The 42,107-nt window shown below is 66.0% G+C and carries 38 protein-coding genes and 1 pseudogene; 12 read left to right on the top strand and 27 right to left on the bottom strand.

Annotated elements, in window-relative coordinates:
• The 10 genes and pseudogenes from esxG to CYU59_RS27780 form a co-directional block, all read right to left on the bottom strand.
• A pseudogene (esxG, locus tag CYU59_RS27825) lies at positions 1-105 on the bottom strand (type VII secretion system protein EsxG); the annotation flags it as partial.
• 47 nt (positions 106-152) lie between these two features.
• Positions 153-1,805, bottom strand: a complete 1,653-nt coding sequence (locus CYU59_RS27820) for a PPE family protein (protein WP_293004502.1) — start codon at positions 1,803-1,805, stop codon at positions 153-155.
• 2 nt (positions 1,806-1,807) lie between these two features.
• Positions 1,808-2,116 (bottom strand): PE family protein, encoded by a 309-nt coding sequence (locus CYU59_RS27815; protein WP_293004501.1) that lies wholly within the window; start codon positions 2,114-2,116, stop codon positions 1,808-1,810.
• A gap of 114 nt (positions 2,117-2,230) precedes the next feature.
• Positions 2,231-2,383, bottom strand: a complete 153-nt coding sequence (locus CYU59_RS27810) for a hypothetical protein (RefSeq protein ID WP_293004500.1) — start codon at positions 2,381-2,383, stop codon at positions 2,231-2,233.
• Between the two features lie 20 nt (positions 2,384-2,403).
• Positions 2,404-3,189, bottom strand: coding sequence for a hypothetical protein (locus tag CYU59_RS27805; RefSeq protein ID WP_293004499.1), 786 nt, complete (start codon positions 3,187-3,189; stop codon positions 2,404-2,406).
• On the bottom strand, positions 3,189-4,373 hold the full coding sequence (locus CYU59_RS27800) for a cupin domain-containing protein (RefSeq protein WP_293004498.1): 1,185 nt from the start codon (positions 4,371-4,373) through the stop codon (positions 3,189-3,191). The genes CYU59_RS27805 and CYU59_RS27800 overlap by 1 nt, the downstream gene beginning before the upstream one ends.
• A complete protein-coding gene (locus CYU59_RS27795; RefSeq protein ID WP_293004497.1) occupies positions 4,373-5,590 on the bottom strand; it encodes a cupin domain-containing protein in 1,218 nt (405 codons plus the stop codon). The genes CYU59_RS27800 and CYU59_RS27795 overlap by 1 nt, the downstream gene beginning before the upstream one ends.
• Positions 5,590-7,098, bottom strand: a complete 1,509-nt coding sequence (locus CYU59_RS27790) for a PPE family protein (RefSeq protein ID WP_293004496.1) — start codon at positions 7,096-7,098, stop codon at positions 5,590-5,592. The genes CYU59_RS27795 and CYU59_RS27790 overlap by 1 nt, the downstream gene beginning before the upstream one ends.
• Positions 7,099-7,194: 96 nt before the next feature.
• Positions 7,195-8,715, bottom strand: coding sequence for a PPE family protein (locus CYU59_RS27785; RefSeq protein ID WP_293004495.1), 1,521 nt, complete (start codon positions 8,713-8,715; stop codon positions 7,195-7,197).
• 134 nt (positions 8,716-8,849) lie between these two features.
• Complete coding sequence (locus CYU59_RS27780) at positions 8,850-9,770, bottom strand: heme o synthase (RefSeq protein WP_293004494.1); 921 nt, start codon at positions 9,768-9,770, stop codon at positions 8,850-8,852.
• A 258-nt stretch (positions 9,771-10,028) separates the two neighbouring features.
• On the opposite strand from CYU59_RS27780, the gene tkt reads away from it, so the two are divergent.
• From tkt to pgl, 5 genes are read left to right on the top strand one after another with little or no spacing between them, the layout of a single operon-like run.
• Positions 10,029-12,119 (top strand): transketolase, encoded by a 2,091-nt coding sequence (gene tkt / locus CYU59_RS27775; protein WP_293004493.1) that lies wholly within the window; start codon positions 10,029-10,031, stop codon positions 12,117-12,119.
• Between the two features lie 15 nt (positions 12,120-12,134).
• Positions 12,135-13,253, top strand: coding sequence for a transaldolase (tal, locus tag CYU59_RS27770; RefSeq protein WP_293004492.1), 1,119 nt, complete (start codon positions 12,135-12,137; stop codon positions 13,251-13,253).
• Entirely contained in the window at positions 13,250-14,800 is a 1,551-nt protein-coding gene (zwf, locus tag CYU59_RS27765; protein ID WP_293004491.1) for a glucose-6-phosphate dehydrogenase, read from the top strand. The genes tal and zwf overlap by 4 nt, the downstream gene beginning before the upstream one ends.
• Positions 14,801-14,846: 46 nt before the next feature.
• Positions 14,847-15,758, top strand: coding sequence for a glucose-6-phosphate dehydrogenase assembly protein OpcA (gene opcA, locus CYU59_RS27760; protein ID WP_293004490.1), 912 nt, complete (start codon positions 14,847-14,849; stop codon positions 15,756-15,758).
• Entirely contained in the window at positions 15,755-16,498 is a 744-nt protein-coding gene (gene pgl / locus CYU59_RS27755; protein WP_293004489.1) for a 6-phosphogluconolactonase, read from the top strand. Before opcA ends, pgl begins: the two co-directional genes overlap by 4 nt.
• On the opposite strand, the gene CYU59_RS27750 is transcribed toward pgl, so the two are convergent.
• A complete protein-coding gene (locus tag CYU59_RS27750; RefSeq protein WP_293004488.1) occupies positions 16,495-16,632 on the bottom strand; it encodes a hypothetical protein in 138 nt (45 codons plus the stop codon). The two genes, pgl and CYU59_RS27750, sit on opposite strands and share 4 nt — an antisense overlap.
• A 204-nt stretch (positions 16,633-16,836) precedes the next feature.
• On the opposite strand from CYU59_RS27750, the gene CYU59_RS27745 reads away from it, so the two are divergent.
• Genes CYU59_RS27745 through CYU59_RS27735 form a run of 3 tightly spaced genes read left to right on the top strand, consistent with a single transcriptional unit; the run spans position 16,837 to position 19,405 of the window.
• Positions 16,837-17,685, top strand: coding sequence for a hypothetical protein (locus CYU59_RS27745; protein WP_293004487.1), 849 nt, complete (start codon positions 16,837-16,839; stop codon positions 17,683-17,685).
• A 43-nt stretch (positions 17,686-17,728) separates the two neighbouring features.
• Positions 17,729-18,127 carry an ATPase gene (locus tag CYU59_RS27740; protein ID WP_293004486.1) on the top strand — a complete coding sequence of 133 codons (399 nt, stop codon included), beginning with the start codon at positions 17,729-17,731 and terminating at the stop codon, positions 18,125-18,127.
• Positions 18,128-18,130: 3 nt separating this feature from the next.
• Positions 18,131-19,405, top strand: coding sequence for a cytochrome P450 (locus CYU59_RS27735; RefSeq protein WP_293004485.1), 1,275 nt, complete (start codon positions 18,131-18,133; stop codon positions 19,403-19,405).
• Between the two features lie 13 nt (positions 19,406-19,418).
• On the opposite strand, the gene ppc is transcribed toward CYU59_RS27735, so the two are convergent.
• From ppc to CYU59_RS27660, 15 genes are all read right to left on the bottom strand, one after another.
• Entirely contained in the window at positions 19,419-22,211 is a 2,793-nt protein-coding gene (ppc, locus tag CYU59_RS27730) for a phosphoenolpyruvate carboxylase (RefSeq protein ID WP_293004484.1), read from the bottom strand.
• A 45-nt stretch (positions 22,212-22,256) separates the two neighbouring features.
• Positions 22,257-22,493: a preprotein translocase subunit SecG gene (gene secG, locus CYU59_RS27725; RefSeq protein WP_293004483.1), complete on the bottom strand. Its 237-nt coding sequence runs from the start codon at positions 22,491-22,493 to the stop codon at positions 22,257-22,259.
• A 26-nt stretch (positions 22,494-22,519) separates the two neighbouring features.
• A complete protein-coding gene (locus tag CYU59_RS27720; RefSeq protein WP_293004482.1) occupies positions 22,520-23,770 on the bottom strand; it encodes a PecA family PE domain-processing aspartic protease in 1,251 nt (416 codons plus the stop codon).
• Positions 23,771-23,917: 147 nt separating this feature from the next.
• Positions 23,918-25,144, bottom strand: a complete 1,227-nt coding sequence (locus tag CYU59_RS27715) for a PecA family PE domain-processing aspartic protease (protein ID WP_293004481.1) — start codon at positions 25,142-25,144, stop codon at positions 23,918-23,920.
• Between the two features lie 113 nt (positions 25,145-25,257).
• Positions 25,258-26,043, bottom strand: coding sequence for a triose-phosphate isomerase (tpiA, locus tag CYU59_RS27710; RefSeq protein WP_293004480.1), 786 nt, complete (start codon positions 26,041-26,043; stop codon positions 25,258-25,260).
• A 66-nt stretch (positions 26,044-26,109) separates the two neighbouring features.
• Positions 26,110-27,321: a phosphoglycerate kinase gene (locus tag CYU59_RS27705; RefSeq protein WP_293004479.1), complete on the bottom strand. Its 1,212-nt coding sequence runs from the start codon at positions 27,319-27,321 to the stop codon at positions 26,110-26,112.
• Positions 27,322-27,323: 2 nt separating this feature from the next.
• Positions 27,324-28,346: a type I glyceraldehyde-3-phosphate dehydrogenase gene (gene gap, locus CYU59_RS27700; protein WP_293004478.1), complete on the bottom strand. Its 1,023-nt coding sequence runs from the start codon at positions 28,344-28,346 to the stop codon at positions 27,324-27,326.
• Positions 28,347-28,427: 81 nt separating this feature from the next.
• Positions 28,428-30,185, bottom strand: coding sequence for a DUF3556 domain-containing protein (locus CYU59_RS27695; RefSeq protein ID WP_293004477.1), 1,758 nt, complete (start codon positions 30,183-30,185; stop codon positions 28,428-28,430).
• Positions 30,186-30,375: 190 nt separating this feature from the next.
• Entirely contained in the window at positions 30,376-31,353 is a 978-nt protein-coding gene (gene whiA, locus CYU59_RS27690; protein ID WP_293004504.1) for a DNA-binding protein WhiA, read from the bottom strand.
• Positions 31,350-32,414, bottom strand: a complete 1,065-nt coding sequence (gene yvcK, locus CYU59_RS27685) for a uridine diphosphate-N-acetylglucosamine-binding protein YvcK (RefSeq protein WP_293004476.1) — start codon at positions 32,412-32,414, stop codon at positions 31,350-31,352. The genes whiA and yvcK overlap by 4 nt, the downstream gene beginning before the upstream one ends.
• Before the next feature lie 155 nt (positions 32,415-32,569).
• Positions 32,570-33,496, bottom strand: coding sequence for an RNase adapter RapZ (rapZ, locus tag CYU59_RS27680; RefSeq protein ID WP_293004503.1), 927 nt, complete (start codon positions 33,494-33,496; stop codon positions 32,570-32,572).
• 11 nt (positions 33,497-33,507) lie between these two features.
• Complete coding sequence (gene uvrC, locus CYU59_RS27675; protein ID WP_293004475.1) at positions 33,508-35,487, bottom strand: excinuclease ABC subunit UvrC; 1,980 nt, start codon at positions 35,485-35,487, stop codon at positions 33,508-33,510.
• A 118-nt stretch (positions 35,488-35,605) separates the two neighbouring features.
• A complete protein-coding gene (locus tag CYU59_RS27670; protein ID WP_293004474.1) occupies positions 35,606-36,076 on the bottom strand; it encodes a PH domain-containing protein in 471 nt (156 codons plus the stop codon).
• On the bottom strand, positions 36,073-36,552 hold the full coding sequence (gene ribH / locus CYU59_RS27665) for a 6,7-dimethyl-8-ribityllumazine synthase (RefSeq protein ID WP_293004473.1): 480 nt from the start codon (positions 36,550-36,552) through the stop codon (positions 36,073-36,075). Before ribH ends, CYU59_RS27670 begins: the two co-directional genes overlap by 4 nt.
• Positions 36,549-37,826, bottom strand: a complete 1,278-nt coding sequence (locus CYU59_RS27660; RefSeq protein ID WP_293004472.1) for a bifunctional 3,4-dihydroxy-2-butanone-4-phosphate synthase/GTP cyclohydrolase II — start codon at positions 37,824-37,826, stop codon at positions 36,549-36,551. The genes ribH and CYU59_RS27660 overlap by 4 nt, the downstream gene beginning before the upstream one ends.
• Positions 37,827-38,071: 245 nt before the next feature.
• Between CYU59_RS27660 and CYU59_RS27655 the strand changes: the two genes are divergently transcribed.
• Both CYU59_RS27655 and CYU59_RS27650 read left to right on the top strand, forming a co-directional pair.
• Complete coding sequence (locus CYU59_RS27655) at positions 38,072-38,662, top strand: chitin-binding protein (RefSeq protein WP_293004471.1); 591 nt, start codon at positions 38,072-38,074, stop codon at positions 38,660-38,662.
• A 172-nt stretch (positions 38,663-38,834) separates the two neighbouring features.
• Positions 38,835-39,107, top strand: coding sequence for a hypothetical protein (locus CYU59_RS27650; protein WP_293004470.1), 273 nt, complete (start codon positions 38,835-38,837; stop codon positions 39,105-39,107).
• 14 nt (positions 39,108-39,121) lie between these two features.
• Here the strand turns inward: CYU59_RS27650 and CYU59_RS27645 are convergent, their stop codons facing one another.
• Complete coding sequence (locus CYU59_RS27645; RefSeq protein WP_293004469.1) at positions 39,122-39,715, bottom strand: riboflavin synthase; 594 nt, start codon at positions 39,713-39,715, stop codon at positions 39,122-39,124.
• Between the two features lie 93 nt (positions 39,716-39,808).
• Here CYU59_RS27645 and CYU59_RS27640 point away from each other — a divergent pair, with 93 nt between their 5' ends.
• Both CYU59_RS27640 and CYU59_RS27635 read left to right on the top strand, forming a co-directional pair.
• Positions 39,809-40,528 (top strand): LppX_LprAFG lipoprotein, encoded by a 720-nt coding sequence (locus CYU59_RS27640; protein ID WP_293004468.1) that lies wholly within the window; start codon positions 39,809-39,811, stop codon positions 40,526-40,528.
• Entirely contained in the window at positions 40,525-42,078 is a 1,554-nt protein-coding gene (locus CYU59_RS27635; RefSeq protein ID WP_293004467.1) for an MFS transporter, read from the top strand. Before CYU59_RS27640 ends, CYU59_RS27635 begins: the two co-directional genes overlap by 4 nt.
• Positions 42,079-42,107: the final 29 nt, after the last annotated feature.

The raw sequence follows: 42,107 nt of genomic DNA, 5'->3' as shown, positions 1-42,107 counted from the left end.
CTCCTGCTCGGCCTGACCAATCGTCGACCGCATCAAACCCGCCTTGGCACCAAACGCCGACTGCGACGCCACCAACTGCGGAATGTGAGCATCCAACAAACTCATCCCTGAAATCCCTTCCTCGCTCCATTGCCGTTGCCACGCAAACGCAATCAGCTGTCGTTGCCTTCGCCGGCCGACCACGTGTTGGGCAACATCGGCATCGCGGGCCCGCTTCCGAAACCGTCGTCGGTAAGCGTAGCCAATCCGGCAGCATGTTCGCCGTTCTTCGACAGTGTGCCGGAGAATCCCAGCGGTCCGGCGCCGTGATCCGACGCCTCCGTCGGCTCAGCCCAGTCCGGGTTGACACCGACGTTCATGTCGGCGAATTCGTCGGCGTGGTCGTGTTGTACCGCGCGCCGGCGCCGCCGTGTCGGCTTCTTGGCAGCGGCGGCGACCGCCGCGGAAGCGACTTCGGGTGCCTTTGACGCACCACGCGACGTCGGCTCTTGGGTCTTGGCTTGGGAACTCATCCACCCGCCGATGGTCGGACCGCCCACGACGTAAGGCGGTGTGAACCCTGGGCCCGCCGCTGGTGGCGCGGGGGCAGCGGGCGACGGTGGTGCGGCTGGAGCGCTCGCGGCGGACGCGGGCGTGGGCGTCGGCGCCGGCGCGCTGGGTGCCACGGACGACGCCAGTACGGCCGGCGCGGGGGCTGTCACCGGAAAAAGGGCTGGGGCAGCGACGGATTCGAGGGGAAGCATGGGGATCACCGGCTGCGCCAACGCACCCAGCCCGGCCAGTTCCGCTCCAGCGGCGAGGGGCGTCAACGCGGGGGCGAAGGCAACGAACAACGCCGGGTTCGCCGACAAGAAGTTCGTGACTTCCAGTATGTGGGTGGGAAAGTCGAACAGCTGCCAGCTGATGAACCACTGGAAGGCCTGGACCGGATTCGTCTGCAGGAGCTGCCCGAAATACTGGAAGTCCTCGGTGAGTTCGAGGGCGCGCGCGACCCAGAAGGATGCCTGGCCGGGGTTGGTGTAGGTGTCGTAGCTTGCCCCGTTGAGCAGGCCCTGAGCGGGTTGCCAGTTGTAGCCGAAGTTCTGCAGCCATTGCGCGATGGCTTCGTCGAAAGGGGTGTCGACCGTCGGGTCGTGCGCCAATTGGCTGTCGCCGATTCCCAACTGCTCCAAATACTGCTGCAGCCACTGCGGGACGTTGAGCGGGTTGTCTTCGTTGATTCCGCTGGCCGGATCGCCACTTTCGGCGGACTGCGCGGTGGCGTTGGTTTTGAGGATGGGAGGTGCGGCGTCGGTGGCGGGCGTCGCCGCGAGCGCGGTGTCGGCGACCGTTTGGTAGGCGGTCATCGTCGTGGCGGCCTGGACCCACATCCGGGCGTAGTCAGCCTCGTTGACCGCGATCGGAATCGTATTGATGCCAAAGAAATTCGTGGCCTGTAGCACTCCGTGCACCACGTGGTTGGTGGCCAGCTCCGGCACGGTGGGCATGGCCGCCAGGGCGGCGGTGTAAGCAGCGGCCGCGGTTTCGTGCTGGGTGGCGGATGCGGCGCTGTCGGCGCTGGCCTTCGTCAGCCAAGCCAAGTACGGCACGTAAGCGGATACGAACGACTCGGCACTCGGTCCTTGCCAGGCGCCGGCTTGTACCTCGGCGAGCACCGAGCTGAGTTCTTCGGCCACCGAGGTGTATTCGGCGCTCAGCGCATTCCACGCCCCCGCGGCCTCCAGTAGCGAGCTGGGTCCGGGACCACTGCTCAACAAGGTCGAGTGCACCTCGGGCGGCGCTGCCATGTAGATGGGCGCCGTCATTGTCAGCCCCAGACGCCGTGATACGAACCCGCCGCGGCGGCGTCGACTGCGGCATATGTCGCGCCCGACTCACCGACCCCGACACCGGAACGGCCGAGCTCCTCGGCGCCCTGTGCGGCAGCCGCCGCATGCTGGCCACCGCGCAGACTGAAGCCGGCCGCGGTCTGCAACGACACCGGATCTGCCGCGGCAGGCACCACCGCGGTGATCAACGGCGCCGAACCCGATTGCGCCGACGCCAAGCGCGCCGTCAGGGCTTCGATACGCGCGCTCGCCGCTTGAAGACCTTCTGGTAAGACGCGCAGCGTCATGGTGACCCCCGTCGAGCAGTGATGAACATGATTTTCATTAACAGTTTTAGCACATAGGAAGGAGATTGGAAACTCAAAGAATCGGTCGAACTGCCCGTCGACCAGAAGTGGAAGTCAGTCGCGGGACGCCAGTTGGCGATAACCGGGCCCGGCAAAGCGCTCGGCTACTTCCCGGATCTCGTCGGCCACAGGTCGCGACTGCGTCGCGTCTGCCGCAAACAGCTGTCCGTCAGTGGTTTTCGAATAGAACTTGGACTGTTCCGCCATTGCCTCGATGGCCTCGGCATCTACGTCGATGCCGAAGTGTGGCGCCACCCGCTGCCATACCGCGGTGGCAACTCCGCGTGATCGACACACAACCGACGAGCGGGACCGATCGCGGCCGAGAACAACATCGCGCCGAGCGCGCGCGCGGCGAACTCCGCTCGCGTCATGGTCGACACGGTCGCCGGGTCGATACCGAAATGCCGTGCGGTCTGCGGCGGCGGCGCCTGAAGTCCGAGCCAACCCGGCGGAGCGGCCAAGAGCGACGCGACCACCTGCGCCGGGTCGCGCTGGACCCAGACCCACGGCGTGCCCGGAAACGCCGCGGACAAGATTTCCTGACGTCGTACGTTCCAGCTGGTGCACTTGAGCACCAACTGACGTTCATCCTCGTGTCGGCGTCGGCCCAGCGCCCGCACCAGCAGGCGCACCACCTGGACCAGCACTGCCCCGTCCACGCGCTGGGGATCGAGGCCAAGCAACGCGTTCAGCGGCGGGGGCTCGGCGATGACGACCACCCCGGGAACCGTGGCAAGCAGCCGCGACACGACCGTCGAGCCGCACCTCGAGAAGTGAAAGACCATGCCGGACGGGTCAAGTGACGGTTGATCGTCGAGGGCCAGCAGCGCATCGAGTCCGGTTCTGACCAGCGGCTGAGCCCGCGGGCCGGTGGACCAGCGCGCAACGGTCTGGTCGAAGAACGGCTCGACGAAACGCTCGGCCGAGAGATCGGCCCAGTCGACGGCCGGGGTCGGCCCGGTGAAGTCGAAGCGGATCGGCGTCCACCCGGCGAGGTCGGCGAGTTCCATCAGTCGTCCGGTAGCCGGATCAGAAAACCCTGCAGGATCAGCGTTCGCGCGAATTCGAGGCGCTGCACCTCGGACAGCTCCGGCAGATCGCGAATCCGAAAGGGCGCAGTGCTTTTCGTAAGAAAGCGCAGAGCGTCCCGGTGATCAGCGGGGACATTCACCACGGATTGGGCAAAGTGCAATGCCACCTCATCGGATCCCTCGGTCACCCGCGAGTACAGCGGCTGATACGTGACCACGCGGGTCTGGTCGTCGATCGCGACAGCGTTTGAGATCCCGGCGCCTAGTGGCTTGCACTGGCCACGCCTGACCAGGTCCGCTTCCAGCGAATCGAGGCCGCCGGCAAGGGATTCCGGTTGTTCGAGGGCTGCAGCGATCTGACGGGCCAGTCCCCCAAGGCCCGAACGCACGTCTGGATCCGACAAGAAGCGCGGCGGCAGTTGGGTGTGGATGCGGTCATCGGTGTTGCTCAGAGCGTTCAGCGCTCGGGTGGCAAGCAGGAAGAGCGTGGGTGCGTGCAGGCTGACCGTCAGGTGCACCGACACCTCCGACGTTGATTCGGCGGCATGCACGCGCCCGCGTGGCACGTACAGCACATCCCCGGGCTCCAGGCGAATGTCGATCGGGTCGGGCAGACCTGCGGTGGACATTGCCTCGTGGCGCCACATCTCGTGCGGCGCCACGTCAACTCCCTCGTAGAGATGCCAGATCTTGGATCCATGGAGCTGCACGATCAGCGTGTCGTGGTCGTCGGAATGTGCCGCGAACCCTTGCGATGCCGGCGGCGTGAAGTACGCGTTGACCTGTGTCGCGAAGTTCAGCTCGACCTCGAGGGATTGCGACAACACCGCGATCGCGGGCGCATATCGCTGAACGCTGTCGAGCACGATGGTGTAGCCGTCGGCGAAGTCCCGACCGATGGCCGCGGCGTCGAATGCGCCATCGGCACGTCGGTAGACGTACTGGTCTTTTCGCTCGCTCTCGCGGACGAGGCTGACCAGCGCCAGGTGCGGCCGGAACAGTGCGAGTAGATCGTCGACCGAGTCTGCGCCGTCGCGAAGGCTGTCCAGGTAGTCAGGACGACCTCGGCTGACGTGGTGATGGGTGGTCCCCCAGATCGTGCCGAGAAAATCGTCGACCGGCAGCGGGTCGAGCAACCAGGCCAACGAAAAGGGTTGCGCCATCAGCTGTTCTCGGCGCTGCTCGACGGAGCCAGGAATCCACTGACGATCAGGCTCCGCGCGAGATCCCGTTGCTGGTCGGACCGTAAACCCGGCATGTCCCCGACCCGAAAGGGCTCGACGCTGTGCGCGACGAATCGCATGGCCGCTTCGTGGTCGGCACCGGCGTTGATCGACAAGCTGGCGAACTGCAGGGTCACACCGTCGGCGACGGTCTTGACGTGGGCGTACAGGGGTCGGTGCTTCACCACCCAAGTCTGCCCGTCAATGGCGTTGGCGCTGGCGATTTTCCCGACGGGCGGACATGCGCCGCGGCGCACCAGGACATCCGCCAGTAGGCCGACACCCTCATCGAGGGCCCCTGAGTCATCGACGCCGGCAATCGCGTCGCGTACCAGATCGCGGATCGTGGCCTCGAGGTCGCTGTCGTCGAGATGCCGCACCGGCAGGCGCGCATTGAGCCGATCATCCCGGAAGCTCTGGGAATGCAGCGCACCGATGGCAAGCATGAGCACGGTGGGCGCGTGAATTCCGACCGTCAGGTGGACGGACGGCTCGGCGTGCGTCTGCGCCGCATGCACACGACCGCGGGGAACGTACAGGACGTCACCGGCTTTCAACAGCAGTTCCGTTGGGGTCGGCAGACTTTCGAGCGCAACGGCTTTTTCGGCGTCGCGCTGGATCTCACGGGCCGGCCGGTCGGCGCCGACATAGAGATGCCAGGTTTTCGAGCCCTGAATCTGCAGGATCAGGACGTCGTGGTCGTCGAAGTGCGGGACGAGCCCGCTGGATTGCGGTGGCGTGATGTAGGCGTTCACCTGAGTCGGATAGTTCAGCTCGACCTCGAGCGAGCGGGCCAGCGTGCCGATCGTCCGGACGTACCGCTCGATGCCGTCCATGACGATGGTGTAGCCGTCGGAACAATGATTGCGGACGCCGGCGACGTCGAGGCTGCCATCCGCGAGCCGGTAATCGTCCGGGCCTTTTTTGTCGAGTCCCCTGACCAGCCGGATTGCCGACGGCTCATGTCGAAACGACTCCAGCAGGCCGTCGGGCGTCAGCGGTTGCGGGAGGAGACCATCGAAATAATCGGCGCGGCCCCGCGCGACGTGGTGGTGGTCCTTGCCCCAGATCTCGTCGAGAAAGTCGTCGACGAAGAGGGGTTCGAGCAGCCATGCCAGCGAAAAGACGGGGTGCACGCCCGGTGAGCGCTGCCGCATCAGTCGTGTTCTCCGCCTGCTTCCACGTCGCCGTCCTGATCCGCGTTCCAGGTTCCTGGAACCATCGGCAGTACCGCGCCGCCGACGAACTCGTCATGGTCGAGGGTAGCCAAACCCGCTGCGGCCGAAGTTCTTTTACGTGCTGTGCCGGCAAACCCCAACGGTCCCGCGCCACGGTCGGACGTCGCCGTCGATCCGCTGCCGGCCTCGGCCCAATCGGGATCGACATTGATGTTCATTTCCATGAACTCGTGAGCGTACCCGCGCGTCTCCGCCCGCCGGCGTCGTCTCGACCGGAGTTGCCCGGGCGCGGTCGCCGCGGCAGCCGCGGCGGCCATGGAAGGCTCGGCGGCTCTGTTCTTGTCGCCCGCACCGGCGCCGCTGCTCATGCCCGAACCCGACCCGATGCCGGGTGGACCCACGGCGTACGGCGGAACGAAGCCCGGTCCTGCCGCGGGCGGCGGCGGGGTCACCGACGTCGTCGCGACGGATCCGGCCGGGGAAACCGGCGACGATGCGGGTGCCGCGGCCGGCGCGCCCGGGGCGCCGATCGCGACGGGACTGCCGGTAGCGGCCGGCAAGGTCGGGGCCTGGGGTGCCGGCGCCGCAACCTCGGCGGGCAGGTGTGCCGCCTCGGGCGTCATGCCCGCCAGTCCGGCCAGGCCCGCGGCACCTCCGGCCACTCCGATCGGCGCGATCAGCGGGAGCGCGTACACCTCCGGGAATGCGCTGAGGAACTCCCCGACGTGGCCCACCTCATCGGTCACGAGTCCCCCGACGTCCGCCGAAAGCTGCGCCAGACCCTGGACCGGGTTCTGTTCGAACAAGCCGATGTCGCGCTGCAGCGTCTGGGTGATTTCGGTGATGCGGTTGACGTACCAACTGAATTGGTAGGGGTCCCCCGAGTCGTCGTCGAGGATCGGCAACGTCGAACTGTCGCCGGAATCGCTGTCGGCAGGCTGGGAACTGGTGGCATTGATGATCTGCGGGGCCATCTCGGTCTGTGGCGCCGCGGTCAATGCTGCGGTCGAGACCGCGTCATAGGTGGTCATGGTGGCGGCGGCCTGGACCCACATGCGCGCGTAGTCGGCCTCGTTCAGCGCAATCGGAATGGTGTTGATCCCGAAGAAATTCGTCGCCGTCAACACACCGTGCACCACGTGGTTCGCCGCCAACTCCGGCACGGTCGGCATGGTGGCCAGTGCCGCCGAGTAGGCAGTCGCGGCTGTCTCGTGCTGGGCCGCCTCGGCGGCGCTCTTAACGCTGGCCTGCATCAACCACGCCAGGTAGGGCACGTGCGCGGCCACATACCGCTCGGCGCTGGGGCCTTGCCAGACACCGCCCTGCACTGCGGCCAGGACGTCGCTGAGTTCGTCAGCGACAGAGGCGTATTCGCCGCTCAACGAACTCCACGCGCTCGCCGCGGCCAGTAGCGACCCGGCGCCCGGACCGCTACTCAGCAGGGCGGAATGCACCTCCGGCGGCTCGGCCATCCATATCGAAGTCATCGTGGCCTCACATCAATCGCCGAGGCACGGCACATGTGTGGAAGTCAATACGACGTTGTGTCGTACTACAAGACGGGTGGGGGGTATCCGCAGCCGCTAGTCAGCGTCCGGCGACCACGTGTTGGGCAGCATCGGAATACGCGCGCCGCCACCGAAACCGTCGTCGGTCAGCGTCGCAAGGCCGGTGGCCTGCTCACTCGCCTTCGCTGAGGTTCCGGAGAATCCCAACGGACCCGCACCGGAGTCGGAGACCTCCGCCTGCCCACTCCAGTCCGGCGTGACATCGACGTTCATGTCCATGAATTCGTGTGCGTGCGAATGCAACCGCCCCCGTTGGCGTCGTCGAGCCCGGGTTCGGTCCTTGGTGCCGGCGGCGACCGAGGCGGCTGCCGCGGGCGCTTTGGAACCGCCCTGCGATCTCGGCTCCTGGGTCTTGGCCTGCGCGCTGAGCGCCGACGCGAGCGATGCACCACCCACTGCGAATGGCGGCGTGAAACCCGGCCCGGGGCCCAGAGGTGCACCACCGGAAGCACTGACCGTGCTCGGCGCGGGGGTCGAGGGTGCCGGAGCATGACCACCGCTGGTGCCGATCGAGCCGGACGCTGACGACGACGGCATCGGACTCGCCGGCGCGGGGGCGGTCGGCGCGACGGGAATCTCGGCGATCGGCGCGACCGGCGGGTTCGGGATTGCGGCCAGACCGGCAAGACCGGCCAGCCCACCGAACCCTGCCAAGGCGGTCGCTGGAACCGCCACCGCCAGCAGTAGCGGCGCCGCTTGCAGCAGCGGATAGAACAGCACCGAGGCGTGGAAGATGCCCCATCCGAGCGAACCGGCGAGCGCCGGCGTCATGCCGGGAATCTGCTGCAACGCCGAGCTGAGCCCGCTGGCGAAGGACACCGCGTCGATGGGCCAGCCGTCCGGGTAGAGCAATTTGCCCAGCGGCCAGGTCACCTCCTTGGTGAAGTTACTGATCAGCTGCGCCAGCTGGTCCTGCCACGCGGTGTCTGCTGCGGCGGCTGCGACCTGCTGCGGCGCGGCGGCGGCTTGCGTTGTCGCAGTATCGCTTTCGCTGCCGGATGTCAGGATCGGTGGCGCCGGCTCGCTCGGCGGCACCGCGGCGAGGGCGGCTCCGGCGACAGCTTGGTAAGCGCTCATCGTGGTGGCAGCCTGCACCCACATCCGCACGTAGTCGGCTTCGTTCAACGCGATCGGAATGGTGTTGATGCCGAAGAAGTTCGTCGCCGTCAGCACCCCGTGGACGACGTGGTTGGTGGCCAGCTCCGGCATGGTCGGCATGGCCGCCAGCGCACCGGTGTAGGCCGCAGCCGCGGTTTCGTGCTGCGTGGCGGCGGCCGCGCTGTCGGCGCTGGCCTGCGTCAGCCAGGCCAGGTAGGGGGCGTGTGCGGCGACATACTGTTCGGCGCTGGGGCCCTGCCACGCGCCGGACTGCACTCCCGCAAGCAACGTGGTCAGCTCGTCAGCGGTCTCGGCGTATTCGGTACTCAACGCCGACCATGCGCCGGCAGCGGTCAGCAACGAACCCGGCCCGGGGCCGGTGGACAGCAAGGTCGAATGCACCTCGGGGGGCAGGGCCATCCAGATCGGCGCCGTCACGACGCGCCACCGAAACTGGGCATGCGGTCAGCCTGCGTTGAAGTCACGAAGGCATTGAAAACTACGGCGCGTCGTAGTCGCAAGACCCCGTCGGGGTATGGGGTATTCGCAGGTCCGGGACCTCGCGCTGAGCGTCAGACCCGCAGGAGCGTCGGAAGCGCCAGGGCCGAGTCGAGCGCCAAAGCGCAGAAGACGACGGCGAGATAATTGTTCGACTGCAGGAACAGCCGCAGCGGTTTGACCGGCTCACCGCGGCGCACGCCGGCATAGAGCTGGTGGGCCATCGTCAGGAACCACACGCCCGCCACCACGGCGACCGCCGTGTAGAGCCAGCCGGCGGCCAGCGCGAGCCCCAGCGTCGCGATCACGGTCAGCCACGTGTACACCAGGATCTGTTTGGTGACCTGGCGTTCCGTGGCAACCGCGGGCAGCATCGGCACGCCCGCCGCCTGGTAGTCCTCCTTGTAGCGCATCGCCAGCGCCCAGGTGTGCGGCGGCGTCCAGAAGAAGATGATCGCGAACATGACCAGCGCGGGCCACGCGATCGTCCCGGTGACCGCCGACCAGGCGATCATCACCGGCATGCAGCCCGCCGCCCCGCCCCACACCACGTTCTGCGAGGTCCGTCGCTTGAGCAGCAACGTGTAGATGAATACGTAGAACGCGATCGTGCCCACCGCGAGCAGACCGGACAGCAAATTGGTCGTCCACCAGAGCCAGGCGAAGGACGCCACGCTGAGCAGCAAGCCGAACACCAGCGCGTGCGCGGTCGGCACCGCCGCGCGTGCCAGCGGACGTCGTGCGGTGCGCTTCATCATCTTGTCGATGTCGGCGTCCGCCACACAGTTCAACGTGTTGGCCCCGCCGGCCGCCAGCATTCCGCCGACGAGCGTGTTGAAGATCAGCAACGGGTGGACGCTGCCGCGGTGCGCGAGCAGCATCGCGGGAATCGCAGTGACCAGCAACAGCTCGATGACTCGAGGCTTGGTCAACGCCAGATAAGCAAGCACCACAGTGCTGACTCGACTCGGCGCAACGCGCTCGCGAATGCTCACGCAAGGACTCCTCGGATCACAGCAGCGCGCAGCTTCTACTACGCACGATGGTAGACGGGCCGACTTGCTCAGCATGCACCGCAGTGGTCATTTGCAGCCAATCGGCGGACGTCGAGGCGCAACGCACTGTTGACGGCGCATTAATAGTCGAGAACTGCAACAGGCTTTGACGCGCCCGCAACGTTACGGCACTAGGGTAAAGGGGAACCTTGTGCCGAGTATCAATCTGCCGACTGCCGACCCCGAGGACCTCAGTTCGTGACCACACTCGAAGACATTTCATCCCTGACCGAACCGCATCACCCCGACGACTGGACCGAGCTCGATTCGGCCGCCGTCGACACCGTCCGGGTGCTGGCTGCCGACGCGGTTCAGAAGGTGGGGAACGGCCATCCCGGAACCGCGATGAGCCTTGCTCCGCTTGCCTACACCTTGTTCCAGCGGGCCATGCGGCACGACCCGAATGACGTTCACTGGCTGGGCCGCGACCGGTTTGTGCTGTCCTGCGGACACAGCAGCCTGACGCTGTACATCCAGCTGTATCTCGGCGGGTTCGGGCTGGAGCTTTCCGACATCGAGTCGCTCCGCACCTGGGGATCCAAGACCCCTGGGCACCCGGAGTTCCGGCACACCGACGGCGTCGAGATCACCACCGGGCCGCTCGGCCAGGGCCTGGCCTCGGCCGTCGGGTTCGCGATGGCGGCGCGCTATGAGCGCGGATTGTTCGACCCGGACGCACCCGAGGGGACGAGCCCGTTCGACCACTTCATTTACGTGATCGCCTCGGACGGCGACATCGAAGAAGGGGTGACGTCGGAGGCGTCTTCGCTGGCCGGAGTTCAGCAGCTGGGCAATCTGATCGTGTTCTACGACCACAACGAGATTTCCATCGAAGACGACACCGACATCGCCCTGTCCGAGGACACCGCCGCCCGCTACGAGGCCTACGGCTGGCACGTCCAGCGCATCGAGGGTGGCGAGAACGTCGTCGACATCGAAGAGGCGATTGCGAACGCCAAGGCGGTCACCGACAAGCCGTCGTTCATCTCGCTGCGGACCATCATCGGCTACCCGGCCCCGAATTTGATGAACACCGGCAAGGCGCACGGCGCTGCGCTCGGCGACGACGAGGTCGCGGCGGTGAAGGAAGCCCTGGGATTCGATCCCGACAAGAAGTTCGACGTCAGCGACAAGGTCCTCTCCCACACCCGTGATCTGGTGCAGCGCGGCAAGGAGGCCCACGAGAACTGGAACGCCGCCTTCGAGGCGTGGGCCGAACGGGAGCCGGAGCGCAAGAAGCTGTTGGACCGACTGACCGCCGAGGAGTTGCCCGACGGCTGGGACTCCGACATCCCACAGTGGAAACCCGGCGACAAAGACCTCGCGACCCGCGCGGCGTCGGGCAAGGTGCTGAACGCGGTCGGCCCGAAGCTCCCCGAACTGTGGGGTGGTTCGGCCGACTTGGCCGGCAGCAACAACACCACCATGGACAACGTGAAGTCCTTTGGCCCACCGTCGATTTCGACAAAGGACTACACCGCGGACTGGTACGGCCGCACGCTGCACTTCGGAATCCGCGAACACGCGATGGGTGCGATCCTGTCCGGCATCGTGCTGCACGGACCGACCCGCGCCTACGGCGGCACATTCCTGCAGTTCTCCGACTACATGCGTCCGGCGGTTCGACTTGCCGCACTGATGGACATCGACACGATTTACGTCTGGACGCACGATTCGATCGGTCTCGGTGAAGACGGTCCCACCCACCAACCCATCGAGCATCTCGCGGCGCTGCGCGCGATTCCGCATCTGTCGGTGGTGCGTCCCGCGGACGCGAACGAGACGGCGTACGCGTGGCGTTCCGTGCTGGCCCGCGGTAACGGCAGCGGACCGGTCGGGTTGATCCTGACCCGCCAGGGCGTACCGATCCTCGAAGGCACGAATTTCGAGGGAGTCGAAAAGGGCGGGTACATCCTGGGCGACGACGGGGGCGACCACCCCGACGTGGTGTTGATCGCCACCGGATCCGAGGTCCAGCTGGCGGTCGAAGCGCAGAAATTGCTGGCGGACAAGGACATCACAGCGCGGGTGATCTCCATGCCGTGCGTGGAGTGGTTCGAGTCTCAACCCGAGGAATATCGCAACCGCGTGCTGCCGCCGTCGGTGTCCGCCCGGGTGGCCGTGGAGGCCGGCGTGGCGCAGAGCTGGCACAAGCTGGTTGGCGACACCGGTGAGATCGTCTCGCTGGAGCACTACGGGGAATCCGCCGACTACAAGACCCTGTTTCGCGAATTCGGCTTCACCGCAGAAGCCGTCGTCGACGCTGCCGAACGAACAATAGACAACTGAGCGAAGGGAAAGTCGATGACGCAGAACCCCAATCTCGCCGCTTTGAGCTCCGCCGGCGTATCGGTCTGGCTGGATGACCTGTCCCGCCAACGGTTGCAGTCCGGCAACTTGCAGGAGTTGATCGACACCAAGAGCGTCGTCGGGGTCACCACCAACCCGTCGATCTTCCAGAAGGCGCTGGCCGACGGCGATTCCTACGACGGCCAGATCGCCGAGTTGGCCGAACGAGGCGCCGACGTGGACGCGACCATTCGCACGGTCACCACCGACGACGTCCGCAACGCTTGCGATGTGCTGACTCCGCAGTGGGAAAACTCGGACGGCGTCGACGGCCGGGTCTCGATCGAGGTCGACCCCCGGCTCGCGCATGACGCTGACAAGACGGCCAAGCAGGCCATCGAGCTGTGGAAGATCGTCGACCGGCCGAACCTGTTCATCAAGATCCCCGCGACTGAAGCGGGCCTTCCTGCCATCACTGCCACACTGGCCGAAGGCATTTCGGTGAACGTGACGCTGATCTTCTCGGTGGAACGCCACCGGGCCGTGATCGACGCCTATCTGGAGGGGCTGGAGAAGGCGAAGGAAGCCGGCCACGACCTGTCCAAGATTCATTCGGTCGCTTCGTTCTTCGTCTCTCGGGTGGACAGCGAGATCGACAAGCGCCTGGAGAAGATCGGATCGCCGGAGGCACTGGAGCTACAGGGCAAGGCCGGGGTGGCCAACGCCCGATTGGCTTACGCCGCCTACCAGGAGTACTTCGTCGGCGGCGACCGCTTTGCGGCACTCGAAGCCGACGGCGCCCGCGTCCAGCGGCCGCTGTGGGCATCGACCGGCGTGAAGAACCCCGACTACTCCGACACGCTCTACGTCACCGAACTGGTCGCGCCGAACACGGTCAACACCATGCCGGAGAAGACAATTGACGCGGTTGCCGACCACGGCGAAGTTACCGGGGACACAGTCACCGGCACGGCGTCGGCCGCCCAGGAAGTCTTCGACAAGCTGGACGGTATCGGCATCGACCTGACCGACGTTTTCCTCGTTCTGGAAAACGAAGGCGTACAGAAGTTCGAGGAGTCCTGGAGCGAACTGCTGGAGGAAACTCAGAAGCAGCTCGACTCCTCTGCCAAATGAGTCGCGCCGGCGACCGGGCCGGCTCCGGGCACTGGCAAAACCCGTTGCGGGACAAGTGCGATAAGCGCCTCCCCCGAATCGCGCCCCCCTGCGCAGTAGTGATCTTCGGTGTGACGGGCGACCTGGCCCGCAAGAAAGTGGTTCCGGCCATCTACGATTTGGCCAACCGCGGACTGCTGGCGCCGAATTTCGCCCTGGTGGGGTTCGCCCGCCGCGATTGGGATCACGAGGCGTTTGCCGATGAGGTTCTGCAGTCGGTCAAAGACCATGCACGTACTCCGTTTCGCCAAGCCATCTGGGACCGGTTGGCCGAGGGATGTCGTTTCGTGCGCGGCACTTTCGACGATGAAGCCGCGTTCAGCCGGTTGGCTGAGACCCTCGACAAGCTCGACGCCGAGCGGGGCATCGGCGGCAATCATGCGTTCTACTACGCGATCCCACCGAAAAGCTTCCCGACCGTGTGCGAGCAACTCGCCCAAGCGGGACTGGCCAAGGCGCAACCGTACAGCTGGAGCCGCGTCGTCATCGAGAAGCCGTTCGGTCACGACCTGGACAGCGCCCGCGAACTCAACGACGTGGTCAACAGTGTGTTTCCCGAAGAAGCGGTCTTCCGAATCGACCATTACCTCGGCAAAGAGACCGTCCAGAACATTCTCGCGCTGCGTTTCGCCAACCAGCTTTTCGACCCGATCTGGAACGCGCACTACGTCGACCACGTACAGATCACCATGGCCGAAGACATCGGACTGGGCGGCCGCGGTGGCTATTACGACGGTATCGGCGCTGCCCGCGACGTCATCCAGAACCATTTGATGCAGCTGCTGGCGCTGACCGCAATGGAAGAGCCGGTGAGCTTCGAACCTGCCGAGCTGCAGACCGAGAAGATCAAGGTGCTTTCCGCCGTACAGTTGGCCGAACCTTTGGAGCAGAACACCTCTCGTGGCCAGTACACCGCCGGCTGGCAAGGCGGCGAACACGTGGTGGGGCTGCTGGACGAGGAAGGCTTCTCCCAGGATTCGACCACCGAGACATTCGCCGCGATCACTCTGGAAGTCGACACCCGGCGCTGGGCCGGTGTGCCTTTCTATCTGCGCACCGGAAAACGTCTGGGGCGCAGAGTGACCGAGATTGCGCTGGTGTTCAAGAAGGCACCGCATCTTCCGTTCGACGCGACGATGACCGACGAGTTGGGCGCCAACGCCTTGGTGATCCGGGTTCAGCCAGACGAAGGCGTCACCTTGCGGTTCGGCTCCAAGGTGCCGAGCGAGATGGCAGTACGCGACGTCAACATGGACTTCTCCTACGGCTCCGCGTTCGCGGAGGACTCCCCCGAGGCCTACGAGCGGCTGATCCTGGACGTGTTGCTCGGCGAGCCGTCGCTGTTCCCGGTGAATGCCGAAGTCGAATTGGCCTGGAAGATCCTCGATCCCGCCCTCGACCACTGGGCCGAGCACGGCAAACCCGATCCGTACGAGGCCGGCACCTGGGGTCCGGCGTCTGCTTTCGAAATGCTTCGGCGCAGCGGCCGGGAATGGCGGCGACCGTGAAACGAGCCGACGACGATGCAGGTGGTCCTGAGGAGGAGCGGCGAATATGAGAGTGGATCTTGCCGACACCAGCACCACCGAGATCAACAAGAAGCTCAACGGGCTCCGTGAAAAGACCGGCGCGATCACGCTGAGCCGGGTGCTGACATTGGTGATCGCCCCGGATACCGATGCGCTGCTGGAAGATTCGATCACGGCCGCCAACGTGGCCAGCCACGAGCATCCCAGTCGGGTGATCGTGGTGATGACCGGCGACGCGGACGCCGCCGATGCGCGACTGGACGCGCAGCTACGGGTCGGTGGCGAGGACGCCGTCGGCGAAGTGGTGGTGCTACGACTGTCGGGTCCGCTGGCCGGGCACAACAGCAGCGTGGTCGTTCCGTTCCTGTTGCCCGACATCCCGGTGGTGGCGTGGTGGCCTGACATCGCGCCCGCAGTACCGGCGCAAGATCCGTTGGGCCAGTTGGCTATTCGTCGTATCACCGACGCGACCAACGGGGCCGACCCGCTGTCGGCGATCAAAAGCAGGTTGCCGGGCTACACCCCCGGCGACACCGACCTGGCCTGGAGCCGCATCACCTACTGGCGCGCGCTACTGGCCTCGGCGATCGACCAGCCACCGCATGAGCCGATCACCTCGGCTGTGGTGTCCGGACTCGCCACCGAACCTGCGCTGGATATTCTCGCGGGTTGGCTGGCCAGCCGCATCGAAGGACCCGTGCGCCGGGTGACGGGCGAACTGAAAGTCGAACTCGAGCGACCCTCGGAGACCGTGGTGCTGCGGCGCCCGCAGCAAGGCGTGACCGCGACGCTGAGCCGGACAGGCAAGCCTGACGCGCTGGTCCCGCTGCAGCGACGAAATGTCCCCGAGTGCCTTGCCGAAGATCTACGGCGGTTGGATGCCGACACGATCTACTGCGCGGCGCTTGAAGGTATCGACCGGGTGGAGTACGCATGAGCATCTCTGTGAAGACATTCGCCGACAGCGACGCGCTGGTGGCCGCCGCAGGCGAGCAATTGATCGGCGTCGTCGACGCCGCGATCGCCGCACGTGGCAAAGCGCTGCTTGTGCTCACCGGCGGCGGAAACGGGAACAAGCTGCTGAGCTTTCTGGCCGAGCAGTCGCAGCGGATCGACTGGGCCAAGGTTCATCTGTTCTGGGGTGACGACCGCTACGTCGCCGAGGACGACGACGAGCGCAACGACAAGCAGGCCCGCGAGGCGCTGCTGGATCATGTCGACATCCCCGCACGCAACATCCACGCGATGCCGGCCGCCGACGGTGAATTCGGTGACGACCTTGCCGCGGCCGCCCTCGCTTACGAACAGATCCTCGCCGCGAATGCCGAGCCCGGCGATCCGGCGCCGAACTTCGACATACATCTGCTCGGCGTCGGGCCCGAAGGACACATCAACTCACTGTTCCCCGATACTCCGGCCGTGCGCGAGACCACCCGATTGGTGGTCGACGTCGAAGACTCCCCGAAGCCGCCACCGCTGCGAATCACCCTGACACTGCCTGCAATTCAGCGCTCACGTGAGGTCTGGCTGCTGGTGTCGGGCGCCGAGAAAGCCGAGGCCGTCGCCGCCGCGGTCGGCGGTGCGGCGCCGGTGTCGATCCCGGCCGCCGGCGCCGTCGGCACCGAACACACCGTCTGGTTCCTGGACGAAGGCGCCGCCGGCGAGCTGCCCGGTTAGTCCCACCGCCGCTCGGTCTGCGCATCGGCGTAGCCCTGCGCATATTCGCTTTCCAGCACCTCGGCTGTGTCGTTGCCTGCGGAAAGCAGCGGAAAAGTCAGGCACGGGCTGGTATGGCAGATTCGCGGTTGCACGTTGACTTGGACTCCGAAGAGTCGCTCGCGGTTCCCCGATCCGCCTTGTCGCGAGCCATCTGCGGTGCAGCATTCCCATTCGAAAGTGTAGGAAAATCCCCTATTTAACCCACCCTCTGAGCAGACATAGGCTTCGCGGACATCGAGAAGTGCGTTTCGGCAATTCGTCGTTAACGCGCTAGGAGAATGCCGGGAGACAACCCTGTGAAGATTCGAGCAGCGTTGCTGTCTGCGATGGTGGCCGCCGCGGCGGGTCTTGTCGGCATCCATATCGCGATGCCCAACGCGGTCGCCGACTCGTTGCCCAACGGCTACAGCGTGACGTGCACTCCCAACGGTCAGGACGCCATTTGCAACGTCTCCGGCTGCCCGCGCGTGAAGGCCGATGAGGCGGGTGACGTCATTCACCTCGAAGCACCGGGCTACGCGCAAACCGAGCTCAGTAAGGGATGCAACAGCGCCGCGACCTTTACTCTTCATGGTCCTCTCAAAGGGCCGCAGCTCGTCCAAATCCAGGGCTGCCGCAAGCACTCCCCAGGTTCAGATGATTGCGGCGCTTGGTCCAACTACACCTACAACCCGCCCGCCCCAGCGGCTGCCGCGCCGCCACCCGGTCAGCTGCCCGTGAGGTGCAGTGGCGGACCGGACGCCGGAAAGCTGCTGCCGCCGGGCTCGACGTGCGGGGTAGCGGCCGCAGCTCCGACGAAATGCCCGACTGGGTCCCTAACCGACACCGTTCCGGCTGGGCAGCAATGCGTTCCACCCCACGGTCTTGCCATGAACATCTCACGGAATGGTCTGAACGCGAACGTGGCGATCTCCAACAACTCCGGCCTGCCTGCCAAATGCAGCTACACCGCCACCAAAAGCGGCGGATTCGGACCGCAAGAGGTCGACAGGAGCGTCGACATCGCCGCCCACGGCAGAGGTTCGATCACCGACATGTTGTGGCCACCCCTGGGCACCAGCTACAACGCCGTCGTGACGTGCACCGTCAACTATGACGGCAAGCAGACCTCGATCGGTCAGGTCAGCCAGACAGTCAAGGGTTGACGATCGGCCCGACCCACTCCCCTGAGTCGCCCCGCCCGCCATAATGACCGACATGGCAGATAAAAGCGCCGGCGATCGCCCAGCACGGCAGCGGATCAAGACGCTCACCCAGGCGGCGATGAACGCCGACGTCACCGTCAATCAACTAGAGGATGTGTTGGGCGGTCTGAGCGATACGTTGGGCGACCTGAACACCTCGCTGTCGAATTTGAACAGCGCAGTGGATCGCTTGGACGGCGGGCTCGACCACTTCGAGGCCACCCTGGGCCGGATCGACGACCTGATGAAGCGGCTGGTGACGTTGGTCGCGCCGGTCGAGGCGATCGTCGAGCGCATCGACTACATGGTCGGCGTCGGCGAGACGGTGATGTCGCCGCTGTCGGTCACAGAGCACGCATTCCGCAACGCGTTCAACGCTTTACGCAATCGCGGTGGCCGCTAGATCGTGCCGAGCCCGGTTCCCGAACCGCCGTTCGCCCAGGCCACCGGTCTGCCGTGGGACGTGTCGGTCGATGACGCCGTCGCTGCCATCGCGGCGGCCCGCGACCGGCACGGCGACACGTTCGCGGTGCGAAGCGGAGACGATCAGTACCTGTTCACCTTCTCCCCCGCCGGCGTCGAATCGTTATACGGACTGCCCGAGGAGAAAGCCAGCAAGGGTGTCGCGGACTATCTGATGCTGCGCCGCAAACTGCCGGACGAGATTTTCGAGGGCCGCCGCATTCTGCCCGGCACGCTGTTTCGCCGCGACGACGTCGCCGGTTACCTGGCCAACCTCGATCGGGCGTTGGATACGACGGTCGACGAACTGGGTTCGTCGGGTTCCGCGGACGTGTTCGCGATGACCCGCCGACTGGGCCACCGGATGGGGCTGGCTTCCTGGGCGGGATCCGGTTCGGCCCGCGGCGAAGCCTTCGAGCAACTGGTGAAGGCCTTCGACACCCTGGACGGGTCGGACGCTTTCGTCCACCCCGACGCGATGGCCGCCGTCGCCGCGTCGGGCAAGCGAGCTGAGTGTGCGGCCCTGGACGAGGTCACGGAGATCATCACGCACGCCGTGGACCGGCACCGGGGTGACGACGGGTTGTTCGGCCGCATCGTCGACGAGTGGCGTACCGAGCAGGGAGACAAGCGGATTCGTGGTATTGCACTCGATGTGGCGCTGATTCATATCGCGTCGATGTCGAATCTGGCCGCCGCGTTGGGGTGGGCGCTGGTGGATCTGCTCGAACATCCGGCGCAGCGAACGCTGGTCGGCGGCGGTGATACGGATCTGGCGCGGCGGTGCGCACTGGAGTCGACGCGGCTGGCTCAGCGATCGATCATGTCGAGGACAGTGTTGTCGCCGGTGGTGCTCGACACCGGCGACGTGAGCTACGACGTGCCGCCCGGCTGGACCATCGCGACGCTGCTTCCGCTGCTGAACACCTCCGTTGCACCGGGACTCGATGAGTGGGACCCGGATCGCTGGACGCGGCATCGACTCGCCGACGAGAAGTCCCTTCCGTCCCCGATGCTGGTGACGGCGTTCGGACATGGCCGGCATTCCTGTCCGGCACAACCCTTTTCGTTGTCCGCCATGACGGCCACCATGACGCGGCTGTTCGGCCGTTACCGGATGATCCCGCAGTGGAGCACGCACCCGCGCCCGGTGCCGGCCCAGATCGGCGGAGTGGCGCGAGCCGATGGACCGTGTCTGCTCAGCTATACCGCGTCATGAAGCGGGCAACCACCTAGCCGCTGTTGCGCAGCGCGCTGGCCAGCCCGTTCATCGTCAACAGGATTCCGCGCTGAACCAGTTCGTCGTCCTCGCCGGAGCGGTAGCGCCGCAGTAACTCGACCTGCAGATGGTTGAGCGGCTCCAGGTACGGAAAGCGGTTGAACACCGAACGAGCCAGCGAGGCGTTGTCGGCGAGCAGATTGTCCTGGCCGGTGATCAGCTTGTGCGCGTTGATACTTCGCTGATGCTCGGCCGCGATCATGTCGAACACCCGCCTGCGCAGTGTTTCGTCCTCGACCAGCTCCGCGTAGCGGGCGGCCAGACCCAGGTCGGTCTTGGCGAGCACCTGGGCCATGTTCGACAGCACGGTCTGGAAGAACGGCCAGCGCTGGTAGAGCTCGCGCAACGTCTCCAGACGCCCCTCGTCGCCGGCGAGCCACTCCTCGATGGCGGTACCGGTGCCATACCAGCCCGGCAGCATGACCCTCGACTGACTCCACGCCATCACCCAGGGGATTGCCCGGAGATCAGAGATGGACGATGTCTGTTTACGCGACGTGGGCCGGCTGCCGACGTTGAGCGAACCGATCTCGCTGACCGGCGTGGACTGCAGGAAATAGTCCACGAAACCCTCTGTCTCGTGGACCAACTCAGAGTATGCGCGCTGCGCCCGGTCGGCCAGGTCGTCGAGGATCTCGTAGGCCGGGCCGGCAGCATCGCCGAGTCCTTCGACGTCGAGCAGGGTGGACTCCAACGTGGCGGCCAGCAGCGTCTCCAGATTGCGCTGCGCCATCATCGGCTCGGCGTATTTCGCGGCGATCACCTCGCCCTGCTCGGTCAGCCGCAGCGCGCCGTTCACCGCACCCGGCGGCTGGGCGAGGATGGCCTGATAGCTCGGCCCTCCACCGCGTCCGACGGTTCCGCCGCGTCCGTGGAAGAGCCGCAACCGGATTCCGGTCTTCCGGGCCGATTCGACGAGGTCGAGCTCGGCCCGGTAGAGCGCCCAGTTCGCTGTGAGGTAGCCGCCGTCTTTGTTCGAATCGGAGTAGCCGAGCATCACCTCCTGGCTGTACTCACGGTTCTTGACGATGCGCTGGTACACCGGAAGGTCAAGTGCCGCTTCGAGAATCGATGCGCCGCGCTGCAGGTCGTCGATCGTCTCGAACAGCGGGACGATACCCACCGGACAGTGCGGATCGTCCTCGGAGGCGTCGAGCAGTCCGCACTCCTTCAGCAGGAGTCCCGCTTCGAGCAGGTCGGAGACGGAACGGCACATCGAGATGATGTAGTTGGGCACCGACGACGGACCGTAGGCGTCGATCGCCGTCGCGGCGGCGGAGACGATCGCGAGCTCCTTGCGAGCCAGGTCCGACAGCTGTGTTCGGTCGCCGATCAGCGGGCGGCGGGTACCTAGCTCGTCGGCCAGGATGTTGACGCGTTCGTCCTCGCTGAGTGACGCGTAGTCGGGGTGCACCCCGGCCCACGCCAGCAGCTCGGCCACCACCTCTTCGTGGACGTCGGAGTTCTGCCGCATGTCCAGGCCGGAGAGGTGAAACCCGAAGACGTGCAACGCTTCTCGCAAGCGGGCCAGCCGGTCGTCGGCGAGTAGTCTGCTGCCGTGGGCTCGCAGTGACGCATCGACGGTGTCCAGATCGGCCAGCATCTCCCCCGGCGACGCGTACGGCTCCAAGCCGAGGTCGAGCAGGTTGTCCGGCTCCTGGTCCAGGATCTGCGCAGCGGTGGCGGTGAGCCGGGCGTGAATGACGCGCAAGGCACGGCGGTAAGGCTCGTCGCCGCGGGCCGGCTCTTCGCACTTCTCGGCCAACGCGGACAGATCGTCGGTGACGGCAACCAGGCGCGCCGACATCGAGAGCTCTTGTTCCAGCGCGCTCAACTCGGCGGTGTAGTGGTTCAGCGCCGTGTACGCGGCGCTGCCGGTGGCCAGCCGTACCACCTCGGCAGTCACGTTGGGGTTGCCGTCGCGGTCACCGCCGATCCAGGATCCGGGCCGCACGATCGGCTCGGGCAGCAGATCGGCGTCGGGCCAGCGGCTGCGCAGCGCATCGCGCACACCGGCGTTGACTTTGGGAACGACATCGAAAAACGCTGCCTGGTAATACCGCAACCCGACCGCGATCTCGTCGGAGATCTGCAGCCGGGACAACCGCACCAGTGCCGTTTGCCACAGCATCAGCACCTGGCGGCGAAGTTCAGTCTCGACGTCGGCGCCGTCGTCGGTCTCGGTGCGGCCCTGGGCGTGCAGTCGCATCAGCTGGGTGATGCGGTGCTGGGTGTCGAACACCGTCCGGCGACGGGTTTCAGTCGGATGTGCGGTGATCACCGGCGACACCATCGCGCCGGTCAGAGCCTCCGCGACGGTCGCGGTATCCAGGTCCGCCGCATCGAGTTTCAGATACGTCGCGGCCAGGCTGCTGTCCTGCGGCGGCTCACCCTCGGCGACGTGAATGGCGCGGCGGCGCTCGCGGTGGATGTCCTCGGCGACGTTGGCCAGCAGGGCGAAGTGACTGAAGGCCCGGATGACCGGCAGGGCCTGCCGGATGTTGATGCCGTCGAATAGCTCCGCCACCTCGGCGCGCTCGATTTCCGAGCGGCGCACTTGGAACGACGCGACACGGGCCCGCTCGACCAGGTCGAAGACCTCGTCGCCGTTCTGCTCACGAACCGTGTCGCCCAGGATGGACCCGAGCAGACGGATGTCCTCCCGCATCGGCTCCGTCGCGTCGCGACCTAATTTGGTGCGTTGGACGGCACCGAAGGGCTCCAGCGAGTCAGGTGCGTCAGCCATGCCTACCAGTATCAGGGTGGTTGGCTGTCTTCGCCTTTCGTGGCGTCAGGCGTTGTACTTGATCCGCAGCGCCACACCCACGATGGCAACCAGCCAAATGCCGACCACGAACAGTGTCAGCCGGTCGAGGTTCTTCTCCACCACCGTCGACCCGGACAAGCTGGACTGGACACCGCCGCCGAACAGCGTGGACAGACCGCCACCCTTGGCGCGGTGCAACAGCACCAACAGCACCACCAGGATGCTGGTGATCACCAGGGTGATCTGCAGAGCCAATTCCATGGCGGTCAGCTTACCGGCCCGCGCAGCTACGGAATGAACGGGCTGAAGTACGTCGTACCGGCGGCGGTGCCGTCATAGTCCAGATACACCTGGTGGTTCAGGAATGGGATGACACCACTGTTGATGTAAGTGCCCGAGACCGCGTAGGGGCCGTTGGAGACAAGCTCGGGTGTGCCGTCGTTGCTGATGTCGAATTGCCCTGTGGTGTAGCTGTACAGCAGTTCGCCCTCGGAGTTCGTGACCGAGATCAGAACACCATCGGGTATCTGCTCGCCCAAGGGGGTTCCCGGCGCCAAGCTCGACGGGATCGTCCCGAAGACTCCTCCGGAGTCCAGGTTGACGCTCAGGCTCCGGGTGACGCCGTTGACGGTTTCGAACAATGTGCTGATCGGCGCTCCATCGGTGGACACCCACCCAGTGGTGTCGTAGTCCCCGATGATCAGCTGGCCGTTCGGAATGTCGACCAGCACGCCGTCGTAGTCGACGAACGGGCTGATGGTGGGGCCGTAGGCGTTGTATCCGATACCGAGAATGCCATCGACGTTGTTGCCCTCGAGGAAGTTCTGGAACGCGTCGTTGGTGAACAGGCTCGCGAAATTGCCCGGCGCGTACGAGTAGATCTCGATGTTGACCGGACCGTCGGTCGGGAACAGGATCGCTCCACCGTCGCCGTCCAGGTAGTCGACCGGCACGCTGTCGTAGGTCAGGTAGAGGTAGCTGACACCGCCGCTGTACCCGCTGACACCAAAGCTGGTGGGAAGGCCCAGGTTGAACAGGTTCTGAAGCTGTTCGGAGTAGTCGTCGCCCAGCAGGGTCGACGGAACCACGATTCCGGCCGAACCGGTGTCGACGAGCAGCGGGACCGAGTCACCGCCGTCGATCGAGGCGTAGACCGCCGGTTCGGTGCCGATGAGCATTTCCATCGGGATCGGCGGCGGCGCAGCGACCGCGTCAGCGGCGGGCAGCGCGCCAGACGCGGCGGCCGCGAAGGCGGAGTCCGTCGACGGCCACAGGAAGTCGAAGGCGTTCAAGCTGTCGAGCAGCTCGTCGGCCCAGCCGGTGAAGTCGACGGCGACCGCGGGGTCGAACACCGCGATGGAGTCGGTCAATGAGGAGATGATCGGGTCGAAGAGGTCATCGAGGTCGGCCTGCGCCGGGGCCGCCGAGCCGGTGGCGATTGCCGCCGCGACGACGACTCCGCCGGCGCCGGCGCCGACCCCGGACAGCGCACGACGCCATACCGTGCCCGTGCGGTGCGTACCGTGCCGACTCGTCATCGCAACCCCCGAATTACCGGCGGGACGGCACAGCCGTCACCCTCAACGTTTCCTGTGTTTTATCAGGTGGCGTTAAGGTAACTGCTAGTTCGTTGCCAGACAACCCGAAGGCATATCAAACTCACACCTTCAGGCAGGCCGTTTCGGCTACGACGTCAGCGGACCGAAAAAGGTCTTGTCGTTCGCGTAATCGATGTACACCCCGTGCTGGAGGAACGGCAGGACGCCACTGTCGATGCTGGTGCCGGAGATCACCGTCGGGGCGTCACTGACCAACTGCGGAGTGCCGGTGTCGCTGATGTCGAAGCTGCCTGTCGTGGTGTAGCTGTACAGCAGCTGGTGAGCGGCGTTGTAGACCGAGATCAGCGTTCCGTCCGGCACGGAACCGGTCGGCGCCAGGCTGGACGGGATGGTTCCGAAGACTCCCCCGGAGTCGATGTTGTTGCTCACCGCGACCTGGGTGCCGTTACCGACGGATTCGAAAACGTTGCTCACCGGGTCACCACTTGTGGAGACAGCATCGGGGATCGGGTTTCCGCCGCCGACAACAAGCTCGTTGCCGGGGATGTTGACGTACACGCCGCCATAGTCGAGGAACGGTGTGGTGGTCGGTCCCGCCGTGTTGTCACCGATCCCCAAGATCCCGCTGACCTCGTTACCGCCGAGGAATTCCTGGAAGGCGTTGTTGGTGAAGAGGCTTCCGAAGTCCGAGGGGTTCCAGGAGTAGATCTCGATGTTCACGGGCCCGTCGGTGCTCAGACCAGTGCCGCCGAGGTAGTCGACCGGGACGTTGTTGTAGGTCAGGTACAGGTAGTCCACCCCGCCGCTGTAACCACTCTCGCTGAAGCCGGTGGGAAGGCCGAGGCTGAACAGCGCCTCGAGCTGAGAGGAGTAGGTGGAACCGAGGTCGGTGAACGGAACGACGAGCCCGCTCGACCCGGTGTCGACGAGCAGCGGTACGGCGCTGCCACCGTCGATCGACGCCTGGACCACCGGCTCGGTGCCTTCCAGGACGGTCAGCGGAATGGTTCCACCGGCAAGCGAGGCAGCTGGTTCTGCCGCCGCACCGACCGCAGCCGCTGCGGCCGCGTCGGTCGAGGGCAACGCGAAGTCGAAAGTCGAGTTCAGGCTGGCCAGCAGGCTGTCCGACCAGCTGGTGAGGTCGAGCGCGGCCGCCGGGTCGATTGCCGTCAGCGAGTCGGTCAGCGAGGTCAGCAGCGGCTGAATGATCGGTTCCAGCAAATCGTCGAAGTCCGCCCGCGCGGGTGCCGCTGAGCTGGTAGCCAGGGCCGCGGCTGCCAGGAACACGCTCGCACCCGTTCCAAGCAGCCCGAGACCCGCGAACACCGTCGTCTTACCGTTCCGACCAGCCATTGAGTGCTTCCCCCGAAGACGTGGGCGCTGTCGCGCGCAAACTTAGAAAGCCTGTGGATCCGTGAGGCTTCTCTAAGCTAAATATGAATTTGCCCTGAGCGCAACCCGGGCGGTCAGGGCAGCGGTCCCCCGGCGGCGATCGCGGACAGCGTGGCGAATTGTTCACCGTCCAGCGAGGCGCCGCCGACCAGCGCGCCGTCGACGTCTTCCTGGGCGACGAGGTCGCCGATGTTCTTGGCATTCACCGAACCGCCGTAGAGCACCCGGACGGTGTCGGCGATCTGCGGCGACGCCAAGGACCCCAACTCCTTGCGAACCGCGGCGCACACCTCTTGGGCGTCGGCGGAGCTGGCCACCCGCCCGGTGCCGATCGCCCACACCGGCTCGTAGGCGATGACCGTCTGGCCGATCTGCTCGGCCGACAACCCGGCCAGCGAACCGCGCAGTTGGTTCTGGCAGTGACTGACGTGCTCGCCGGCCTCGCGGACCTCCAGATGCTCGCCGATACACACGATCGGGGTCAGCTCGTACTTCAGCGCGGCAGCGGCTTTGGCGGCGACCAGTGCGTCGTCCTCGTCGTGATAGGTGCGTCGCTCGGAGTGCCCGACCACGGCATAGTGGCAACCCAACTTCGCCAGGAATGCCCCACTGATCTCGCCGGTGTACGCACCGGAGTCGTGCTGCGAGATGTCCTGGGCGCCGTAGGTGAGCCGCAGCTTGTCACCGTCCACCAGGGTCTGCACACTGCGCAGATCGGTGAACGGCGGGATGACCGCGACGTCGACCTTGTCGAAGTACTTGTCCGGCAACGAGAATGCGATCTTCTGCACCAGCGCGATGGCCTCGAAGTGGTTGAGGTTCATCTTCCAGTTGCCGGCGATCAGCGGCTTGCGACTCATGCGCACCGCCGACACTGCGGAGCAGAGCGATGGGACGGAGGCGGAACAATCATGAAGGTCCTTTGCTCAGGTGTTCAACACTTCGAGACCGGGCAGCGTCTTACCCTCAAGGTATTCCAGCGACGCCCCGCCGCCGGTCGAAATGTGCGAGAAGCCATCGTCGGGCAGGCCCAGCGCCCGCACCGCGGCGGCCGAGTCGCCACCCCCGACCACACTGAACGCGCCCTTGGCGGTCGCAGCGGATATCACTTCGGCGAGACCCTTGGTGCCGGCGGCGAACGCCGGGAACTCGAAGACGCCCATCGGGCCGTTCCAGAAGATGGTTTCGGCGTTGGCGAGCAGTTTGGTGAATCGCTGCACCGATCCCGGCCCGATATCCAGGCCCATTTTTCCGTCCGGAATTGATTCGGCTGCAACGGTTTCCGGCGTCGCATCGGCGGCGAACTTGTCCGCGACCACGATGTCGACCGGCAGCCGGATGACGTCGGCGTACGTGTCGAGCAGCTGCTTGCACGTGTCGATCATCTCGGTCTGCAGTAGCGACGTGCCGACCGAGAGCCCCATCGCGGCCAGGAACGTGTAGCACATACCGCCACCGATCACGATGCTGTCGGCTTTGGTGGCCAGCTGCTCGATGACGCCGAGCTTGTCGGAGACTTTCGATCCGCCCAGGATCACCGCATACGGCCGCTTCGTCGAGCCGGTCAGCCGCTCGAGCACCGCGACCTCTTGGGCAACCAACCCCCCGGCGTAGTGCGGCAGCAGCGTCGCGACGTCATACACCGATGCCTGCTTGCGGTGTACCACCCCGAACCCGTCGGAGACGAATGCCCCGGTGCTGCCGACCAATTCGGCAAGTTCCTCGGCCAGCGCCAACCGCTCCGCGTCGTCCTTACTGGTCTCGCGCGGATCGAAGCGGATGTTCTCCAGCAGCAGCACGTCGCCGTCGGCCAGGCTGGTGGCGCGGGATTTGGCGTCCGCGCCGACGACGTCACCGGCCAGTTGCACGTCCTTACCCAGCTGATCCGCCAGCGCCGCGGCAACCGGCGCGAGCGACAACGAGGGATCCGGCTCGCCTTTGGGGCGGCCGAGATGCGCGGTCACCACGACCTTGGCGCCGGCATCGGCGAGCGCCCTGATCGTCGGCACCGACGCGGTGATGCGGCCGGGGTCGGTGATGGCGCCGTCGTTGAGCGGCACGTTCAAATCCGAGCGAACGAGCACCCCGCGACCCGAAACCCCCTGTGCGAGAAGGTCGTCGAGGTTGTGAATGGCCACGATTAGAGCGACTTGCCGACCAGCGCGACCAGGTCCACGAGGCGGTTCGAGTAGCCCCACTCGTTGTCGTACCAGGACACCACCTTGGCCTGGTTGTCGATCACCTTGGTCAGGCCGGAGTCGAAGATCGAGCTGTGCGGATCGGTGACGATGTCACTGGAGACGATCGGCGCGTCGTAGTACTTCAGGATGCCCTTCATCGGGCCGTCGGCGGCGGCCTTCATTGCGGCGTTGATCTCGTCGGCTGTCGCGGACTTCTTGAGCTCCGCAGTCAGGTCGGTGACCGAGCCGGTGGGGATCGGGACCCGCAGTGCGTAGCCGTCCAACTTGCCCTTGAGCTCCGGCAGCACCAGACCGATCGCCTTGGCCGCACCCGTCGAGGTCGGCACGATGTTCAGCGCGGCGGCCCGGGCCCGGCGGAGGTCCTTGTGCGGACCGTCCTGCAGGTTCTGGTCCTGGGTGTAAGCGTGGATGGTGGTCATCAGCCCCTTGACGATGCCGAACTCGTCGTTCAGCACCTTGGCGATCGGCCCGAGGCAGTTCGTGGTGCACGAGGCGTTGGAGATGATGTTCTGGCTGCCGTCGTACTTGTCGTCGTTGACGCCGAGCACGATGGTGATGTCCTCGTCGGTGGCGGGCGCGGAGATGATCACCTTTTTGGCGCCGGCATCCAAGTGGCCCTTGGCCTTTGCGGCGTTGGTGAAGATACCGGTGGACTCGACGACAACGTCGACGCCGAGGTCGCCCCAGGGCAACGCGGCGGGGCCTTCCTTGACTTCGAGTGCCTTGATCTTGTGGTCGCCGACGACGATCGTGTCATCGCCTTCGAGGCTGACGTCGTAGGGCAGCCGGCCGAGGATCGAGTCGAACTTCAGCAGATGCGCCAGCGAGGCGTTGTCAGTCAGGTCGTTGGCGGCGATCACCTCGATCTCGGTGTCGGCTCCGGCGGCCTGCTGCGCCAGCAGGGCCCGGTAGAAGTTGCGTCCGATGCGCCCGAAACCGTTGATGCCTACCCGGACCGTCACGTATTTCTCCTTCTGTGCTGGCTAAATGCTCGCTGCCAGCCTAGTAGCTGCAACAATGCGTCGCTAATTCGGTGGTTTAGGTCACGCTCTCGCGGGTGTGACGGGATGAACGGGCAGCTCATCACCGGGCTCTGGCCAGGGCTGGCGGGCCAACATGTCGTCGACGGCGACGTAACCCTCCTCGATCAGGCCGGTCTTGGCGTCGACGATCCGGTACCACTGCTTTTTCGTCTGGATCGGCTGGCCTTCGAGGATGATGACCCGCAGATCGCCCTCCTCGAGCCGGCAGCGCCGCTGCACAGCGGCCACCAACTGCTCGTTGTGCAGGTGGCCCTCGCCGAAGTTCCAGCCGATCAGCGGCCCGGCCACGGTCTCACCCTCACGCAGTGCGTATTCCGACTCGTCGACGTCCTTGCCCAGGGCTCGGGGCAGAAGCCCGTTCAGAGCGCGGCCGTGGACGTGCATGGACCGGAACGCGCGCGCCTTGTCGCTGATGATTTCGGCGGTGTTCGGGTCATAGAGCCGGGCAATCTGTTTGACGGTGAGCGCCGAGCTCTTGATCACGCTTTCGTCGATCTTGTCCTCGACGCCGGTGCGGAAACACCAGACGCTCGAGGCCCAGTTGCCGGCGTAATAACGCAACGCGGGCAGGAACGAGATCTGTTGCGGGAACATGTTTCCCACAACCGGGACTACGACGAGAGCGGCCAGCAACATCGCCAGCAGCAGCGGTGAACTCAGGTCGTAGATCACGATGTCGCTGTAGTGCCCGAACAGGTAGAACAGCGAGAAGATGAAAAAGATGTTCCACTCCAGCGGAACACCCATCGGCAGGTTGGAAATGATGTTCAGGTGGAAGATCACCATGAAGGCGATCAACGCCCACCGCCACGGGTGGCTGCCGCCGGCGAACACCAGGACTGCCGGCACGATCAGTTCCGCCGTCGTCCCGCCGACGTGCGCCATCACTTTCGGAATCCAGGTCGGACGTATGTCGTTGACGGGATCGCGATAGAGCCTGCGCTTCAACCAGTTGAACGGCTTTCCGCGTAGCAGAGCGTTGTTGCTCGTCATCGCCGCGACGACGTAGGGAAAGTGGTGATTCAGCTTGGAAGTCGCTGCGCCCCACCACAGCCCGAGCATCACGATTTTGAAGGCTGCGATCTGGTCGGTGAAGGGAAAGAAGAAGATCACCAGCTTCAACCAGTAATGCTCTCCGCGGGCGGCCAAGAAGACCGTCTTGTCGCGTAGGCCCAACAGCCCCAGGGCGGCAATGGTCGGCAGTACCAGCAGCGGGTCGATCAACCCCACGTCACCGCTCGCGGTCACCGACCCGCCATGGCCCGGAGCCAGCAGCGCCCAGACACCGGAGGCCAGGACGACAACGTAGAGGGCGACGTCGAAAAGAGTGCGGGTGTCCCCGCGAGTGAACGGAACCTCGTTCGGCCACGGCGGCAACCGAATTGTCTTGGGACGCAACCAGTAGAGGAATCCGCCGATCGGCGGCAAGAAGCGCGCGGTGAGCGGACCCGACCCGCAGCCCAGTCCGAGGACTTCGAACAGCAGCGTGAAGATGATGAACTTCTGGTAGACGATCGGCTGGGTCCACCAGGTCGCGATGTCGGTCAGTCCGCCCAGGCCCGGCGTCAGCGCGATGACCGCAGCGGCGCCCGCCGCATACGCGACCATCTTGAGCACGTAGAGCAGATAGATCGCTGACGGAGTGCCAAAACCGTGCTCGACCCAGTGCCGGGTCACCACCTGCATCCGATCTGCCGCCGACCGGTCCTGCCACGTCTCCGGGTCGACGTCCGGAAGATCCGGGGTGATGAATCCCATCACGGCCTCTTTTCAGTCCTGCCACCGTTGGCGAGAACAATCTAGCGGGCAACGTGTGGGGCGCGACCGAAACACGGGCGTTTCTCTGCGAGTTGAGCAGCCCTGAAGCATCGTCGCAGCCGCCGACTGTGTCGGTTACGAGTGAAAAGCGCGGCCTGACACGCGCATAACCCGCACAGCCGACGAGTCTCTAGGCGTCTTCCAGCAGGTCCGGGGTCACCGCAGACTCGGTGTCCGGAATTCCGTCGACCTTCGCTTTGCGATCAGCCATCGACAGCAATCGCCGAATACGGCCGGCCACAGCATCTTTCGTCATCGGCGGATCGGCCAGCCGGCCCAACTCCTCCAGCGAAGCCTGCCGGTGCTCGACGCGCAGCTTGCCGGCAGCGGCCAAGTGGTCGGGTACGCCTTCACCCAGGATTTCCAGCGCTCGTTCCACCCGGGCGGCCGCGGCCACCGCAGCACGCGCGGAGCGCCGCAGGTTGGCGTCGTCGAAGTTTGCCAACCTGTTGGCCGTTGCCCGCACCTCGCGGCGCATCCGCCGTTCCTCCCAGACCAGCCGGGTGTCCTGGGCGCCCATCCGGGTCAGCAGCGCCCCGATGGCCTCGCCGTCGCGGACGACCACCCGGTCGGCGCCGCGGACCTCCCGCGCCTTGGCGCTGATCCCGAGCCGGCGGGCCGCGCCCACCAACGCCAGCGCTGCCTCAGGTCCAGGGCAGCTGACCTCCAGCGCCGACGAGCGACCCGGCTCGGTCAGCGATCCGTGCGCCAGGAAGGCCCCGCGCCACGCGGCCTCGGAGTCGGCGATGCTGCCGCCGACGACCTGGGCAGGCAATCCCCGCACCGGACGGCCGCGCAGATCGAGCAGTCCGGTCTGGCGGGCCAGCGCCTCGCCGTCGTTCGCGACGCGCAACACGTAGCGTGTCGTCTTCCGGATTCCGCTGGCGGACAGCACATGTACCACCGCGTTGTATCCGTAGAGGTCGAAAATGTCTTTGCGAAGCCGACGCGCGATGCTGCCCAGGTCGACTTCGGCTTCGACGACCACCCGGCCGGCCACGATGTGCAAGCCACCGGCGAACCGCAGCAGTGACGTCACCTCGGCGCGTCGGGCGCTTACGGCGGTCACCACCAGGCGGCTCAACTCGTCTTTGACTTCGGCCGTCATCGCCACGCGTCGTCACCCCTCGGTCCGTTGCGACCCGGTCCATCTGTGCCGGTTCGCTGACGTTCTTGCTCGATCGCCAACGCGTCGGTGGACGTCGCAGCAGGCGGCGGCCGACCGGTGTCGCGCACGCCAACCCCGTCCAGCGCCGCTGCCAACTTCCCCGGGTCATGTAAAGGTGTACCAGGCTTGGCCACGTCGGCGAACTGAACCTGCGCATTCAGTAACGTCGCGGTGCGGCGCAACTGCTCCCGCTCCCGCTCGCTGGGCACCCGGCCGGCATCGATGATCACGTCGTGAACGCTGAAACCCGGTGCGTGCTGGGCAAGTACGTGCAGATGGCGCTCCACCGAGAAGCCGGCCGTCTCCCCCGGTTCGGCGACCAGATTGAGCACCAGCGCACGACGGGCAGTGGTCGCCTGCAGCGCAGCGACCAACCCGGGCACCATGACGTGCGGAAGAACGCTGGTGAACCACGAACCCGGCCCGAGCACCACCAGATCGGCGACCATGATCGCGTCGACCGCCTGCCGGGTGGCCGGCGGATCGCCGGGCAGCAGACGAACCCGGCGGACCTTGCCCGGCGTGGTCGCGATCGCCACCTGTCCGCGGATCGCCCGAAACATTCGCGGGTCGGTTTCCAGCCCGGACACGTCAGCCTCGATCTGCAGCGCGATCGGGCACATCGGCAACACCCGGCCCCGCACACCCAGAATTCGGCCGACCTCGTCGAGTGCGGCGACCGGATCGTCGAGCACCTCGCTCAGACCGGCCAGCAGCAGATTGCCGATCGGATGACCGGACAGCGCGCCACTGCCGCCGAACCTGTGTTGCATGATGGTCGCCCACAACCGGCCCTGCGGACTGTCAGAAGCCAACGCCGCCAACGCCATTCGTAGATCACCCGGGGGGACGACGTCGAGTTCGCTGCGCAACCTTCCGGACGATCCACCGTCATCGGCGACGGTCACGATGGCGGTCACGTGCGGAGTCAGTCGCCGGGCAGCCGACAGCGTGGCGTACAGGCCGTGCCCACCGCCCAAGGCGACAATCCTAGGGCTCATCGACGCCGCTCCTCAGCATCGCTGCGCTCTGCATCGTCACCAGCGGGGCTCATCGACGCCGCTCCTCAGCATCGCTGCGCTCTGCATCGTCACCGGCGGGGCTCATCGACGCCGCTCCTCAGCATCGCTGCGCTCTGCATCGTCACCAGCGGGGCTCATTCGCGGCCCAGATCCCGGTGCAACACCCGCACCGTGAGCTGTTTGTCGGGCTCGAGCAGCCGCGCCAAGGCCTCGGCGATCGCAACGCTGCGGTGTTTGCCACCGGTGCAGCCGATCGCCACGGTCATATAGCGCTTCCCCTCCCGGTGATAGCCGTCGACAATCAGGGACAGCAACCGATGGTATGTCTCCAGGAACTCCGCCGCGCCGGTCTGGCCAAGCACGTAGTCACGAACCTGCGGATGTTGTCCGGTGAGCGGGCGCAGCTCGTCGACCCAGTGCGGATTCGGAAGGAAGCGCACATCCATCACGGTGTCGGCGTCCATCGGAAGGCCGTACTTGAAGCCGAACGACTCCACGGTCACGCTGGTCTGTGCGACCGCCTCACCGCCGAAGGCCCGCTCGATGCTCTCCCGGAGCTCACGCACCGACAGCGTCGAGGTGTCGATGACCAGATCGGCGGTCGCGCGAACCGTAGCGAGCATTTCGCGCTCGGCGGCAATACCTTCCGCCAGCGTCTGCGAACCCTGCAGCGGGTGGCTGCGCCGGTTCTGCTCGTAGCGGCGCACCAGCATGTCGTCCGAGGCCTCCATGAACAACACCTGCGGGGTGATGTTGCGGGTCGCCAAGTCGTTGCGCACCCAGTCCAAATCACCGGTGAACCCCCGGGAGCGGACGTCCATCACAATGGCCAGCTGGGTGATCCGCGATCCGGCGTCGAGTCCGAGATCGACCATCCGGGTGATGAGCTGGGGTGGCAGGTTGTCGGCGACATACCAGCCGAGGTCCTCGAGCACCTTGGCCGCGGTCCCCCGCCCGGCGCCCGACAGACCGGTGACCAGAACGACGTCGATGCCGGATTCGCCTGCGCCACTGTGGCTGTCGGCCTGGTCGACCGACCCGGCTTGATTCGGCCCGTCCATCCCCTCGCCCGTCATCCAGATGCCCGTTCCGCGATCCGGTCTTGCGCCCCGGTTGCCGATCCGGCACTCTCGCCGCGCAACGCGTCGAGCACCGCTGTCGCCGTTGCCGCCCCGATGCCCGGAACGGACGTGATCTCGTCGACGGTAGCCTCCCTGAGTCGCGCCAGTGAGCCGAAATGGGCAACCAGCGCCTTGCGTCGATGCTCACCCAACCCCGGTATCGAATCGAGCGCCGACGCTGTCATCCGTTTGGACCGCTTGCTGCGGTGGTAGTTGATCGCAAACCGGTGCGCCTCGTCGCGCACCCGCTGCAGCAGGTACAACCCCTCGCTGTTGCGCGGCAGGATGATCGGGTCCGGTTCCGACGGCACCCACACCTCCTCCAGGCGCTTGGCCAGCCCGATCACCGCGACGTCGGTGACGCCGAGTTCGTCGAGGACCGCGCTGGCGGCGTTGACCTGCGCAGCGCCACCGTCGACCACGTAAAGGTTCGGCGGGTAGGCGAACCGGCGCGATTTACCCTCGGGTGAGAGCACTTTCGGGTCTTCCTGCTCTTGTACGTGGCGGATGAACCGTCGACGGGTGACCTCGGCGATCGAAGCGACGTCGTCAGAGCGGCCGTCACCAGCGGCTTCGCGAATCCCGAAGTGCCGGTAGTCCGATTTGCGCGGCAGCCCGTCTTCGAAGACCACCAGCGACCCGACCACGTCGGTGCCCTGCACATGGCTGATGTCGACACACTCGATACGAAGCGGAGCATCGGCCAACCCCAACGCCTCCTGAATGTTCTGCAGCGCAGCAGATCTGGCGGTGAAATCGCCGGCGCGTTTGAGTTTGTGCTGCTGCAGAGCGTCTTTGGCGTTGCGCTGGACCGTCTCGGCCAGCGCCCGCTTGTCCCCACGGCGGGGAACACGCAGGTTGACCCGCGACCCACGCAGACCCGAGAGCCAGGTCGCCAATTCCTCGGCATTCGGCGGCAGGCACGGCACCAGGACTTCGCGGGGCACCGGGTTGACGGATTCGTCGGCCGCGCCGTCGAGTTCGGCCTGATCGCCGTAGAATTGGGTCAAGAACTGCTCGACCAATTGAGCCTCGCCAGAATCGCCTGGATCACCAGGCTTTTCGACGATCCAGCCGCGCTGTCCACGAACCCGACCGCCGCGCACGTGAAACACCTGGACGGCCGCTTCGAGATCGTCGTCGGCGAACGCGACGACGTCGGCGTCGGTGCCGTCACCGAGAACGACGGCCTGCTTTTCCAGGGCCCGCTTGAGGGCACCGAGGTCGTCACGCAGCCGGGCCGCGCGTTCGAACTCCAGACTTGCCGCAGCCGCGTGCATCTGTTGTTCCAGGCCGCGCGCGAACCTGTCGGTCTTTCCCGACAGGAAATCGCAGAAGTCCGCCACGATCTGGCGATGCTGTTCGGCGCTGACCCGCCCGACGCACGGCGCCGAACACTTGTCGATGTACCCCAGCAGGCAGGGCCGGTCGATTTGGTTGTGTCGCTTGAAGACTCCCGCCGAGCAGGTGCGGGCCGGGAACACCCGGGTCAGCAGGTCCAGGGTCTCCCGGATGGCCCAGGCATGCGAGTAGGGGCCGAAGTACCGGACACCCTTGCGACGTGGGCCGCGGTAGACCATCAGGCGCGGATATTCCTCGTTGAGGGTGACGGCGAGCACCGGGTAGGACTTGTCGTCGCGGTAGCGGACATTGAACCGAGGATCGAATTCCTTGATCCAGTTGTATTCCAGCTGCAGCGCCTCGACCTCGGTGTTGACCACCGTCCACTCCACCTTGGCCGCGGTGGTCACCATCTGTCGGGTGCGTGGATGCAGGCCGGCGATGTCAGCGAAGTAGGAGTTGAGCCGGCTGCGCAGGCTCTTGGCCTTGCCGACGTAAATCACCCGGCCGTGCTTGTCGCTGAACCGGTACACACCCGGCTGCACCGGGATGGACCCGGTGACAGGGCGGTAGGTCGCGGGATCAGCCACGGTGTCTAAGGCTAGTCGCGCCAACCGACGCCGACGACGCGTACTAGATGTGGCGCGAACATGAAACGGGGTTCACGCTCGGCAGCCAGTGTGAAACTGGCTTCACGGTCGGCGACTGTCAGCGCGATGCCAGGTCGGGCCGGTAGCGCGCCAGCAGTGTCCGCACGGTGTCCATCGCAGCGACAGCGCGGTCTTTGTCGACGGACTGGATGGCCATCAGCGGGATGTACTCGTCGTCCGGCAGATCGATACGCGCCCACCGCGCGCCGACGGGAAACGACACGCCCACCAGATCGCCCCACGGCACCAGCCGGTCGCTGAGCACATTGCGCACCGAGAGGCCGCTTTCGCCGACCCGCAGACGCGGCCGGGCGAACAGCAGCACCAGCCCGGCGAGAACGACACCGAGCACCGCCATAGCGATCTGGTCGGAGGTCTGGAAGATGACGCCGGTGGACCCGATCTTGAGCAGCAGTCCGATCACCACATGCGCGACGACAAGGACGACGGCCACGGCGTAGGCGACGTAAGGCGTCAGGCGCGGCCGCAGTTGCACATCCCAGCTGTCCCGGTCGGACTTGGCGGTCACGGCTTTTCGCGCAGCTGGCGCAGGGTCAGCGCGGTGCTCAGCGCCGCGGCTGTCGCCTGGCCGCCATTGTCTTCGGTGGATTCCGGCAGCCCAGCGCGATCGAGCGCCTGAGCTTCGTCGTTGGTGGTCAGCACGCCGTTGGCCACCGGGGTGGACTCATCGAGTGAAACCCGGGTCAGCCCCTGGGTTACGGCGTCGCAGACGTAGTCGAAGTGTGGTGTCTGACCGCGGATCACCACGCCCAGCGCGACGACGGCGTCATGATTGCGGGCGACCGCTTGGGCGACCACGGGAATCTCGATCGCACCGCGAACTCGGATCACGGTCGGGTTCTTGACGCCCCACTCGTCGGCGATCCGCTCGGCCCGCTCGAGCAACTGGTTGCAGATCTTGCTGTGCCACGTGCTCACCACGATCGCCAGAGTGAGTGCGGAAGCGTCCTGCGACGCGATGTCGGGGACCCCGGCACCGCTCATAGGGCCCCGCCGAATTCGCCTGGCAGGTTGATGGATTCGTGATAGTCGTCCAGCCCGACCAGGTCGTGACCCATCCGGTCACGTTTGGTCATCAGGTAGCGGATGTTCTCCGCGTTGACCCGGACCGGCAGGGCCACCCGCTCGAGGATGTGCAGCCCGTAACCATCCAGGCCGACGCGCTTGGCGGGGTTGTTGGTCAGCAGCCGCATCGAGCGGACTCCGAGGTCGACCAAAATCTGCGCTCCCGTGCCGTAATCTCTTGCGTCAGCGGGCAATCCAAGCTTGAGATTCGCGTCGACGGTGTCGTCGCCGGCATCTTGGAGTTGATAGGCCTGCAGCTTGTGCATCAAGCCGATGCCGCGTCCTTCATGCCCGCGCATGTAGAGCACCACTCCCCGGCCCTCGCGGGCGACCATCGCCATCGCGGCGTCCAGTTGGGGACCGCAGTCGCAGCGTCGCGAGCCGAACACATCACCGGTGAGGCATTCGGAGTGGACCCGGACCAGCACGTCGTCACCGTCGTAGTTAGGCCCGGCAATCTCGCCCCGGACCAACGCCACGTGTTCGACGTCTTCGTAGATGCTGCTGTAGCCGACCGCACGGAATTCACCGTGCCGGGTAGGGATGCGCGCCTCGGCGATTCGCTCGATGTGCTTCTCGTGCTTGCGGCGGTACTCGATCAGGTCGGCGATCGCAATCAGGGCCAGATCGTGCTCGTCGGCGAAGACCCGTAGTTCGTCGGTCTGCGCCATCGCGCCTTCGTCCTTCTGGCTGACGACCTCACAGATGGCGCCGGCCGGCGACAGCCCGGCCATCCGGGCCAGGTCGACGGCGGCCTCGGTGTGACCCGGGCGGCGAAGCACGCCACCGTCCTTGGCGCGCAACGGAACAACGTGGCCGGGTCGGGTGAAGTCCTCGGCAACGCTGTCCGGGTCCGACAGCAACCGCATGGTCGTGGCGCGATCCGATGCCGAGATACCGGTACCCACACCGTATTTCGCGTCGACGGTGATGGTGTAGGCGGTTCCGTGCTTGTCCTGGTTCACCGCGTACATCGGAAGCAGACCGAGCCGGTCGCAGATCTCGCCGTCCAACGGCACACACAGGTATCCCGAGGTGTAGCGGACCATGAAGGCCACCAACTCCGGGGTCGCTTTCTCGGCGGCAAAGATGAGGTCGCCCTCGTTCTCGCGGTCCTCGTCGTCGACGACGACCACCGCCTTGCCCGCCGCGATGTCGGCGATCGCGCGCTCGACCGAGTCCAACCTCGTCATCGCAGCCACCTCGTCAGAGAATCACACCTGACGGCCTCAGGTGTTGTGTCCAGTATGAACCAACACGTCGGCATAGTTATTGCCACTGCTCACTGACCGGCCGTCGGTTTCGCGGCAGGGTGTGCAGCTCGCTCCACAGAAGGTTTGCAGAGGCCGCTCGTAGCTGATTCATAGACAGCCTATCTAGCGTTCAGTATGTCGGGACCAAGCGTCCGACGAACACGCGAGAAGGCAGGTGAAGGACTATGAAGCTCAAGCAACTGATGGCCGGCGCGGCTATCACCGGCGCCCTCGGCTCTGCCGCACTGGGGGTGGGCACCGGCCTTGCCAGCGCCGCACCCGGGCCCGCGCCCGGCGACCACGGCACGCCCGTGCTCAACCACGCCGGACCTGCACCGCAAGATCCAGGTGGCGGCCATGGGCCCGGTGGACCCGGACCTGGCGGACCTGGCGGACCTGGCGGACCCGGCGGCCCCGGACCCGGTGGACCCGGCGGCTGGCATGGCGGACCTGGCGGACCCGGTCCCGGCGGACCCGGTGGACCCGGCGGGCCTGGGCCTGGCGGACCCGGCGGGCCCGGATTCCACGGTGGTCCGGGACCCTGGCACGGCGACGACCATCGGGGCTATTTCCGTGGTGCTCCGTGGGGCAATGGACCGGCCCCCTGGGGCGCCGGCGAACCGCCGCGCCCGGGCTGGAACCGGCCGCTTCCGCCCCCCGGCGGACGGTGGAACGACGGGCCGATCAACTACTGGGGATACCAGGAGACCCCGTTCTGGAACCCGCAGTTCAACCAGTGGGGCTTCAACTTCTTCGGAGTTTGGATCCCGCTGTAAAGAACCATCTCACCGAACGCCCGCTTCGCCGACCGGCGGAGCGGGCGTTGCCCTTTGCCGAGGTTGCGGCACCTTTTACGACGAGTGAAGAGCAACCCACCGTGCAGTGCATGCTCGGTGACACGTCGCGAATGACGGCAGCGTTGCTCCGCAGCGGCGTTAAGCTCGGTAGATGGCGGTGTTGCCTCGCACTCGGTTTACGGCCGCACTGACGATCGGTTTGGCCTTGGGTGGCGCCACGCTCGTCGGACCCGCGCCCGCGCGAGAGTCCCTCGTTTCGACGGTCGCTATCGGCCCACTCGCCCCGCTCGACGATCCGCCGCCGGCACCGGATCCAGATCCCGCACCGAGCGCCCACGACGCTCCGGGCGATCCAGGTCCCGTGCGTGCCGCCCCGGCACCGCATCGTCGCCACATCGACAACGACCCGATCTTTCGTCGTTAGGGCCGCACCGGCGCCTACTTGTGAGCTAACAGCCGCTCGACATATTTCGCGATCACATCGACTTCGAGATTGACCGGCGTTCCGGCTGGCGCCGGACCCAGCGTGGTCAACTCGCGGGTGGTCGGGATCAGCGACACCTCGAACCAATCGTCGCCGAGCGCCGAGACCGTCAGCGAGATCCCGTCGACGGTGATCGATCCCTTCTCCACGACGTAGCGAGCCAGGTCGACCGGCATCCCGATCCGGACGACCTCCCAGTTTTCGGCAGGCTTACGGCTGAGGATCTGCCCGGTGCCGTCGACATGGCCTTGCACGATGTGACCGCCGAGCCGGCTGTTCAAGGCCGCGGCGCGCTCCAGATTGACCGTGCTGCCCGCGACGAGTCGGCCCAAGCTCGACCGGCTCAGCGTCTCGCCCATCACGTCTGCAGTGAATTTGCCGCCGGGTAACACCTCGACGACGGTCAGACACACGCCGTTGACGGCGATCGAGTCGCCGTGGCCGGCGTCCGCGGTCACGACCGGACCCTGAATCGTGAACCGGGCGGAATCGCCCAGGTCATCTTTGCCGACGACCTCGCCCAGCTCCTCAACAATTCCGGTGAACACCGCCTCAGGCTAGTGAGTAAAGCGCCCCTGCGCGAGGTTCGGGCCGCCTTGCGCCCCGGCGTCCGGTCTGCCCGACCCGCTAGGCTGCAAGCTATGCATACGCCCCGACGTGTAGGCCCAATCGTTGCCGTTTTAGCCGCCCTCTCGGTCGCCGCCGCTCTGATCAGCGGCTGCTCGTCGTCCAAGTCATCCAGCGGCCCGCTGCCCGACGCGGCCACCCTGATCAAGGAATCCACCCAGAGCACGAAGAACGTGAAAAGCGTGCACCTGGCCCTGACGGTCAACGGCAAGATCAAAGGCCTGCCGGTCAAGTCGCTGACCGGCGACCTGACCACCACGCCGCAGACCGCCGCTCAGGGCAACGCCAGCATCATCTTCGGCGGCTCCGACATCGACGCCCCGTTCGTGGTGATCGACGGCACCCTCTACGGAGCCCTGACCCCCGGCCAGTGGGACAGCTTCGGCAAAGCCTCCGACCTGTATGACCCGTCCACGATCCTCAAGCCCGACGTCGGCCTGGCCAACGTGCTGACCAACCTGAGCAACCCGAAAGCGGAGTCGCGGGAGAACGTCGGCGGTCAAACCACCATCAAGATCACGGGAACCGTCTCCGCCGACGCCGTCAACGGCATCATGCCGAGGCTGAAAGCAACACAGCCGTTGCCGTCGACCGTGTGGATCGAAGAGAACGGTGACCACCAGCTGGTGCAGACCACCCTGGAGCAGAGCCCTGGCAATTCCCTTCAGCTGACGCTGTCGAACTGGAACGCGCCGGTGCAGGTCACCAAGCCCCCGCTGGCCGCGGCACCGTGACGGCACCGCAACCCCACCACGCGGGGCGCCTCGTCGCGATCAGCGCCGGTAGCCTCGCGGTGCTCCTCGGGGCCCTCGACACCTATGTCGTCGTCACGATCATGCGCGACATCATCGGCACCATCGGGATTCCGGTAAACCGCCTGCAGCGCATCACCCCGATCATCACCTGGTATCTGCTGGGCTACATCGCCGCGATGCCGTTGCTGGGCCGGGCATCCGACCGGTTCGGGCGCAAGCTTCTGCTCCAGGTCAGTCTGGCCACCTTCCTGGTCGGCTCGGTCATCACCGCACTGTCGACCGACCTCGATGTGCTGGTGGTCGGTCGCACCATCCAGGGTGTGGCCAGCGGCGCCCTGCTTCCGGTGACGCTCGCGCTCGGCGCCGACCTCTGGGCTCAGCGCAACCGCGCCGGAGTCCTCGGCGGAATCGGCGCCGCCCAGGAACTGGGCAGTGTGCTCGGTCCGCTCTACGGCATCTTCATCGTCTGGTTGACGAGTCGGTGGCAGGACGTGTTCTGGATCAACGTGCCGCTGTCGCTGGCCGCGATGGTGATGATCCACTTCAGCCTGCCGCCCCGGGACCGCGACGCCGAGCCGGAGAAGATCGACATCATCGGCGGCCTGTTGCTGGCCGTCACCCTGGGACTGGCCGTCGTCGGGCTCTACAACGCCAACCCCGACGGTAAGCATGCGTTGCCCAGCTACGGGCCGCCGCTCATCATCGCGGCGGCTGTGTTCGCCGTCGTTTTCTTTGTCTGGGAACGGTTCTCCCGAACCAAGCTGATCGAGCCGGCGGGGGTGCGCTTCCGCCCGTTCCTGGCCGCACTCGGCTCCTCGCTGTGCGCCGGGGCCGCGCTGATGGTGACGCTGGTGGACGTAGAGCTGTTCGCGCAGGGCGTGCTCGGCAAGGACCAGAACCAGGCCGCGGTGATGCTGCTGTGGTTCCTGGCTGCGCTGCCGATCGGCGCGATCGTGGGTGGCGCGATCGCGACCAGGATCGGCGACCGAGCGGTGGCCTTCGTCGGACTGCTGATTGCCGCCGGCGGCTACCTGCTGATCTCCAAGTGGTCGATCAACCTGTTGAAGGAGCACCACGACCTGTTCGGTCTGTCGCTCCCGGCACTGCATACCGACCTGGCGATCGCCGGCATCGGGCTGGGTCTGGTTATCGCGCCGCTGACGTCCGCCAGCCTGCGCGTCGTGCCGGCGGCACAGCACGGCATCGCTTCGGCCGCCGTAGTGGTGGCCCGGATGACCGGCATGTTGATCGGGGTGGCGTCATTGAGCGCGTGGGGCTTCTACCGGCTGCCGCAGCTCGTCGCGAAGCTGGCGTCGGAGGTGCCTCCGAATGCCGGCCTGGCCGAGCGAGTTCTGCGTCAAGCCACCATGTACCGCGAGGCCTTCGCCGGAATGTACGGCGAGATCTTCAAGGTCACCGTGGTCGTGTGTCTGGTGGGCGCGTTGCTGGGCCTGCTGATCGGCGGCAGGGGCCAACATGCCGACGAGCCCGAGGCTCTCGAATCCGAAGCCGTCAGCCCCGGGCTGTGATCGTGTTGATCCAGTCGGTGTTGGACGCG

Source organism: Mycobacterium sp., assembly GCF_002863225.1.
Lineage (GTDB): Bacteria > Actinomycetota > Actinomycetes > Mycobacteriales > Mycobacteriaceae > Mycobacterium.
Note: the sequence above shows the minus strand (reverse complement) of the source record. Positions and strands in the feature narration are given on the sequence as shown.

Excerpts from the sequence above, each read along its gene's own strand:
- tpiA (WP_293004480.1), bottom strand. The coding sequence starts at position 26,043 with ATGAGTCGCAAGCCGCTGATCGCCGGCAACTGGAAGATGAACCTCAAC.
- rapZ (WP_293004503.1), bottom strand. The coding sequence starts at position 33,496 with ATGGACGGGCCGAATCAAGCCGGGTCGGTCGACCAGGCCGACAGCCAC.
- CYU59_RS27660 (WP_293004472.1), bottom strand. The coding sequence starts at position 37,826 with ATGACGAGGTTGGACTCGGTCGAGCGCGCGATCGCCGACATCGCGGCG.
- CYU59_RS27695 (WP_293004477.1), bottom strand. The coding sequence starts at position 30,185 with ATGGGATTCATCACCCCGGATCTTCCGGACGTCGACCCGGAGACGTGG.
- zwf (WP_293004491.1), top strand. The coding sequence starts at position 13,250 with ATGAGTCGCGCCGGCGACCGGGCCGGCTCCGGGCACTGGCAAAACCCG.
- CYU59_RS27650 (WP_293004470.1), top strand. The coding sequence starts at position 38,835 with ATGGCGGTGTTGCCTCGCACTCGGTTTACGGCCGCACTGACGATCGGT.
- CYU59_RS27805 (WP_293004499.1), bottom strand. The coding sequence starts at position 3,189 with ATGGAACTCGCCGACCTCGCCGGGTGGACGCCGATCCGCTTCGACTTC.
- pgl (WP_293004489.1), top strand. The coding sequence starts at position 15,755 with ATGAGCATCTCTGTGAAGACATTCGCCGACAGCGACGCGCTGGTGGCC.
- CYU59_RS27795 (WP_293004497.1), bottom strand. The coding sequence starts at position 5,590 with ATGCGGCAGCGCTCACCGGGCGTGCACCCCGTCTTTTCGCTGGCATGG.
- ppc (WP_293004484.1), bottom strand. The coding sequence starts at position 22,211 with ATGGCTGACGCACCTGACTCGCTGGAGCCCTTCGGTGCCGTCCAACGC.
- yvcK (WP_293004476.1), bottom strand. The coding sequence starts at position 32,414 with ATGAGCCCTAGGATTGTCGCCTTGGGCGGTGGGCACGGCCTGTACGCC.
- secG (WP_293004483.1), bottom strand. The coding sequence starts at position 22,493 with ATGGAATTGGCTCTGCAGATCACCCTGGTGATCACCAGCATCCTGGTG.
- CYU59_RS27640 (WP_293004468.1), top strand. The coding sequence starts at position 39,809 with ATGCATACGCCCCGACGTGTAGGCCCAATCGTTGCCGTTTTAGCCGCC.
- ribH (WP_293004473.1), bottom strand. The coding sequence starts at position 36,552 with ATGAGCGGTGCCGGGGTCCCCGACATCGCGTCGCAGGACGCTTCCGCA.
- CYU59_RS27820 (WP_293004502.1), bottom strand. The coding sequence starts at position 1,805 with ATGACGGCGCCCATCTACATGGCAGCGCCGCCCGAGGTGCACTCGACC.
- CYU59_RS27740 (WP_293004486.1), top strand. The coding sequence starts at position 17,729 with ATGACCGACATGGCAGATAAAAGCGCCGGCGATCGCCCAGCACGGCAG.
- tal (WP_293004492.1), top strand. The coding sequence starts at position 12,135 with ATGACGCAGAACCCCAATCTCGCCGCTTTGAGCTCCGCCGGCGTATCG.
- whiA (WP_293004504.1), bottom strand. The coding sequence starts at position 31,353 with ATGACGGCCGAAGTCAAAGACGAGTTGAGCCGCCTGGTGGTGACCGCC.
- CYU59_RS27815 (WP_293004501.1), bottom strand. The coding sequence starts at position 2,116 with ATGACGCTGCGCGTCTTACCAGAAGGTCTTCAAGCGGCGAGCGCGCGT.
- opcA (WP_293004490.1), top strand. The coding sequence starts at position 14,847 with ATGAGAGTGGATCTTGCCGACACCAGCACCACCGAGATCAACAAGAAG.
- CYU59_RS27715 (WP_293004481.1), bottom strand. The coding sequence starts at position 25,144 with ATGGCTGGTCGGAACGGTAAGACGACGGTGTTCGCGGGTCTCGGGCTG.
- CYU59_RS27790 (WP_293004496.1), bottom strand. The coding sequence starts at position 7,098 with ATGACTTCGATATGGATGGCCGAGCCGCCGGAGGTGCATTCCGCCCTG.
- CYU59_RS27720 (WP_293004482.1), bottom strand. The coding sequence starts at position 23,770 with ATGACGAGTCGGCACGGTACGCACCGCACGGGCACGGTATGGCGTCGT.
- CYU59_RS27810 (WP_293004500.1), bottom strand. The coding sequence starts at position 2,383 with ATGGCGGAACAGTCCAAGTTCTATTCGAAAACCACTGACGGACAGCTG.
- CYU59_RS27655 (WP_293004471.1), top strand. The coding sequence starts at position 38,072 with ATGAAGCTCAAGCAACTGATGGCCGGCGCGGCTATCACCGGCGCCCTC.
- CYU59_RS27800 (WP_293004498.1), bottom strand. The coding sequence starts at position 4,373 with ATGGCGCAACCCTTTTCGTTGGCCTGGTTGCTCGACCCGCTGCCGGTC.